This is a genomic window from Sphingobacterium tenebrionis, from assembly GCF_037126265.1.
Classification (GTDB): Bacteria; Bacteroidota; Bacteroidia; order Sphingobacteriales; family Sphingobacteriaceae; genus Sphingobacterium; species Sphingobacterium tenebrionis.
The window spans coordinates 115,344-173,014 of record NZ_JAYLLN010000002.1; the positions used below are offsets into that span (position 1 = coordinate 115,344).

The 57,671-nt window shown below is 42.7% G+C and carries 43 protein-coding genes (2 of these 43 cut by a window edge); 16 read left to right on the forward strand and 27 right to left on the reverse strand.

Annotation, left to right across the window (positions count from 1 at the left end; all coding sequences use genetic code 11):
* The 3 genes from VJ786_RS01765 to VJ786_RS01775 all read right to left on the reverse strand — a co-directional run.
* Nucleotides 1–945, reverse strand: partial view of a hypothetical protein gene (locus VJ786_RS01765; RefSeq protein WP_134776269.1) — the 5' portion only. Its footprint begins 552 nt before the window's first position; only the first 945 of its 1,497 coding nucleotides appear in the window; the start codon lies at nt 943–945; its stop codon lies beyond the left edge, outside the window.
* A gap of 117 nt (nt 946–1,062) precedes the next feature.
* Nucleotides 1,063–3,381 carry a glycoside hydrolase family 95 protein gene (locus VJ786_RS01770; protein ID WP_134776268.1) on the reverse strand — a complete coding sequence of 773 codons (2,319 nt, stop codon included), beginning with the start codon at nt 3,379–3,381 and terminating at the stop codon, nt 1,063–1,065.
* A 27-nt stretch (nt 3,382–3,408) separates the two neighbouring features.
* A complete protein-coding gene (locus tag VJ786_RS01775; RefSeq protein WP_134776267.1) occupies nt 3,409–5,313 on the reverse strand; it encodes an alpha-L-fucosidase in 1,905 nt (634 codons plus the stop codon).
* Between the two features lie 256 nt (nt 5,314–5,569).
* Here VJ786_RS01775 and VJ786_RS01780 point away from each other — a divergent pair, with 256 nt between their 5' ends.
* From VJ786_RS01780 to VJ786_RS01810, 7 genes are all read left to right on the forward strand, one after another.
* The gene (locus VJ786_RS01780) at nt 5,570–5,860 is read left to right on the forward strand and encodes a hypothetical protein (RefSeq protein ID WP_134776266.1); all 291 of its coding nucleotides are present in this window, start codon (nt 5,570–5,572) and stop codon (nt 5,858–5,860) included.
* 58 nt (nt 5,861–5,918) lie between these two features.
* The gene (locus VJ786_RS01785; RefSeq protein ID WP_134776265.1) at nt 5,919–6,569 is read left to right on the forward strand and encodes an HAD family hydrolase; all 651 of its coding nucleotides are present in this window, start codon (nt 5,919–5,921) and stop codon (nt 6,567–6,569) included.
* Nucleotides 6,570–6,628: 59 nt separating this feature from the next.
* Entirely contained in the window at nt 6,629–7,108 is a 480-nt protein-coding gene (locus VJ786_RS01790; protein ID WP_134776264.1) for a gluconate 2-dehydrogenase subunit 3 family protein, read from the forward strand.
* 2 nt (nt 7,109–7,110) lie between these two features.
* Nucleotides 7,111–8,826: a GMC oxidoreductase gene (locus VJ786_RS01795; protein ID WP_134776263.1), complete on the forward strand. Its 1,716-nt coding sequence runs from the start codon at nt 7,111–7,113 to the stop codon at nt 8,824–8,826.
* 1 nt (nt 8,827) lies between these two features.
* A complete protein-coding gene (locus VJ786_RS01800) occupies nt 8,828–10,015 on the forward strand; it encodes a glycoside hydrolase family 76 protein (protein ID WP_134776262.1) in 1,188 nt (395 codons plus the stop codon).
* 657 nt (nt 10,016–10,672) lie between these two features.
* Entirely contained in the window at nt 10,673–13,699 is a 3,027-nt protein-coding gene (locus tag VJ786_RS01805) for a SusC/RagA family TonB-linked outer membrane protein (protein WP_134776261.1), read from the forward strand.
* A gap of 11 nt (nt 13,700–13,710) precedes the next feature.
* Nucleotides 13,711–15,354, forward strand: coding sequence for a RagB/SusD family nutrient uptake outer membrane protein (locus VJ786_RS01810; protein WP_099368218.1), 1,644 nt, complete (start codon nt 13,711–13,713; stop codon nt 15,352–15,354).
* A 76-nt stretch (nt 15,355–15,430) separates the two neighbouring features.
* On the opposite strand, the gene VJ786_RS01815 is transcribed toward VJ786_RS01810, so the two are convergent.
* Entirely contained in the window at nt 15,431–17,872 is a 2,442-nt protein-coding gene (locus VJ786_RS01815; protein WP_134776260.1) for an alpha/beta hydrolase family protein, read from the reverse strand.
* A gap of 417 nt (nt 17,873–18,289) precedes the next feature.
* Between VJ786_RS01815 and VJ786_RS01820 the strand changes: the two genes are divergently transcribed.
* From VJ786_RS01820 to nrdF, 4 genes are read left to right on the forward strand one after another with little or no spacing between them, the layout of a single operon-like run.
* Nucleotides 18,290–18,523, forward strand: a complete 234-nt coding sequence (locus tag VJ786_RS01820) for a glutaredoxin family protein (protein WP_099368169.1) — start codon at nt 18,290–18,292, stop codon at nt 18,521–18,523.
* Nucleotides 18,524–18,546: 23 nt separating this feature from the next.
* Nucleotides 18,547–18,954: a class Ib ribonucleoside-diphosphate reductase assembly flavoprotein NrdI gene (gene nrdI, locus VJ786_RS01825; RefSeq protein WP_099368170.1), complete on the forward strand. Its 408-nt coding sequence runs from the start codon at nt 18,547–18,549 to the stop codon at nt 18,952–18,954.
* A gap of 10 nt (nt 18,955–18,964) precedes the next feature.
* The gene (gene nrdE / locus VJ786_RS01830) at nt 18,965–21,019 is read left to right on the forward strand and encodes a class 1b ribonucleoside-diphosphate reductase subunit alpha (protein ID WP_336557108.1); all 2,055 of its coding nucleotides are present in this window, start codon (nt 18,965–18,967) and stop codon (nt 21,017–21,019) included.
* Nucleotides 21,020–21,070: 51 nt separating this feature from the next.
* The gene (gene nrdF, locus VJ786_RS01835) at nt 21,071–22,057 is read left to right on the forward strand and encodes a class 1b ribonucleoside-diphosphate reductase subunit beta (RefSeq protein WP_099368172.1); all 987 of its coding nucleotides are present in this window, start codon (nt 21,071–21,073) and stop codon (nt 22,055–22,057) included.
* A gap of 99 nt (nt 22,058–22,156) precedes the next feature.
* Here nrdF and VJ786_RS01840 read toward each other — a convergent pair whose 3' ends face one another.
* The 15 genes from VJ786_RS01840 to atpD all read right to left on the reverse strand — a co-directional run bounded on the left by VJ786_RS01840 (nt 22,157) and on the right by atpD (nt 39,277).
* The gene (locus VJ786_RS01840; RefSeq protein WP_245153267.1) at nt 22,157–22,720 is read right to left on the reverse strand and encodes a DUF2911 domain-containing protein; all 564 of its coding nucleotides are present in this window, start codon (nt 22,718–22,720) and stop codon (nt 22,157–22,159) included.
* 215 nt (nt 22,721–22,935) lie between these two features.
* Nucleotides 22,936–24,189 (reverse strand): threonine ammonia-lyase IlvA, encoded by a 1,254-nt coding sequence (gene ilvA / locus VJ786_RS01845; RefSeq protein ID WP_134776258.1) that lies wholly within the window; start codon nt 24,187–24,189, stop codon nt 22,936–22,938.
* 7 nt (nt 24,190–24,196) lie between these two features.
* The gene (locus VJ786_RS01850) at nt 24,197–25,351 is read right to left on the reverse strand and encodes a 2-isopropylmalate synthase (RefSeq protein ID WP_134776257.1); all 1,155 of its coding nucleotides are present in this window, start codon (nt 25,349–25,351) and stop codon (nt 24,197–24,199) included.
* 47 nt (nt 25,352–25,398) lie between these two features.
* Nucleotides 25,399–26,472, reverse strand: a complete 1,074-nt coding sequence (leuB, locus tag VJ786_RS01855; protein WP_134776256.1) for a 3-isopropylmalate dehydrogenase — start codon at nt 26,470–26,472, stop codon at nt 25,399–25,401.
* A gap of 1 nt (nt 26,473) precedes the next feature.
* Complete coding sequence (locus tag VJ786_RS01860) at nt 26,474–27,886, reverse strand: ATP-binding cassette domain-containing protein (protein WP_134776255.1); 1,413 nt, start codon at nt 27,884–27,886, stop codon at nt 26,474–26,476.
* Nucleotides 27,886–28,470 (reverse strand): 3-isopropylmalate dehydratase small subunit, encoded by a 585-nt coding sequence (leuD, locus tag VJ786_RS01865; RefSeq protein ID WP_099368177.1) that lies wholly within the window; start codon nt 28,468–28,470, stop codon nt 27,886–27,888. The genes VJ786_RS01860 and leuD overlap by 1 nt, the downstream gene beginning before the upstream one ends.
* Before the next feature lie 19 nt (nt 28,471–28,489).
* Nucleotides 28,490–29,887 (reverse strand): 3-isopropylmalate dehydratase large subunit, encoded by a 1,398-nt coding sequence (leuC, locus tag VJ786_RS01870; protein WP_134776254.1) that lies wholly within the window; start codon nt 29,885–29,887, stop codon nt 28,490–28,492.
* A 95-nt stretch (nt 29,888–29,982) separates the two neighbouring features.
* Entirely contained in the window at nt 29,983–31,464 is a 1,482-nt protein-coding gene (ilvC, locus tag VJ786_RS01875; RefSeq protein ID WP_099368179.1) for a ketol-acid reductoisomerase, read from the reverse strand.
* A gap of 41 nt (nt 31,465–31,505) precedes the next feature.
* A complete protein-coding gene (locus tag VJ786_RS01880; protein WP_134776253.1) occupies nt 31,506–31,979 on the reverse strand; it encodes a DinB family protein in 474 nt (157 codons plus the stop codon).
* A 67-nt stretch (nt 31,980–32,046) separates the two neighbouring features.
* Nucleotides 32,047–32,637, reverse strand: coding sequence for an acetolactate synthase small subunit (ilvN, locus tag VJ786_RS01885; protein ID WP_099368181.1), 591 nt, complete (start codon nt 32,635–32,637; stop codon nt 32,047–32,049).
* 1 nt (nt 32,638) lies between these two features.
* Complete coding sequence (ilvB, locus tag VJ786_RS01890; protein ID WP_099368182.1) at nt 32,639–34,333, reverse strand: biosynthetic-type acetolactate synthase large subunit; 1,695 nt, start codon at nt 34,331–34,333, stop codon at nt 32,639–32,641.
* A gap of 183 nt (nt 34,334–34,516) precedes the next feature.
* Nucleotides 34,517–36,217: a dihydroxy-acid dehydratase gene (gene ilvD / locus VJ786_RS01895; RefSeq protein WP_099368183.1), complete on the reverse strand. Its 1,701-nt coding sequence runs from the start codon at nt 36,215–36,217 to the stop codon at nt 34,517–34,519.
* Nucleotides 36,201–37,091 carry a branched-chain amino acid transaminase gene (locus VJ786_RS01900; protein WP_134776252.1) on the reverse strand — a complete coding sequence of 297 codons (891 nt, stop codon included), beginning with the start codon at nt 37,089–37,091 and terminating at the stop codon, nt 36,201–36,203. The genes ilvD and VJ786_RS01900 overlap by 17 nt, the downstream gene beginning before the upstream one ends.
* A 321-nt stretch (nt 37,092–37,412) precedes the next feature.
* The gene (atpC, locus tag VJ786_RS01905) at nt 37,413–37,661 is read right to left on the reverse strand and encodes an ATP synthase F1 subunit epsilon (RefSeq protein ID WP_134776251.1); all 249 of its coding nucleotides are present in this window, start codon (nt 37,659–37,661) and stop codon (nt 37,413–37,415) included.
* Between the two features lie 113 nt (nt 37,662–37,774).
* On the reverse strand, nt 37,775–39,277 hold the full coding sequence (atpD, locus tag VJ786_RS01910) for a F0F1 ATP synthase subunit beta (protein WP_099368186.1): 1,503 nt from the start codon (nt 39,275–39,277) through the stop codon (nt 37,775–37,777).
* A gap of 395 nt (nt 39,278–39,672) precedes the next feature.
* Here atpD and VJ786_RS01915 point away from each other — a divergent pair, with 395 nt between their 5' ends.
* Together VJ786_RS01915 and VJ786_RS01920 are read left to right on the forward strand one after the other, a co-directional pair.
* Entirely contained in the window at nt 39,673–41,187 is a 1,515-nt protein-coding gene (locus VJ786_RS01915) for a DUF8731 domain-containing protein (RefSeq protein WP_336557111.1), read from the forward strand.
* A gap of 12 nt (nt 41,188–41,199) precedes the next feature.
* Nucleotides 41,200–42,978, forward strand: a complete 1,779-nt coding sequence (locus VJ786_RS01920; protein WP_134776249.1) for a M14 family metallopeptidase — start codon at nt 41,200–41,202, stop codon at nt 42,976–42,978.
* Nucleotides 42,979–43,170: 192 nt separating this feature from the next.
* Here the strand turns inward: VJ786_RS01920 and VJ786_RS01925 are convergent, their stop codons facing one another.
* The 6 genes from VJ786_RS01925 to VJ786_RS01950 form a co-directional block, all read right to left on the reverse strand.
* The gene (locus VJ786_RS01925; RefSeq protein ID WP_134776248.1) at nt 43,171–44,568 is read right to left on the reverse strand and encodes an arylsulfatase; all 1,398 of its coding nucleotides are present in this window, start codon (nt 44,566–44,568) and stop codon (nt 43,171–43,173) included.
* 49 nt (nt 44,569–44,617) lie between these two features.
* A complete protein-coding gene (locus tag VJ786_RS01930; protein WP_134776247.1) occupies nt 44,618–46,408 on the reverse strand; it encodes a RagB/SusD family nutrient uptake outer membrane protein in 1,791 nt (596 codons plus the stop codon).
* Between the two features lie 16 nt (nt 46,409–46,424).
* The gene (locus VJ786_RS01935) at nt 46,425–49,565 is read right to left on the reverse strand and encodes a SusC/RagA family TonB-linked outer membrane protein (RefSeq protein ID WP_167554212.1); all 3,141 of its coding nucleotides are present in this window, start codon (nt 49,563–49,565) and stop codon (nt 46,425–46,427) included.
* Nucleotides 49,566–50,030: 465 nt separating this feature from the next.
* Complete coding sequence (locus tag VJ786_RS01940) at nt 50,031–51,095, reverse strand: FecR family protein (protein WP_134776245.1); 1,065 nt, start codon at nt 51,093–51,095, stop codon at nt 50,031–50,033.
* A gap of 107 nt (nt 51,096–51,202) precedes the next feature.
* A complete protein-coding gene (locus VJ786_RS01945; RefSeq protein ID WP_134776244.1) occupies nt 51,203–51,754 on the reverse strand; it encodes an RNA polymerase sigma-70 factor in 552 nt (183 codons plus the stop codon).
* 158 nt (nt 51,755–51,912) lie between these two features.
* A complete protein-coding gene (locus VJ786_RS01950) occupies nt 51,913–52,500 on the reverse strand; it encodes a hypothetical protein (RefSeq protein ID WP_099368194.1) in 588 nt (195 codons plus the stop codon).
* Between the two features lie 363 nt (nt 52,501–52,863).
* On the opposite strand from VJ786_RS01950, the gene VJ786_RS01955 reads away from it, so the two are divergent.
* The 3 genes from VJ786_RS01955 to VJ786_RS01965 are packed head-to-tail and all read left to right on the forward strand — an operon-like array spanning nt 52,864 to nt 55,387.
* Nucleotides 52,864–53,583: a CoA transferase subunit A gene (locus VJ786_RS01955; RefSeq protein WP_099368195.1), complete on the forward strand. Its 720-nt coding sequence runs from the start codon at nt 52,864–52,866 to the stop codon at nt 53,581–53,583.
* Nucleotides 53,576–54,754: an acetyl-CoA C-acyltransferase gene (locus VJ786_RS01960; RefSeq protein WP_134776243.1), complete on the forward strand. Its 1,179-nt coding sequence runs from the start codon at nt 53,576–53,578 to the stop codon at nt 54,752–54,754. The genes VJ786_RS01955 and VJ786_RS01960 overlap by 8 nt, the downstream gene beginning before the upstream one ends.
* A gap of 3 nt (nt 54,755–54,757) precedes the next feature.
* Nucleotides 54,758–55,387, forward strand: a complete 630-nt coding sequence (locus tag VJ786_RS01965; protein ID WP_134776242.1) for a 3-oxoacid CoA-transferase subunit B — start codon at nt 54,758–54,760, stop codon at nt 55,385–55,387.
* A 131-nt stretch (nt 55,388–55,518) separates the two neighbouring features.
* On the opposite strand, the gene lolA1 is transcribed toward VJ786_RS01965, so the two are convergent.
* Both lolA1 and VJ786_RS01975 read right to left on the reverse strand, forming a co-directional pair.
* A complete protein-coding gene (gene lolA1 / locus VJ786_RS01970) occupies nt 55,519–56,160 on the reverse strand; it encodes an outer membrane lipoprotein periplasmic chaperone LolA1 (protein WP_167554211.1) in 642 nt (213 codons plus the stop codon).
* A gap of 10 nt (nt 56,161–56,170) precedes the next feature.
* On the reverse strand, nt 56,171–57,671 hold the 3' portion of the coding sequence (locus VJ786_RS01975) for an FtsK/SpoIIIE family DNA translocase (protein ID WP_134776240.1). The gene runs 1,109 nt beyond the window's last position; 1,501 of the gene's 2,610 nt are visible here — the last part of the coding sequence; its start codon lies beyond the right edge, outside the window — the gene reads right to left on this strand; the stop codon is at nt 56,171–56,173.

The following is a 57,671-nucleotide window of genomic DNA, read 5'->3' on the forward strand; positions in this document are numbered from 1 at the left end:
AAGGTTTAATTCCTCGCTGGTTTCTGCAAATAGGAAGGCTCCTCGATAATCCCCTTCCGGAAGTTTGAGATTTATGCTTGCGTTTTCTCCGAATCCGATGCTGTCGATCGATTGCCAATGGGCCATGTCCTCATTGTAGATCATATACATTAATTTTCTTTTTAGTTGAGGATGCGGCACAGACCTACGTTCGCCAAAAATACGGATATTATCCACCTTCACCGTCCCTGATCCTTTATGATTATCGGGGTAATCAAATTGCAATTGAAAATAATCGATGTCCTGCTTTTTCGTAATTTCTTGGACATCATAGCTTCTTTTGTGCGGAAAAAATTCCTTTCTCCCCGTTGGAAAAACAAACTTCTGTTCAAAATCGGGTAGGGGTCTATCATTTTTGTATGCCCTCAAGGTGAACCCTTTGGCGGAATGCTCACTGATGCCGATTTCAAATTCAATAGTCTTTAGCTGACCTTGGAACTTCTGGGGCAAACGCATCCGGAAGACCTCCGGATTAGTACCGGTCAAGGCATAATCACCGGGGAACTGTCGGGTATAAAATCCATCTGAAATAGTATTAATACCGTTGTTTTTTGATCTAAACTCTACCGATGGGGTATGGTCGCTAGCAAATACATAATCAGGTTGGAATTCTCGCCTGTTGAAACGCCATAGATACAATAAACTGGGGTCGATATAAGGATTGGAATGATTGGTATTATCCTTCCGAATAGCTGATTGGCTAACTGAATGGCTAGGACTCGAAAAATCTGCAGAGGAGGAAAAGGGTTCTACAATGGAGGTGAAATTGTTGATTTCAAATTTGAAATCATATAACAGCTCCGGTTTTAGATCTTCGGGATTGATTAATTTCTTGCACTGATATAAGGGAAGGAAGCATAGAATAACAACAGTGCATCTGACAAAGTTCTGAATAGTTGATTTCATAAATCATTAATTTTCTGATAATTACATATCATTAAATATAATTTATGACCCAAAAGCAGAGGGTTATTCTCTATATTATAATATAAGAATAACCCTCTGTTAATATTTTATTAAGAATTAGATCTTGATGGTTTTTTCTACATCATTGATCCTCACTTTTACCTCTTCGCCTTTTTTACCTCGGATGTTATAATCCATTACCTGCCCATCTTTCCAGGTAAAATCAACCGTATAATTCCCTCTTGCTTTCAGGCCTTTTACTTGACCATCCTTCCAGGCAGAAGGTAAAGCCGGTAACAAATGGATCACTCCATCGTGGCTCTGGATAAGCATTTCTGCAATTCCTGCAGAGCCTCCAAAATTCCCATCGATCTGGAAGGGTGGATGTGCACAGAAGAGGTTAGGATAGGTCCCTGCACCAGCGCCTTGATAGGTGGTGTTTTGTGCATAGGCCGGTTTCAACAATTGGCGAAGGATCTCTAAGGAATGATCTCCATCATGCAACCTTGCCCAGAATAGGATCTTCCAAGCTCTTGACCAACCCGTACCTTCATCCCCACGAACCTTCAATGTCTCTTTAGCGGCTTCTGCCCATTTCGGACTCGTAATCGGTGAAATGAAATTCGCCGGGTAAAGACCGTATAAGTGGGATACATGGCGGTGCTGCGGTTCCGTTTCTTCGTAATCTTCCAACCATTCCATTACCCGTCCGGATTTGCTGACAACCACTGCTGGTGGTATTTTACCCAGATCTTGCCGCAATGATTGGGCAAAGTTATCCGAAGTCCCTAAGATGCTGTCTGCAGCAATGACCGATAGGTATAATTCCCGAACGATCTGATTGTCGATGGTTGGTCCCATCACGACGGCAGCTCGTTTGCCGTTAGCCATTTTAAAACCATTTTCTGGAGATACTGATGGCGAGGTTACTAGCCAACCAGTCTTAGGGTCCTTGACCAAGGTAGCTTGATAGAACAGTGCTGCATCCTTCAGTACAGGATAGATATCGCGGAGATAAGCCTTATCTTGGGTAAACTGATAATGTTCCCATAGATGGTTACATAGCCAGCCCGAAGCCGTACTGGCTCCCCAGGAAGCATGCTCCCCCGGTGAAGAATAACCCCAAACATTGGTCATCATATAGACCACCCAACCCGGCGCACCGTAATAGGCCTTGGCTGTTTTGGTCCCTTCCTTGGCCACATTTTTGATCATTTCGATAAATGGTTTGTGGTATTCGGATAGATTACTGACCTCAACGCCCCAATGGTTCATCTGGGCATTGATGTTCAGGTGATAATCCCCATTCCATGGTGTCTGGATCTGATGTGCCCATAAGCCTTGTAGATTGGGAGGTAAAGCCTTTGCTTGATCAGGCGCCGCACTGGACAAGGTTAAGTATCGACCGAATTGGTAATACAATACCGCCATCCCATTATCCTGTGCTGGGTTCTTATAAAAATTACTGATCCTTTCCGGCGTTGGGATATTGTCCTTGGATTGCTCGTCTGCAATAGTCAGTTCCACCCGATCGAATTTAGCGGCATATTTCTTTACATGGACCTTAAAGTGTTTGCTGAAATTGCTTTTGGAGGCTTTCACGATCTGTTGATTAACATACGCAACAGGTTCATGATCGTAATAACTGGTCGTGGCCGAAAATAGGATCTGCGCTTCATCGGCTTCTTTCAAGATGATCTGGTTATCATGCAAGGTGATTTTTCCACCTTTGTTGATGACTTTTATCTTTGCTGCAAAGGTTAACCCTTTACCACCTTTTCCATCCGGCAGGCTGCCGGTAACCGTGATTTCATTTCCCTTGATCTGGTAATCGTCGATATGTTCGTCGCGGTAGAAATGCAGGGCAAACCCGATGGATTTCTTCTTGTTGGCAGATAAGCGGATCAATCCCACATTCTGATCAAAGGAGGTAAAATATTCCCGTAGAAAATTAGTCCCCTTACTGGTAAAGGAGGTAGATGCTTTTGCTTCGTCCAGGTCCAGCCAACGTTTATAATTGCTCACTTCTTGCTGGTCGAAATGCAGGATGTTTAACCAGCCGAAATTCTGGAAACAGCCGTATGGAACATTTGCGCCATTCCCCTGACCAGATCCGGCACCCACACAAACAAAGTTTTTATTCACTAGCGCTTCAGCTAGGTTGTTCTTTCCTTGAAACAAGAGCCCTTGTATTTCCTTCAGGCTGTTTTTTGCCTCATAGTTGTTCGCATCCTGCGGACTTCCAGACCATAGGGAAATTTCATTCAGCACGATGCTCTCATCATGTACTTTGCCATCCGGCATCATCCCGATAAGGCCATTTCCCAGGGGTAGGGTTTCCTCCCATCTTTGGGCAGGCTGGTTATACCACATGCGTAGGTCTTGGGCATTCGCCATACCGAGCATAAAGCATAATCCGATTAACATTTTTTTCATAGGTTGGTTGATTTATTTATTGTTGGTTTATTCTTTTGTGAATATTTCAAATTCTGCTACTGCAAACTGCTTGTCGCCACTTAAATTTTCCGAAGGGATAAACCGGATATAATGCGCCTGTTTTGGACTTCCAAAAGAGATATGCTGTGGAACAGCATTGGCTTTGATATTCGAGAATTCCCCTTGTGCAACCGCTTGCCAGGTCTTTCCATCCACACTCAATTCTACCCGATATTTGGTTGGTGTTCCGGTGTGTTTTTGGTCCTGTCGAGGGGTAAACTGCATCCCGGTAAGGGTATAGGTCTTTGACAATCGGAATTCCACATAACCAGGAGCACTCAAGGTTGTTTCCCAATAGCTGGAAAGTTCATTATCTAAGGCAGCACGGATATTTTTATCGGCATGGATAATGGTGATTTCCTTCTTGTCCAATTTATTGGGTAGCTCGGAATTGAATTTGAAATCTGATTTTTCTTCTAGAAATAGTGCAAAATCACTCAGGGTAGGGGCGACTGGAGCGAATAATTTCAGCCTAATTTTAGATGTACTAACCGGCTTATTTAATTTGATCAGTCTGTTCGCTCCGATGCTGGTTGCACGGGTCAATGGGTTCCACTGGTTGTTTTCCCAGATGTCGATTTGGACGCTATCCAGGCGTTGCCCCAATTTGATGTTTTCCCGAAGACGGATAAGATCGAACGTCTGTTCTTTGGCTAGGGTAATTTCCAAGCTTGGATCTAATACCTTATCATCCGAGGCGTAATAGGAGTATCGGTCCCCATCAAATAGATTTTTGGTTGAAAATTGGGCGTGGTTTTCTCGTGTATTACTTGTGGTTGCGGTAGCTCCCTCCGCCAAATTGTAGGCAAAGGTCAACCGCAGTTTTTCTCCGAAAGCTGCTAAGGATTTGACGTCATTTTCATGCAGATAACCATCCGGCATAGGGGCTAGGCCCAAATTCATGCCACCACCTCGACCAACGGATTTCAAATAGATCTCAAACAGCTGGTTCGGTGTTTTTACCTTGCTGTCCTGAACGGCATGGTAGAACCAACCTGGTCGCTGCGGAACATCGCATTCTGCCGGAATCCAATATTGACCATTGCGGTCACCGGTAGGCAGGTTAGAACCATCTACTTCGCCGGGAACAGGTGTTTTACCGTTCTGGCTTTTGGGCGTAATGGTCGACCAGCTGGTTTCGGCCGCAAATCCATGTTCATTTCCCACCCAGCGCATATCCGGACCCACATCGGAAAAAATCATCGCGTTTGGTTGCAGTTTCCGGACGATCGGCCAGGTTTTTTCAGTCCATTCATAGTAGGTTGTTCGATCGATGGTCCGCTTCTCGTTCTTACCACCATAGTAACCATCTCCTCCATTTGCACCATCGTGCCAAGAAGTAAACAGCTCCCCATAATTGCTCATCAATTCCGTCAATTGTTCCCTGTAGGCATCAGCATAGGCCTTGCTGCCATACCGGGTATCGTTACGATCCCAGGCAGAAAGGTAAACGCCAAATTTTAAACCATTATCATGGGCGGCTTCCATGAATTCCTTGACCATATCGCCCTTTCCATTCTCCCAAGGGGAGCTTGCTACGGAATAGGATGTTGTTTTGGTTGGCCATAAACAGAAACCATCATGGTGCTTTGCCACGGAGATCAACCCTTTGAAACCTCCGGAGGCTGCAGCTCTTGCAATCTGATCGGCATCAAATTTTGCTGGGTTGAAGATCTTTGGATCTGCATCCCCAAATCCCCATTCCTTGTTCTGGAAGGTCGTAGGGGTATAGTGGATCAAGGTGTACATCTCCATTTCATGCCAGCGTAACTGCCGTTCACTCGGTAATGCGCCATAAGGAGCCGGAGCAGTTTGCCCTAATGAAAACAATGGACTCAATAATAATAAACTGAAGAGGTAAGATCTTTTCATATATAAATGGATATTGCCGTTAAGATACAGAATTCACGAAATATAAGAAACAGATAGGGGTAATATGTATTACATATGATACATGATAACTGGTAAATTGAAGAAGGATTTTAATGAACTAAAGGTGATTTAAAATTTTAATTACCTGAAACAGAACTACCTAAGTCCTATAGCTGATATTTTTCTTGCAAAACATCTTATACTTTTATTTACTTTGTAATTCAAAGTACTTTTATAAACTTTTAAAACAAGAAACATGACAGTTCAAAATCAAGTAAATTTTGTTCCTTACGCGGTAGCGGGAATATTGCTGATGGTTCCGGCCATTGCTATGCAATTCACTAATGAAGTTAATTGGAGCCTATTCGATTTTTTAGTGGCTGCGGTATTATTATTTGCGGCGGCATTTGGGATCGACCTGATCTACAGAAATGTAAAGAATAAAAGTAAGAGCTGGATCTATATCCTATTGGTATTGTTCGTTCTGGCGGTTATCTGGGCAGAAATGGCCGTAGGTATTTTCGGTAGCCCGATTGCTGGAAGCTAGTATGTTAAGTTTTTTTAAAATAACAGTCTGTTAATATTGTGTTGGTTAACTTTGCAGCATGAGAAACATCAACGCTGTTCTATTCGACATGGACGGTACTTTAATTGATTCAGAGTACTTTTATTTTAGCAACTGGGCACCGATCTTAAAATCGGATTACGATTTTGAGATCGATTTTGACGATTGGATCCGTGACTTTGCAGGTCATACCTTAAAGGATAATGTAGAGATGCTGAACCGGGAGCATCAGCTTCAGGTAGATGAAGAAGATATGTGGTTCGCAACACGGGCCAATTATGCCAAGGCAAACATGAAGAACATCCGCTTAATGCCGCATGCAAAAGAAATCCTAGAGAAAGCAAAGGCAGAAGGGCTTACTTTAGGCTTGGTGACCTCTAGCTACCAAACTACCGTACAAACTGTTCTGGGAGAACATCAACTATTGGATTATTTCTCCTTTTTCGTGACCCGTGAATTGGTGGAAAGCCCAAAGCCAAATCCAGAACCCTATTTATTGGCGGTCGAAAAGCTAAATATACCCAAGGAAGAGATTGTGGTCATTGAAGATACCAGTACCGGATGTACAGCAGCCAAGGACGCAGGACTGTACTGTATAGCCGTGAGCAAACAAGCGGTAGAACGCCAAAGACTTAACCATGCTGATTTACTTTTAAACGATTTAGCAGAGGTAAAAAATTCGTTATTTTAAGATGTAAGCCTTTTATCTTTCCGTAATATTCGTAAATTTAGTTTCTTGATTATAAACTTATGAATAGACGGACGGCGCTAAAGCAGTTTTTCGTGCTGGCAGGGGGAATCTGGATTGCTTCCTCTTGCGACTTCAGCGCGGAAGCCCCCAGCATAGCATTAAAACAGATCAAACTGACCAAGGCCGATGAGGAACTCTTGGCAGAACTGTTGGAAACCATCATCCCCAAAACCGATAGCCCTGGAGCAAAAGATTTAAAACTGCACCTCTTCGTCATGAAGATGGTCGATGATTGCGAAAGTCCCGAAAACCAGGAGGCTTTCCTAAAGGGGCTAAAAGCGGTGCCTAAACCTCAAAATAATCCTCAAACCGAATTGATGAGCTATTTGGAAGGTCTTCCAAAGGACGATGTCTTTCTCCGCATCCTGAAAAGACGCGGTATCCAAGGCTATAAGAATTCCGAATACGTGATGAAGAATAAATTGATCTATGAACTGGTTCCTGCTAGGTATGATGGGGCGTTAAAAATCAAGGCATAAAAATGGCAAATCTGAATATAGATACACGAGATAACCGCACTTACGATGCCATCGTGATCGGTTCTGGAATCAGTGGGGGATGGACAGCTAAGGAATTGTGTGAAAAGGGGCTGAAAACTTTGGTCCTGGAACGTGGAAGGGATGTGAAACATGTAAAGGATTATCCCACCACGAACCTCTATCCTTGGGAATTTGAACATCGGAATGAACTGCCCTATGCGGTAAAACAGGAAAACCCGATCGTTAACCGTTGCTATGCTTTTCATGAGGATGCCGCTCATTTTTTTGTGAAGGATAAGGAGCATCCCTATGTGCAGGAAAAGCCCTTCGATTGGATCAGGGGGTATCAGGTAGGGGGTAAATCCTTGCTTTGGGCAAGACAGACCCAGCGATGGTCGGACTTTGATTTTGAAGGTCCTGCCAGAGATGGATTTGCCGTGGATTGGCCAATCCGCTATGCGGATATCAAACCTTGGTACGATCATGTGGAACGTTTTGCCGGTATTGCAGGGGATAGGGATGGTCTTCCGGAATTACCGGATGGGGAATTCCTACCGGCCTATCCGCTAAACATCGTCGAAAAATATTTCAAACAGCAAGTGGAGCAGAAATATCCCGAAAGAAAGGTGATCTCTGCCCGCTGTGCGCACCTATCCCATGCCAATCAGATTCACATCGATCAAGGCAGGGTGAAATGTCAAAATAGAACCTTATGCCAGCGAGGCTGTCCCTTTGGAGGTTATTTCAGTTCGAATGCCTCTACCTTACCCTGGGCAGCAAAGACTGGAAATATGACCTTACGACCAAATTCCGTCGTGCATTCTATTTTATATGATGAAAGCAAGGGGAAGGCAATAGGGGTAAAAGTCATCGACAAGGACAGCAAAGAAGAAATCGATTTCTTCGCGAAAGTAATCTTCCTGAATGCTGCGGCACTCAATTCCAATTTATTGCTGCTGAATTCCACCTCCCAACGTTTTCCAAATGGTTTGGGAAATGATAGTGGTACGCTGGGTAAATATGTGGCCTTCCACAATTACAGCGCAAGGATTTCTGCGGAGTATGAAGGCTATCTGGATTATAAAACCGATGGTAGGAACCCTGCCGGTGGTGGTTATATCCCGAGATTCCGTAACCTGCATAAACAGGAAACGGATTATCTACGGGGCTATGCTGCTGGTTTTGGAGCCTACCGTTCCTCTTATTCGGATGAATCTGGATTAGGGATTTCGCTTAAGGAATCCATCCTCAACCCGAAGCTTGGAAACTGGGGCGTGGGTTCGCATATGATGGGGGAGACCATACCGAAGGCTTCTAATTATGTAGCCTTGGATGGAAAGGAGAAAGATGAATGGGGAATGCCATTGTTGCGGGTGTCGGTTGATTACGATGATAATGATAATAAGATGAAGAAGGATTATCTCGATACGATGGAAGAGATGTTCCTGGCAGCAGGTTTTAAGAATATCCAACGTAATGATGCCTGGCAGGCACCGGGATTGGATATCCACGAAATGGGCGGCGTAAGGATGGGCCTGGATCCGAAGACCTCCATGTTGAACAAATGGCACCAGCTACACGCCTGTAAAAATGTATATGTGACGGATGGTTCGAGCATGACCTCGACATCCACCCAGAACCCTTCCCTGACTTATATGGCTTTTGCAGCAAGGGCCGTAGATCATGCTGTTTCAGAACTTAAAAAAGGAAATTTATAAGATGAGAATAATCAACCTAACCAACCTGTTTTTTTTCTTATTTATCCTGGATACGGGCTTTGCGTCAGCACAGCCCAAACCGGCTAAACTTAGCCCACAACAAAGGGCTCAAATTATTTTGGATTCCATCTATACCCATTATGCGGTGAATGGAAGTTTCTTGTTGCGCGAAAATTATCCTTTTGATGCAGGCTATCAGGCCAGTTATCTGGGGGATAATAAACCCGCTCCGAAAGGGAATGCGTATTCCTACCTCTGGCCATTTTCCGGTACTTTATCTGCGCAGGTGGCTCTTTTGGAAAGCCAACCTAAGAACAAGGCCAAGAGGAAGGAGATCGATATGAAGGTATTGACCGGATTGGAGGAGTATATAGACCAAAGAGCACCGGTGGGCTATGCTTCCTATGTACGAACGGCACGGCAATCGGATCGGTTTTACGATGATAATGTCTGGCTGGGGATAGATTTTGCGGATCTGTACTTAGCTACCAAAGACAAAAAGTACTTGGCGAAATCGGAAGAAATCTGGCGCTTTGTGGCGAGCGGGATGGATGATAAATTAGGCGGAGGGATTTATTGGTGTGAACAAAAAAAGGAATCAAAGAATACCTGTTCCAATGCACCAGGTGTTGTTTTTTTGATGAAACTATATCAGGCAACCAAGAAGAAAACGTATTTGGATCAAGCTGTTTCCTTGTATGCTTGGACGAAGAAAAACCTACAGGATCCGACGGACCATTTGTATTTTGATCATGTGACCTTGTCGGGGAAGATCGGAAGGGCGAAATTTCCTTATAACTCCGGACAGATGTTGCAGGCTGCGGTGTTGTTGTATGAAGTAGGGAAGGAGAAGAGGTATTTGGAAGATGCGCAAGCCATTGCGAAATCTGCTCATGGATATTTTTTCCATGACGAGGAGGAAAGGGCAGGGAAAAGGTTCAGGTTATTGAAGAATTCGGATATTTGGTTTATTGCGGTGATGATGAGGGGATTTGTGGAGTTGTACCAGGTGGATAGGGATCCGGTTTATTTGCAGAGTTTTAAGGATAATTTGGATTATGCCTGGGAAAATCTGAAGGATGAGAATGGATTGTTCTATAAGGATTGGAAAGGAGAACGGAAAAACAATAAGAAATGGTTGCTTGATCAAGCCGCCATGGCGGAAATGAACGCAAGGTTAAAATTTTAGGTTTTTTTGTGGGTAGGACCTCATTGAAGGGGTTAGCGTCATTGCGAGGAGGTACTTTCCGCGTCATTGCGAGGAGGTACGACGAAGCAATCTTTCTCCATGTCATGCTGAGCGCAGTCGAAGCATCTGTTCGTATGCAACCGTTCAGATCCTTCGACGATGCGCAGGATGACACAGTCCAAAGATTGCTTCGTTCCTCGCAATGACGGAGTGATTCGCAATGACGGGGAAAAGTACAAGAAACAGTAACCAAACCTATGATTTTCGCTATAAAATCATGCTTAAAGCATATTTAAACCGTGTTTTTATATGCCAAACATACATTTTACATACTTTCACATTACTTTCATCCTACTTTCGCTCGGAAGGAAACCACCACTCAACCAATCCTTAACCACCACTCAACCACTGCTCAACCACCCCTCAACCAATTTCCAACAACCTACCACCACCCAACCCCCTCCACCTCAACATTTAACATAATTTTTCCAATTTTTTCCAAAAATTAACAACTCATGGATAATAAATCTATTTAGCCAGCGTTTTAATCTTACTGTAACTAATCTGATACAAATCTTACTAAAAAACTAAACCGTTTTAGTAATTACATTGAAACATATAAACCTTTAAATAATTATATACTAAACGTTAATTAACATGCCGAACTATTACAGTAAACAAAATCATCGCACAGGCTTTGTACGGGGGAGTATTTTATGCTTTGCCCTCTTGGCCTGCAGCTATGGGTATGCCAATGCCATGCCTAAAGCTGCCACCGTTGAGGTAAATTCCGTAATCGCTCAACAGACAGTTACCGGAACGGTGAAGAACAGTGCCAATGGATCACCCTTATCAGGGGTTACCATTAAGGTCAAAGGAAAGGATGCCAGCACCCAAACAGATGCCTCCGGAAAATTCAGCATTGCCGCCGAAAATGGCGATGTCCTACAGGTAAGCTATATTGGCTTCGCCAACCAGGAGGTCACCGTTAGTGGCACCATGGCCAATGTCAATCTGATTTCCGAAGAAGAAAGTCTGGAGGAAGTAGTGGTGGTCGGATACGGTACACAAAGAAGGAAGGAAATCACCTCTGCTGTAGCCTCCGTAAAAGAAAAAGATTTCAATAAAGGCGGGATGCGTAGTCCCATGGACCTTGTTCAGGGAAAAGTGGCCGGTCTGAACATCACCCGTACCCAAGGTAGCAATCCCAATTCCAGTACCAGCATCCAATTACGGGGTATGGCTTCCCTAAAAGGAACCAATTCACCCTTGATTGTAGTCGATGGTATTCCGGGCGGGAACTTGGATCTGATCAAACAGGGCGATATCGAATCCATCGATGTCCTGAAGGACGGTTCCGCCGCTGCGATCTATGGTACCCGCGGTAATGGCGGGGTCATCTTGGTCACTACCAAGAAAGGGAAAGCAGGAGCCGCCCAATTCGAATACATGACCTATGGACAGACCGAAAGAGTCAACCGAAAACCTAGCATGTTAAGTGCCGATCAATTCCGACAGCTGATCGTTCAGGGTGAAAACAAACCCGATCTTGATCTTGGTGCTTCCACCGATCTATACGATGAGCTGATCAATAAGGACAATTTTTCCCATTTCCATAATTTCATCGCCAGTGGTGGGGGAGAAAATTCCACTTACCGGGCATCCTTCAACTATGAAAATGCTAAGGGTATTGCCAAACAGAATGGAAGAGAACAATTTGGAGGGCGTATCAACTTCAATCAGACAGGTTTGGATAACCGTTTGACATTGACCGCTAACCTGGCTGCCAATTTCAATAAGGCCAATCTTTTAGGCGGAAAGACAGGCGATTTTGAGCAGACTATCCAAAGAAATCCGACGGCACCCATCATGAATCCGGATGGGACCTACTATCAAACACAAGAATATAACAACTATAACCCGATGAGCCGTTTGGCCCATAGGATCGAAGAGCGAAACCAGCAGACCTTCTCCGGAGATGCTCGCTTGAAATTCCAGATATTGGATGAATTAAGCGTGTCCGCCTTCGGTTCCTACGTTCGCGACAACTGGAATGACCGACAATATCGGTCGATCCTGGATTGGGACCAACGGCCGGATGATACCGAATATGATGGAACAGGATATGCCTATAAGCGTAACGACCTGAACTGGACCAAAACGTTCGAAAGTACCATCGACTATAACAAAACCTTCAACGATGTACATACCTTCACCGGTCTATTGGGCTACAGTTACCAATACATGACCGCGGAGTATTTCAACATGTCGAACTCGGGATTTTCCACCGATGGATTCCTGGATTGGGATTTCAATTCCGGAACAGCTATCATCAATACCAAATACCCTAGACCAGCTTTAGGATCTTTCAAGGATGAAAATACGCTGATCGCCTTCTTTGGAAGGGTTAACTACAATTATGCGGATAAATATTTCGTGACGGCGATCCTTCGTAGAGAGGGTTCCTCTAAGTTTGGAGCGAACAATAAATGGGGTAACTTCCCAGCGATCTCCGCTGGTTGGAACATCAGCAACGAAGATTTCTTCGGCAACAAGGACGTGGTCAATGAATTGAAACTTCGCGCTGGATATGGGGTTACAGGTAACCAAGGGATCCCGAATTACCTTTCCTTTATCCGTTTAGGTACGGGCGGGTATTACCCACAGGATGGGGTATATTACCAGACCTATGGTGTAGAGAACAATGCCAACCCGGATCTGAAATGGGAACAGAAGGCAGAGACCAACATCGGTTTGGATTTTGCGCTCCTAAACAGCAAGATCACTGGTGCATTGGATGTCTACCATCGGAAGACCACCGACCTTCTGTATGAATATAATGCGCAATTGCCTGCCTATGTGCAGCCAAGCATTTGGTATAACGTAGGAGAGGTGGTGAACAAAGGGGTGGAACTGCAATTGACCGCTTTCCCAATCTCTAGGGAAAACTTCACCTGGCAGGTCGATTTCACCGGTAATTACCAGAAAAATAAATTGGCGAAACTTTCCAGCGATATCTTCAAAAGCAACTGGTTGGAATTCGGAGGACTTCCTAGTCCGGGGAATTTAGGTAATGCCATGCGTTTGGAAGAAGGCGGCGAGATCGGGAATTTCTATGGTAAACGTTTTGCCGGATTCGATGACGAAGGGAAATGGCTTTTCTATAAAGCCGATGGCAGCACCGCCCATGCCGGAGATATGAACAACGATGACCGTGCGTATATCGGAAACGGGATACCAAAATTCCAGGCTTCCCTGGGTAACCGTTTTACCTATAAAGGTTTTGACCTGACGGTATTCCTTCGAGGAAAATTCAAGTATGATATCCTAAATACGGCCGACATGTTCTTTGGTAACAAGAAATGGATTCCGAACAATGTTTTTGAGTCTGCTTTTGGAAAGCATGATCAATTGAACGATGATCCACAGTATTCCGATTACTACCTAGAGAATGGTTCCTTTGTTAAGATTGACAACATCACCTTAGGTTATAACATCAGAACCAAGACCCCGTTGATCCGCAATATGTATGTATACCTGACAGCAAGAAATATTGCGACTATTACGTCCTATTCAGGGATCGATCCGGAGCTGCAGGATACTGGTTTTGATGGCGGGATAGATTCGCGTGGTTTTTATCCGAGGACGCAATCATGGACGATGGGATTAAATATTGGCTTTTAAAGGAGGGAATTATGAAATTACTAGATAAAAAAACGATACGATTTGCGGCTGCACTTTTTATTGGGACAAGTCTGATGACAGGTTGTACCAACCTGGATGAGACCATGTACAGTAAATTGGAGAAGGAATCTTTCTATAAGAACAAACTGGAGGTGATGCAGGCGGCCTTACGTCCATTTACGCATATGCAGGCCTGGTTGGCACCAACTGGAGCAAGTGCATTCTATTACCATTCTGAACTTTCGGCTGATCAACTTGCTTGGCCACAGAAAGGTCGTCATGGTTATGATGGTGGAGACCATTTCCGTATGCACTACCACACCTGGACAGAAACGGAAAACCGGATGCGCGATGCATGGAACCTCATGTGGACCGGGGTAGGATTTGTCAACAATGCGATTGCTGACATTAGTACCTTGGATGCTGAAAAAATCGGCATGACAGCGGAAGAGGTACAATCCGTGGTTTCACAGCTGAAGGTCCTTCGGGCATACCATTACATCCGCATGATGGACATGTGGGGGAATATTCCCATTGTGACAGAAGTTGCCAACAGTCCTGTAAATCCGGAGACCAAGACTCGTAAGGAAGTGTTCGATTTCATTAAAACGGAGTTGGAAGCAGAAGTGACCAAACTTCCGGATCTGAATGCAGAAACGGTGGGTAAAGTAAACCGTGCGGCGGGTTATGCCATGCTGTCAGAGCTTTACCTGAACGCCCAAAAATGGACGGGAACCCCGATGTGGGATGAATGTATCGCGGCGGCGGATAAGGTGATCAGCGGTGCTGGTGGCGGGATTGGTGGAACACCAAAATTATCCCCGAACATCAACGCGATCTTCAGCAATACCAATTCGGCAAATCCAGAATCGATCTTTCAATTTCAGTACAGCCGTAAGGGCGGATTCACCTTTGATTGGGGAGGCTTCTTTATGGGCTATGATTATATGAAAGAAGCATTGGGCGTAAGTTATGGCGGATGGAATGCCTTTGTGGTGATCCCTACAGCCTTCGATGCCTACAATGCACAGGATCTTCGTAAAAAAGACTGGTTCCTGTTCGGACCACAGTACAAACGCGGGACGACCACACCGGTGCTGGGAACGGAAGAATATGCCAAACAACCGTTATCCTTCGTGAATTCCATCCGTCGGGAAAGTGAGGGTGATAAAACATCGGAAGGATCCATGGCTGAAGGGGAAGAAAACTCCGGCGCTCGATTCAACAAATATAAATCAGGAATTACCTCCGACGAGAATTATCAGGAGAATGATTATGTGATCTATCGCTTGACCGAGGTGATCTTCAATAAAGCGGAGGCTTTAATGCGTAAGAATGGTGGAGCTGCCAATCAAGCGGCAGTAGACCTGATCAATTCCAGCCGTCAACGTGCTTTTGCGGCAGCTGACTGGACGGCCAACAGGTATACAACCGCAACCCTTACACTGGATGAATTGTTGGCTGAACGCGGCCGGGAGTTTATCTTTGAAGGGAAGCGCCGGACCGATCTGATCCGTTTTGGTAAGTTCACCACTGGAACTTGGTGGGACCATAAAGCAACGGGTGATGTGAACAAGGAAATCTTTCCGATTCCACAGACCCAAATGGCCATTAATCCAAATCTGAAACAGAATCCAGGATATAATGGTGGTTAAGTAAAATACCTTTCTCAAATAAAAAGCGGGAATTCAATGAAAATTGATTCCCGCTTATTTTTTTATGTGATTAGGCTTATTTCGTTGCCGCTCTGTTTTTCACATATTTCTCTAGGAATTGATCTTGTTCCCAAAGGACATGGAAGATATTCTCTTTCGCTGCATAACCGTGCGATTCACCTGGAAGGATCACCATTCTGGCAGTTGCACCCAAGTTTTTCAAGGCTTGGAAGTAACGCTCGGTCTGTAGGGTAAATGTTCCAGGATTGTTGTCGGCTGCACCATGGATCAATAAAATAGGTGTTTTCATTTTATGTGCGCTCATGAAAGGCGACATGGTCATGTACAGTTGCGGGTCATCCCAGAAGTTACGCTGCTCGCTTTGGAAACCAAAAGGCGTCAAGGTACGGTTGTAAGCTCCAGAACGGGCAATTCCAGCTGCAAATAGGTTGGAGTTGCTCAATAAATGGGCGGTCATGAAAGCACCATAGGAGTGTCCACCAACTGCCACCTTGTTGCGGTCGATATAACCCAATTGATCAACGGCGTCGATGGCTGCTTCAGCATTCGCCACCAATTGCGGAATGAAGGAATCGTTCGGTTCTTGTTTACCTTCGCCCACAATAGGGAAGGCTGCATTATCCAGTACCGCATAACCACGGGATACCCAATAGATGAAGGAACCATAACTTGGGAAAGTGAATTCTTTCGGATTGGCTGTACTTTGTCCGGCAGTGGATTTGTCTTTATACTCCCTTGGGTAAGCCCAGATCAATAAAGGAAGTTTTTCCTTCTTGTTCTTATCATAACCTGCTGGAAGGTAAAGTGTACCGGATAATTCCACCCCATCCTTACGCTTGTAGTTCAACACCTCTTTGTGCACTCCATCCAACGATTTGAAAGGGTTCTCGATGCTGGTTACGGCTGACTGCTTGCCGGATTTGATGTTTTTCGCGTAATAGTTCGGGAATTGGGAAGCCGATTGAAGGGATACCAAGATATCGCCTTTTTCGATGTCGACCACCGAGCTGATACGTTCCTGCATATCGGATTCCTTCGCTGTATAAATGCGTTTTTTCTTGCCGGTCTTGAAGTCGTATTCTTCGATGAAAGGGAATTCACCTTCTTTGGTAAATCCAGAACCTATCCAGTAGGATTTTCCGTTTTTGATGTACATACTGTACGTTCCGAATTCATTTTTATCGCGGTAAGGCGATCCCGGATCGGAATATACATCCTGGCTATTTCTATCATAGATCACCTTATTGCTTCCGGTTTTTGGATTCAACAGGTAGGTTTTCGAGTTTCTGGTATCATACCATTGGCTGTATACCAAGGCATAGTCATCATTCCCCCAAACCACTCCCGCATAGCGGTCTGCGATTTTCATCATTGATTTTGGCTCCGCCTGAAATGGAGCTTCCCAGTTGAAGAGCTCATCACGGAATTCCGCTGGTTTGTTCGCATCTCCACCATCCAATGCTTGAACAAAGGATAGGGTTGCTGCTTTGTCCGAACGCCATGACATGGATCTTTTTCCAGGACGGGTTGAAGAGAAGCCCTTCGGCATGATCTCCATCAATGCAGTTTCATTCACTTTTTTGATCAGGTTGCCCTTCAGGTCATATACATTGGTCTCGGTAGGGAAACTTCCTAAAGAAACCACATAGGAAAATGGTTTTTTAAGGGTTGTGACCATCACGTATTGTCCGTCTGGAGAGATGGAAGAGCCCATATACATATCCGCAGCTTTGAAGGGTTCCGTTTTTCCGGAAAGGTCTACCCAAACCAGGTTGGAAGTGACCAAACGTTGGAATTCAGCCTCATCAGCCGGTGTTTTCAACAGATCCTGGTAAGTTCTTAATTGGGAAACTGTACCATCCGCATTGGAAATAATCGGACCGGTAGCCAAGCTGTTTTTCTTGTCGGTTTGAGCGGTAGATGGATTGACCAAGCTTATTAAAAGTTTGTCGGAAGATGGCGTCGTTCCTCGCGATGACGGCTGCGTGTACCAAGTGAACGGTGAATGTACAATGGCATTCAGGTTGTAATCCGTTATTTTTTTCAATTCTCTACTGGCAATATCGTAAATGAAAAGGGCAACGCCATTTTCATTGGTATTGGTGAAAGCCAGTTTTTTGGAATCTGGGGAAAAATCGATATTGGAAATCAAGGCATTCTCCGGAAGGTTGATCTTGATCAGGTCCTTGCCATCAATAGACTGCAGGCTCAAGGCATCAAAGTAGGTTTCGGTACTAGAAATACTCGCTTTGGCATTGATGCGTAGACCGGCCAATCTGGTTTCTTCCACGCCCAGTTCTGCCAAGTTTTTGTAGGTTGGGCGGTAGGAGAAGAGTACCCATTTTTTATCGGTACTGATCCTTACGGTCGGAGGTCGCTGATAATCGGCGAGTGCCATTATTTCTGTTGGTGGTTTTTGAAAGGTCAAGCTTTCTTGAGCTTGTAGGCTTCCAAAAGAACTCAGAAATAAAAAGGGTAATAAAAATTTGAATTTCATAATCATTTGGGTGTTTGTTTCGAAATTGATAACGCTAATTTAACAATATATTATTGGGATGCTAAGGGAAGATTTATATATAACTAATTTGTTATAATTAACCAAAAATTCTCTTATATTTTGACAATAAAAAGAGGAAGAAAAAGGGAGTCAACAAATAGCTACAAAGTGCTAATTTAAAGTTATCAACATCCTCAGTGAATTGAAAACGAACACCTTACTAATTATTCGAGGTAACCAAGTGGGTTTTACCAACGGAATCCACATGAATGTGGAAAAGTATCATTACCTCCTACGTTAAAAAATATGGGATATTTGTTCTACATGAGTATGAAACCATCTCATTTCAATCGTTTTTTTATTTAAACAAAGAAGCAGAGCCCAAAAAGCCCAAATTCTTTTTCAACTTAATATAACATGGCAAGAATCATTAAATTCGAAAAAAATGACTGTGCACCATGCGCACAGGTATCGGCTTACCTAGACAACAAAGGTATTGCCTACGAAACTATCAATCCATTTGATGAGCCGGAATTAGCTGTTAAGTTCAAAGTACGTACCGTTCCTACCGTGATTGTATTGGAGAACGACGAAATCAAAAATAGAATCATCGGATTTAAGCCAGAAGAGTTGGATCAGATTGCCCTGTAATTAATCCATAAACCTAAAGGACCATGATTAATTTATATTACGATTCAAGAACCGGTAATGTGGAGCGCTTTATCAACAAGGTGATCCAAGTTACGGGATGGAAAGCCATCCGTATTGAGGAGCATATGGAGATCTCGGAGCCGGGACATTTGGTCACTTATACCACCAATTTTGGTAAAGTACCGGATAAGACCGCTCAGTTATTGACCATGCAAAGCCATATGATCTACTCGGTAACATCCAGCGGAAACCGCAACTGGGGAAGGAACTATGCGATAGCAGCTGATAAGATCAGCACAGAATTCGAAATCCCAACGGCCATGAAATTCGAACTTTCTGGTACATTGGAAGATATTAATCAATTTATTGACATCATTAAAAATCAATACTATGATAGCAAACGAGGTAGCGAAAAATTGGATATTGCTTAATAACGAAATCATGATCAAACATGATGACGAGTACAGCCTTGATAAGGACAAGGAGGCTGTGCGCGCCTATTTCCTGGAGTATGTGAACAAGAACACCGTGTTCTTCTACAACTTGAAGGAAAAAATCGATTATTTGGTAGAAAACAACTATTACATCAATTTCTACGAATGGTTTACGTTTGAGCAAATGGAAGAGGTATTCAACTTTGTGTATGCAAAGAAATTCCGTTTCCAATCTTTTATGGCGGCCTTCAAGTTTTTCCAAAGTTATGCGCTTCGCGATGATTCGGGGGAGAAATTCCTAGAGCGTTACGAAGACCGTGTGGTGGCGGTTTCTTTGTTCTTAGCAAGAGAAGAAGGCGTTCAAAAAGCTATCGAGTATGCAGAGATCATGATCAATCAAGAATATCAACCCGCTACCCCGACGTTCTTGAACGCTGGAAAGAAACGTTCCGGCGAATTGGTTTCCTGTTTCTTGGATGAGATCGGCGATAACCTGAACGGTATTGGTTACGCGGTGGATTCGGCCATGAAATTATCATCTATTGGTGGTGGAGTGTCTTTCAATATTTCGAAGATCCGCGCACGCGGTGAAGCGATCAAAGGGGTTGATGGCCGCGCAGGTGGTGTTCTTCCGATCATGAAGATCATGGAAGATACCTTCTCGTATGCCAATCAATTGGGACAACGTCCTGGTGCAGGAGCTGTCTATTTGAATATCTTCCACTCGGACATTGAAGAATTCTTGGATTGTAAGAAAATCAATGTGGATGAGAAAGTACGTATCAAGTCCTTATCTATCGGTATCATCGTTCCGGATAAATTCATGGAATTGGCAGAGAAAGATGAGCCTTGTTATTTGATCTATCCGCATACGGTTATGCAGGAGTATGGTCAGTACCTGGATGAGTTGGATATGGACGTGATGTATGATGAACTGATCACGAACCCTAACGTTAAAAAGAAAAAAATCAATGCCCGTCACTTGTTAGTGAAAATTGCACAAACGCAAAAAGAGTCGGGATACCCATACATCTTCTTCAAGGAGAACACCAACCGTGCACACGCGTTGAACGGATTGGGAAGAGTTAAATTCTCGAACCTATGTACAGAGATCATGCAGATCTCGGAAGTTTCTGATATCAACATCTACGGTAAAGAAGATACCATCCGTTACGGGATTTCCTGTAACCTAGGGTCTTTGAACATCGCAACGGTGATGGATAATAAACGCATCAAGGAAACGGTGAAGACCGCTATGCGTGCCTTGACTGTAGTAACCGATGTAACGGATATCGAAATGGTTCCTTCCATCGCTAAAGCTAACCGCGAATTGCATTCGGTAGGACTAGGTGCCATGAACCTTCATGGGTATTTAGCGAAGAGTTTCATCATGTACGAATCTACAGAAGCATTGGATTTCGCCAATACCTTCTTCATGATGATGAACTACTATTCGCTGGAGGCATCGATGGAGATTGCTAAGGAACGCCAAAGAACTTTCGTAGGATTTGAAAAATCGGGCTATGCGGATGGAACGTATTTCGATCAATATTTGATCCGTGAATTCCAACCTAAAACCGACAAGGTGAAGGAATTGTTCGCAGGCATCCATATTCCAACCGTAGAAGATTGGACAAACCTAAAAGCACAGGTGGCGGAATACGGTATCTACCATGCTTACCGTTTGGCCATTGCTCCGAACCAATCTACTTCTTACATCATGAACGCGACGGCTTCTGTTATGCCAATCGTGGACATCATCGAGGTGAGAGAGTATGGAGATAGTACCACTTACTACCCAATGCCTTATTTGACGAATGATAACTACTTCTACTTCAAATCGGCATACGATATGGATCAGATGAAGGTGTTGAAACTGATCTCGGTGATCCAACGTCACATTGACCAAGGGGTATCGACGATCTTGCACACGAATTCAAAGGATTCTACCCGTGACTTGGCGAAATATTACATCTACGCCCATAAACTGGGATTAAAATCGCTGTACTATACCCGTACGCGTAAATCAACTATTGAAGAATGTATTTCTTGTTCAGCATAAGCTGTCAGAAAAGAATTATTAAAATATTAAAAAGAGGGGACACCTATAAAAATGAGTAAACAATTTACAGCCGTAAACTGGAATACACCGGACAACGACTATGCATTGATGTTCTGGGAACAAAATATCCGCCAGTTCTGGATCGATACGGAATACATTCCTTCCAAGGATATTGATAGCTGGAAAGGATTGAGTTGGGATATGAAAGAGTGTTATAAGAAAGCCTTAGGTGGTTTGACACTGTTGGATACCCTTCAGAGCCACACCGGTATGCCTAAGATCATCGATCATATCGATTCCTTACAGAACAAGGCTGTATTATCGTACATGTGTATGATGGAAGCGATCCACGCCAAATCATATTCGACCATTTTTACCACGGTTTCTACCACCAACGAGATCAACGATGTATTCGGTTGGGTTGCCCAGAACAAATTCTTACAGTATAAAGCATCTACCATCGATAGCCATTACCGTGCAATCGATAAGGAAAAGGTGACGGATGAAGAATTGTTCATGGCCTTGGCTGCTTCGGTACTGTTGGAATCTTTCCTTTTCTACTCTGGATTCTTCCTGCCATTATGGTTATGTGGACAAGGACAGATGGTGGCCTCTGCCGATATCATCAAGAAGATTGTTGCCGATGAGTCCATCCACGGAGTATTCGTAGGATTGATCGCGCAGGAAGTATTTGCGAAGCTTCCAAACAAGGAAGAAGTGAAACAACGTTTCTTAGCCTTATTGAACGATCTTTATGAAAATGAGATCAAATACACCGAAGAATTGTATACGGTGGTAGGTTTAACAGCTGAGGTAAAGGAATACGTTCGCTACAATGGTAATAAAGCCTTGATGAACTTAGGGTTTGATCCTATTTTTGAAGTAAAGCAGGTCAATCCGATTGTTTTGAACGGTTTGAACACCGAGACGACACAACACGATTTCTTCTCGAAGAAATCGACGAACTACGAAAAAGCAACCGAAATCGTGCATTTGAAGAATGAGGATTTCATGATGGATGCGGTAGTGGATATTTAAGAATAAACTCTTTGTTATCAAAAAAGCCCCCTGGATATTATTTCTGGGGGGCTTTTTAGTTTCTTTTAGTTTCTTTTTGCGGCTTCTTGGCTGCGGTTACTAGTTGGCTGCTTTTACTTGGAAGGAAGCGCCATAAGTTCCCCAAGCAATGCTCACCTTGCCGGATTTATCGGCCATGATTTTCATCCTTTCCTGGCTGCTCGATAATTTGTCGTTCTTGACATCAACGCGTAACGCATCATCCTTCTGGTCGTATTTAGTACCCCATTGGTCCCAAGTCTTATTGAAGATAATGGTGGTATTGGCTTCGCCAGGGATGGTATGGATGCCGTATTTTCCAGCTTCTAAGGCTTTTCCATTGATGGTGACATTGTTGTCGAAGGAGATGGTGGTGGTAGCATTTGCGCCTGTGCGCCATACTTTACCAAATTCTGCCACCTCCGTTCCGATCTTGCGGCCTTTTAAGGAAGGGCTGCTGTAATGGATATTAATGGTAACCCCATCGTTGGTTTTGACCATCGTACTGTCTGCTGGACTTAGTTTCTGGGCAGGTGCTTTTTGAGCGGGTGCTTTTTGACCTGGTGCTTGTGGCGGTGTTTTTATTTGTGCAAAGCCAAGGCTGCACATGACCATCAAGCATAAAATGATTGAATAAGCTTTCATGTTTTCCTCCTGATTTTATAGGTTTCTATATATCTAAAATAAAATTAAAGCGTAATAGTTTGATTATTAACAAAAAAATAATTTTCAGGAGCTTGATTGAAGCGAAGTAATTTATTGAATTGTAACAAAAATTGTTGGGATTACGTGTAAAAGAGCAACGGCCAACAATTTCTGTCGGCCGTTACATCCTATTATAGTGGAGGGTTAGTTGCTGTTTAAACGAGGTATTCGAACAATGTTTGGTCTTTATTGACCTCGATAAAGTCGAATTTGTATTCCTTTAACCGTTCTATAAATGAAATATAATCATTTGGATTGTTTAATTCAATACCAATTAACGCTGGACCGCGTTCGCGTTCTGTTTTTTTGATGTATTCGAAACGGGTAATATCATCTTTCGGACCCAGCACTTCGGTAACCAAGAGGCGTAATGCTCCTGGCCGCTGCGGGAAGCGAACGATGAAGTAATGCTTGAAGCCCTCATATAGTAAAGACATCTCCTTGATCTCGCTCATGCGATCGATATCGTTGTTGCCACCAGAAATGATACAAACAACTTTTTTACCTTTGATCTCCTCTTTATGGAATTCCAGCGCAGCAATGGAAAGTGCGCCTGCTGGTTCGGCAACTATAGCGTCTTTATTGTACAGTTGTAAAATTGTGGTACAGATCTTTCCTTCTGGAATGGACTTCACGCTATCCAACAATTGGGAACTGATATCGAAAGTCAGTTTGCCGATTTTCTTCACGGCAGCACCATCCACAAATTTATTGATCTGGTCGAGTTCTACGGGTTCTCCTTGCTGCAAAGCAGCCTGCATGGATGCCGCACCTTCCGGTTCTACACCATAACATTTGACCTGCGGAGCATGCTTCTTGAAGTAATAGCTTACCCCTGAGGATAGACCACCACCACCGATAGGGATGAATACCACATCCAGATCCGGAAGATCTTCTAAGATTTCCACAGCGACCGTTCCTTGGCCTTCAATGATCTTAAGGTCATCAAAAGGTGGGATAAAGGTCATGCAGTGTTCCTTGGCATAATCCAAAGCTGCTTTTTGGCAATCGTCGAAGGTATCACCGATCAGGACGATCTCAATATTGCCATTTCCCCACATTTCGGTCTGGGTAATTTTTTGGCGAGGTGTAGGCCCAGGCATGAAGATTACGCCTTTGATATCCAAACGTTTGCAGGATAAGGCTACGCCTTGGGCATGGTTTCCTGCACTGGCACAAACCACCCCATTGGCTCTTTCTTCAGGAGAAAGGCTGGATATTTTGTTGAAAGCGCCCCTAAGTTTATAGGAACGAACGACCTGAAGGTCTTCTCTTTTAAGGTAAACTTCGGCACCGTACTTTTCAGAAAGATGATGGTTGTACTGCAGCGGCGTGCGCACAACCACATCTTTGATTCTTTCTTTTGCGGCTTGAGAGTCTAGGGTTAAGGTTGATAAATCCAAGCTCATCTAAATATTATTTCACCAAGGTAAGCAGGTCTTCGTCGCAGATGTCTTTTTTAGCGTCTGCAAGGACCAGAAACCGTTGGTAGGTATCTGCTAAAGTATCTTTGTCCAAATGATAACCTAAGCGCTCTAAATGGTGTTTAAGCGCATGGCGACCAGAACGAGCAGTTAATATGATATCTGCTTCTTCCAAGCCCACATCTTCTGGACGGATGATCTCATAATTTTCACGGTGTTTCAAGAAACCATCCTGATGGATTCCGGAGCTATGTGCAAAAGCATTTCGGCCAACGATGGCTTTGTTCGGTTGCACCGGCATATTCATCATATCGCTCACCTTACGGGAAATGTAAGTGAACATTTTGCTGTCGATATTGGAACTTAAATTTCCAAACGAATGCTGATGTACCTTCAATATCATCGCTACTTCCTCCAAGGAGGTATTTCCTGCGCGTTCGCCAATACCGTTGATGGTACATTCTACCTGGCGGGCTCCGTTTTGGATAGCGGCGATGGAATTTGCCGTTGCCAAGCCAAGGTCATTGTGGCAATGTGCCGATATGATGGCTTGGTCGATATTACTCACATGGTCTTTTAAGTACTTGATTTTAGCACCGTATTGGTCAGGCAAGCAATAGCCATTGGTATCTGGGATGTTGACTACTGTTGCGCCTGCGCCAATTACCGCTTCGATCATCTTTGCCAAGAATTCCAAATCCGCACGGCCAGCATCCTCTGCATAAAACTCCACATCTTCCACATAGGATTTCGCATGTTTTACAGCAGCTACCGCACGTTCTAAAATTTCTTCCCTTGTGCTGTTGAATTTGTATTTGATGTGCATATCCGAAGAGCCAATACCTGTGTGGATACGTGGTCTTTTCGCATACTTAAGTGCATCAGCAGCCACATCGATATCATTCTTATTCGCACGGGTCAACGCACAGATGATCACATCGTTCACCGCTTTGGAAAGTTCCACTACCGATTGGAAATCGCCGGGACTGGAAACAGGGAATCCTGCTTCGATAACATCTACGCCCAAGCGTTCTAAATCTTTCGCGATCTCGACTTTCTCGGGGGTTGTCAACTGACATCCTGGTACTTGTTCGCCATCACGTAAGGTCGTGTCGAAAATATATAAGTGATTAGGATCGTGTAACATATCAATATCTATTTATGTTTATACCTTGGTTTATTCTTTTTCAAAATTTACTTTAAAAATTCCAACACCTTGGCTCCCATTTCTTCGGTTCCCAAGATCTTGTCTGCAGCGGTTTCTGAATTGGCAATATCGCCTGTTCTCCAGCCTGCTTTCAATGTTTCCGAGACAGCATTGGTTACCGCTTTGGCCTCATCCTGCAATCCGAAAGCAATATCTAACATCAAAGCAGCGGATAGGATAGAAGCTAATGGATTAGCTTTGTTCTGGCCGGCGATATCGTGGGCAGAGCCATGGATAGGTTCAAAAAAGCCAGTTCCATCACCAATGGATGCAGATGCCAACATGCCCATCGAGCCTGCAATCTGCGAAGCCTCATCGGTTAGGATATCCCCAAAAAGATTAGCGGTCAGTACCACATCGAATTTCTTCGGGTTTTTCACCAATTGCATGGCTGCATTATCAATGAACATATGTTCTGTTTCCACGTCAGGATATTCCTTGGCAATTTCCTGAACCACTTCACGCCATAGACGTGACGTTTCCAATACATTCGCCTTATCTACGGAGCAGAGTTTTTTATTTCTTGTTCTTGCTGCATCGTACGCTTTGCGTGTGATCCGCTCTACTTCATAACGGTGGTAGTTCATCAGATCGGATGCGAAGGTATTATCCTCATTGCGTTTTTTCTCTCCGAAATAAACATCACCAGTTAATTCACGGAAGAATAGGATATCCGTACCGCGCAAAACTTCCGGTTTTAGGCTGGAAGCATCCAAAAGTTCATCGAACAAAAGGATAGGACGAAGGTTGGCATACAATCCGAGTTCTTTACGGATTTTCAAGAGACCTTGCTCTGGGCGTACCTTTGCGGAAGGATCATTATCGTATTTAGCATGTCCGATGGCACCAAAAAGGATGGCATCCGATGCTTTTGCTTTTTCTAATGTTTCATCGGGTAGGGGATTTCCGGTAGCTTCGATTGCCGTGTGGCCCATAATAGCCTCATCAAAAATAAATTCATGGTTATATTTTTCTGCAATACGGTTCAATACCTGTTTACCCCAAGTTGTAACTTCTTGTCCAATTCCATCACCTGGAATAATAAGAATGTTCTTCTTCATGTTATTTTAAAACGTTTTCTATGTTATGTTCAATGGCTTTTACCTGGCCATGCGCTAATTCAATTTTATGGTCAATCCCTTTCGGTAGCTGACTCTCGTAGTGCCCCACGTAGATCAATGTTTTCCCATACTGGCATAATTCATCGACTACATCATTGAAGTATCTTGCCTGATTGTAATCTAATCCCTGGCAAGGTTCGTCCAGCACTAAAAGTGGCGGATTTTTAATGATGCTTCGCGCCAATAGGGCTAGGCGTTGTTTCCCCAAGGGAAGGCTGTGTAATAATTGATCTTTATATTCCGTAAGATCAAAAAAGTTCATCAGTTCTTCGATCTGTTTCTTCTCCTGGAATTTGACATCGATAAACCAACCGATACTATCGTAGAAGCCTGATGCCAAGGTATGCCACACGGTGGCTTGTTGATCGAAATACCAATGCATTTCGGGAGATATCATCCCTATTTTTTCCTTGATATCCCAAATGCTCTCACCCGAGCCTCTTTTCTTTCCGAACAAGGTGATATCCAATCCGTAGGATTGTGGATGATCCCCATTTATTAAGCTGAGCAAGGTGGACTTTCCAGAACCATTCGCCCCTTGAAGCAACCAGCGTTCGCCCACTTTCACTTCCCAATCAATGCCCTTCAGCACCTCTTTTTCACCATACTTGATGTGTACATCCTTTAATTGGAACATGTACTCATGATCTGTATGTGGGATGACCTTGAGAAATTCCGGGATGTTTTTTTGCTGCCGTACAGCATCCTGGATCAATGCATCCTGTGTTTCTTCCCGAACAAGTTTCCCTTCTACAATATGCGCATAGCTATTGATGGAATTCGGAACTTGCTCATCGTTTGTGATCAGTATGAGCTGGACACCTTCTGTTGCCAGTTCATCCAACCATTCGTTCAATACCTTTCTGGACTGTTTATCCAAGCCGGTATAAGGCTCATCAATGATCAATAAGGTTGGTTTTAACCATAATCCCTTGATCAATTGCAGTTTTTTATGTTCACCACTCGAAAGTTCGATCAATTGGGAATCCAACATCTCCTCATAGCCAAAGGCCTGCAGTTTATGTTGGATATCCCGAATGTCTAATCCTTCTTTCTGGGCATAATGTGTTAGTTCTGCTCGAACTGTCAGGGTATCTTTTCCTTGGTGGCGGTTATACCGCTGCTGATAGTAAAAGTTTCTATCGCCTTCTAAATTGGTAAATTGATACCAGTTGGCGATGTAAACTGCATCATGATGTGCAGCAAGGTATTTGCCCAAAGAAGTTTTACCAGACCCACTTTTTCCGCCTAAAACATAGTGTTCGTTTGGATATATGGTCCATGAAAGGTCTTTCCATATACTTTTCCCGGCATAGGCCAGGTTTAAACGATCAATATGGATGCTTTTCGGCATTATCTGTTTTGTTCAAAAGCTTCGATTTCCGCTTTATGGCTCAAGATGAAATCAATATCATCATATCCATTGATCAAACAGGATTTCTTGTATGGGTTGATTTCAAACGCATAGGATTCTCCTGTCTCTGCAATTTTGATAGTCTGATTTTCAAGATCTACCTCAATCGCCGTTTCCGGATTTTCGAATACCTTCTCGAAGATCTTCTCCAAGAAATCTTCAGGCACCGTAATAGGCAACACCCCATTATTCAAGGCATTCCCTTTGAAGATATCGGCGAAGAAGGAACTCACCACCACATCAAAACCATAGTCCTGAATTGCCCAAGCCGCATGTTCGCGGGAGGATCCACAACCAAAGTTTTTACCGGCTACCAGGATTTTTCCTTGGTAGGTCGGGTCATTCATTACGAAATCGGCTTTAGGTTGGTCATTGCTGTCGAATCTCCAATCACGGAACAGGTTATTACCGAATCCTTCACGGGTGGTAGCCTTCAAGAAACGAGCTGGAATGATCTGATCGGTATCTATATTCTCTATCGGTAGAGGAACCACCGTAGAATTTAATTTTTCAAATTTTTTCATGCTTGATTACAATTTCTGCTTACACCAATTCCCTTACATCCACTATTTTTCCGGTTACTGCAGCAGCGGCAGCAGTCAACGGGCTTACTAACATGGTTCTTGCATTCGGCCCCTGTCTACCTTCGAAATTCCTGTTAGAAGTAGAAACACAGTATTTACCTGCAGGGATCTTATCCTCGTTCATACCTAGGCATGCCGAACATCCAGGTTCGCGAAGCATGAATCCCGCCTCTTCGAACACCTTATCGATACCCTCTTGTTTGGCTTGGGCTTCAACCTGTTTTGATCCAGGAACGATCCATACTTCCACATTATCTGCTTTCTGCTTCCCTTTTACAAAGGCAGCAACCTGACGTAGATCCTCAATGCGGGAGTTTGTACAGCTACCGATGAACACATAATCCACCGGTTTGCCCAAAACGCCTTCACCATCATGGAAACCCATGTAGTCCAATGCTTTTTGGTAAGATGGTCTTTCGTTCTCTGGTTGGGATTCCGTTGTTGGGATTTCCTCCGTAATACCGATTCCCATACCTGGGTTGGTACCATAAGTAATCATGGGCTGGATATCCGCAGCATCAAAGGTCAATACCTCATCGAAAACAGCATCCTCATCCGAGTATAGCGTTTTCCAATAGGCCAATGCCTGATCCCATTGCTCACCTTTTGGTGCGAACTCACGACCTTCGATATAATCAAAAGTGGTTTGATCCGGTGCGATCAATCCACCACGAGCACCCATTTCGATACTCATATTACAGATGGTCATACGACCTTCCATACTCAAGGAGCGGATCGCAGATCCTGCGTATTCCACAAAATAACCGGTACCTCCGGCTGCTGATATCTTGGAGATGATGTACAGGATGATGTCTTTTGCACCGACACCATTGCCTAATTCACCGTTCACTTCAATTTTCATCGTCTTTGGTTTTTGCTGCAATAAACATTGCGTCGCAAATACCTGCTCTACCTGAGAGGTTCCGATTCCGAAGGCGATAGCGCCAAAGGCACCATGGGTAGAGGTATGGCTATCGCCACATACCATCGTTTTTCCGGGAAGGGTGATACCCAATTCTGGACCGATCACATGGACAATACCTTGGTAAGGATGCCCCAAACCGTATAGTTCAATTCCGAATTCCTTGCAGTTTTTGGTCAACATATCTACTTGGTAGCGGGATAGTTCCTCTTGAATCGGAAGGTGTTGGTTTAATGTGGGCACGTTATGGTCGGCAGTAGCTACCGTTTGTTGCGGGCGGAACACGGGAAGTCCGCGCTTACGTAATCCATCAAATGCTTGTGGGGAAGTCACTTCGTGGATCAAGTGGGTGTCGATATATAACATATCTGGAAACCCTTCTTGACGCTTGACGACGTGTGCATCCCAAATTTTTTCTACTAATGTTTTTCCCATTTCTCTCTATTACTTGGTTGGTTTGATAATTCAAAGGGGTAAAATTATGATTATCATAATTTTACCCTTTAAACCATCTACTAATTTACGAAAAATTAAACAGTTTTGATAGCTTTCATCGCTGTCATTGCTTTACGCAATTTTCTACCTACCACTTCTACCTCGTGATTGCGTAGTTTTTCGTTAATCTGTACCAACTTAATATTGTCTACCGACCCATCTTTTCCTTCATTGTAGTTCTTTCCAACCACATCAGTATCAATCTTTTTCATGAAATCTGCCAACAAGGGTTTACATGCCTGATCGAACAAGTAACAACCATATTCTGCCGTATCTGAAATCACGCGATTCATCTCAAATAATTTTTTACGAGCGATGGTATTGGCGATCAAAGGTGTTTCGTGTAGCGACTCATAGTAAGCAGATTCTGGTTTGATTCCTGCTTGAACCATGGTTTCGAACGCTAATTCTACCCCTGCACGGATAAATGCCGACATCAATACGTAATTATCAAAATATTCCTGTTCGTCGATCTTAACATCGCCTGCCGGTGTTTTTTCGAATGCGGTTTCACCGGTCTCTGCACGCCATTTCAATAGGTTGGCATCGCCATTTGCCCAGTCTTCCATCATGGTCTTGCTGAAATGCCCAGACATGATATCATCTTGGTGTTTCTGGAACAAAGGACGCATGATATCCTTCAATTCTTCAGAAAGTTCAAATGCCTTAACCTTTGCAGGGTTGCTCAAACGATCCATCATACCACTTACACCACCGTGTTTCAAGGCTTCGGTAATTACTTCCACACCGTATTGTACCAATTTCGATGCATAGCCTGGGTCGATTCCTTTTTCCACCATTTTGTCGAAAGAAAGGATCGAGCCTGTTTGCAACAATCCACATAGGATAGTTTGCTCGCCCATCAAATCCGATTTAACTTCGGCTACGAAAGATGATTTTAGGACACCTGCGCGGTGACCGCCAGTTCCTACACAGTAAGCTTTCGCTTCTGGCCAACCTTTTTCCTGCGGGTCGTTTTCTGGGTGTACAGCGATCAAGGTCGGGACACCAAATCCTCTTAGGTATTCTGCACGAACCTCTGAACCTGGACATTTAGGAGCCACCATGATCACCGTAATATCCGGACGGATCTGCATGCCTTCCTCCACAATGTTGAATCCATGAGAGTAGGATAGGGTAGCGCCTTGTTTCATCAAAGGCATTACGGCATTGATAACCGATGTATGTTGTTTATCTGGTGTCAGGTTGATCACCAAATCCGCTGTAGGGATCAATTCTTCGTAGGTACCTACGTTGAAATTGTTGTCCGTAGCGTTTTTCCAAGAATCTCTTTTTTGTTCAATAGCTTCTTTACGTAAAGCATAGGATACATCCAAGCCACTATCTCTCAAGTTCAAACCTTGGTTCAAACCCTGTGCACCACAGCCTACGATTACGATTTTTTTACCTTTTAAAGCTTCTACGCCATCAGCAAATTCCGCTGAGTCCATGAATTCTGCAATTCCCAACTGGTTCAATTGCTCTCTAATCGGTAAGGTGTTGAAATAATTTGCCATTATCTTCCTGTTTTTAAAATATTTTTCTTTTCAGAATTATGTTAGTTATTGATGTTGATTATGCGTTTCTGTGCGACGGCATAGCCGAAGTGAAGGTTATCATGTCCGGCCGTCGTTGTTAAAACGTCTTCGATGCTATTCAGCGTAGCGAAGTAGGTACCTGTTTCATAGGGCGTGATGATATCAAATAGCCCCGCTTTGTAGTCGATTTCAATAGCCTCGATGCTTTCTATCGCTATTCTTTTCAGCTCCTCTACCTCTTCAGGCTTTACGGTATAGGCCGGTTTTGTGCCTTTGGTATAAGAATCTACATACTTTACCCAATTGACCCCTTCGCGGATACCTGTACGCGTATAGACCAAGGTCTGTGTGCTTACGACGATATGTCCAAAGTTCCAGATGATATTATTGTTGAAGCCTTCTGGGATTTCGTTTAACTGCTCGTTGGATAATCCATCGATCAATTTGATGAAAGCCAAACGACTGTCTTTTATGAATTTGAAAACATGTTCCATTTTTGTTTTTTTTAACCTAATGAATTAATAACCTGATGAATTAATCTGTTGTCTCCTTAAAAGAGTTTTACATGGTAAAAACCTTATCCTGTTGATCAAGGAATTCGTTTTCTACCACCTCTTGCGAAGGTTCTTCCCGTTCGAACTGTTTCAGTTTCGAGTGGAAACCAGCACTATCTTTAATGATAGCGATACGGGCACCACGCACAAATTCAATCAGGTTGTATTTTCCAAGTTCTTCTGTTAACCTATCGATTTCCTCCCGATGACCTGCTGTTTCAAACACGATGTAATCATTCCGGATAACCACGACATTCGCTCCATATTGGCGCAACAGCCTTTCCACATAGGCTTTCTCGGCGATCACATCGGCCGGAACCTTGTAAAGCGCCTGTTCTTGCCAGATCAATTCATCGTTGGTATTGTAATACGCTTTTAAAACTTCCACCTGCTTTTCGATCTGGCGGCAAAGTTTCCTTACCACTTCTTCAGATTCAGTGATCAAAATAGTGAAACGATGGATACCATCCACCTCCGAAGGCGAGGTGTTCAAGCTTTCAATGTTGATTTTGCGTCTGGAGAAGATTCCCGAGATGCGTCCGATCATACCGATCGAATTTTCTGTATATAGGGTTACGGTATATTCTTGCTTTTCCATTTTACTTCAATCTAATTTCTGATACACTAGTTCCTTGCGCGACCATCGGGAAAACGTTGTTTTCCTTGCCCACCATCACTTCTAATAGGTACGATCCATCGTGGTCCAACATGGCCTTCAAGGCATCTTTTAAATCCTTACGTTCGGAGATTTTGTTTCCATCGATGTAATATCCTTTTGCCACGGCCACAAAATCAGGGCTGGTGATATTCACAAAAGAATAACGCTTGTCGTGGAACAGTTGTTGCCACTGACGCACCATACCCAAGAATTCATTGTTCAGGATAAGGATCTTCACTTTGGCACCGAATTGCATGATGGTTCCCAATTCCTGGATGGTCATCTGTATACCACCATCCCCGATAATTGCTACCACATCCCTTTCCGGAGCACCATACCAAGCGCCAATGGCTGCTGGTAGGCCGAATCCCATGGTTCCCAATCCTCCAGAAGTTACATTGGATTTGGACTGGTTGAACTTGGCGTAACGGCAGGTTACCATCTGGTGCTGACCAACATCGGTAACAATGACAGCATCACCACCTGTTAGCTCGTTCAAGGTTTTGATCACTTCTCCCATGGTCAGGATATCTGAAGTCGGGTTCAGTTCATCGTGGATAACCTCTTTGATCTCCTCTTTTTCCAGGTCACGGAATTGCTGTAACCATGCACTGTGATCCTTTTTATCAATAAGCGATGTCAATAGGGGAAGGGTTTCCTTACAGTCGCCCCACACCGGATAATGTGCTTTCACATTCTTATCGATCTCCGCAGGGTCGATGTCCAGGTGCACTACTTTCGCTTGTTTTGCATATTTATCCAAACGCCCAGTTACACGGTCATCGAAACGCATACCGATCGCGATCAACACATCACATGCATTGGTCATGACATTCGGAGCGTAGTTACCATGCATTCCCAACATGCCCACATGTAATGGGTGGTTGGTTTCCAAGGCACTTAAGCCCATAACGGTACTCGCTGAAGGGATACCCGCCTTTTCGATGAACGCTTTGAATTCCTCTTCTGCTTTACCCAGGATAATCCCCTGTCCGAAAAGGACAAAAGGTTTTTCAGCAGCATTGATCGCTTTTGCGGCTTCTTCTATATATTCCTTACGCACGATCGGCGCAGGGCGGTAACTGCGAATATGATCGCAGGAAGTATATCCCTCATAATCGAACAGCTGCATCTGGGCATTCTTGGTGATATCGATCAATACCGGGCCAGGACGGCCGGTACGAGCAATATAAAATGCTTTGGCCAACACACTCGGAATCTCGGTAGCATCGGTTACCTGGTAGTTCCATTTGGTAACAGGGGTGGTAATATTGACGACGTCGGTTTCCTGAAAGGCATCTGTTCCCAGTAGGGATGCAAATACCTGTCCGGTAATACAAACAATAGGATTGCTATCAATCATGGCATCCGCCAATCCAGTGACCAGGTTGGTTGCCCCTGGGCCACTTGTTGCAAAAGCCACTCCCACACGTCCTGACGTACGTGCATAACCTTGAGCAGCATGAATTCCTCCTTGTTCGTGACGCACCAATATATGCCTCAATTGATCATTGTAATCATACAATGCATCGTAGATCGGCATAATCGCCCCACCCGGATACCCGAATACGGTATCCACTCCCTCGTGGATTAAGGCCTCCAAGACCGCTTTCGAACCACTGATCTGTGTTGTCATTTTTTAGTATTTAGTAGTTAGTATTTAGTAGTTAGACCTAGGGTCGCTACTGCTTTACTAATGTTTTTTTTAGTATTTAGTAGATAGATTTTAGTATTTAGTAGGTAGTATTTAGTAGGTAGATCTTGGGTGCATAAATTCCGCTATAGGTCTTTATACTAAATACTAACTACTAAATACTCCCTAAAGATCCGTCACACACCCTTTCGATGCGTTGGCGACAGATTTGGCGTATTTGTAAAGAACGCCTTTGCTTACTTTGAGGGCAGGTTGTTGCCAAGCTGCTCTGCGGGAAGCGATCTCGTCGTCGGAGACTTTCAGGTTGATCGTGTTATTGACGGCGTCGATCTCGATGATGTCGTCGTCTTGTACCAACCCGATCAGGCCACCCTCGTAGGCTTCAGGGGTGATATGGCCCACAACGAATCCGTGGGTACCACCGGAGAAGCGACCGTCGGTAATCAAGGCCACGGAAGTTCCGAGGCCAGCACCGATGATCAAGGACGTTGGTTTCAACATTTCCGGCATCCCAGGGGCGCCTTTAGGGCCTTCGTTTTTGATCACGACTACATCGCCCGATTTGATACGTCCGGTTTCCAATCCTTTTACCAGATCATGTTCCCCATCGAATACACGGGCAGGACCTGTGAATTTCTCGCCTTCTTTTCCAGAGATCTTAGCAACAGAGCCTTCTTCTGCCAAGTTTCCATAAAGGATCTGTAGATGGCCGGTAGCTTTGATCGGATCGTTCAACGCATGGATGATCGGCTGGTTGTAATCGATGATCGACTTTACCTCCGCCAAGTTCTCTGCTACCGTTTTTCCGGTAACCGTTAGGCAGTCGCCATGTAATAAACCTTCGTCCAACAAGTATTTCATAACCGCCGGAATTCCACCATATTGGTGTAGATCCTGCATCAGGAATTTACCCGATGGTTTGAAATCTGCCAATACCGGAGTTTCGTCCGACATGCGTTGGAAATCATCCGGAGTAATTTCTACGCCTACCGCATGTCCCATGGCAATAAAGTGCAACACGGCATTGGTAGAACCGCCTAAGATCACGATGATACGCATCGCATTCTCAAATGCTTTACGGGTCATGATATCGGTCGGTTTGATATCTTTTTCTAATAGGATGCGGATATATTTACCCACTTCCAGACATTCCTTCTGTTTTTCGGTTGAAGTGGCAGGGTTAGAAGAGGAGTAGGGCAAACTCATACCCATGGCTTCGATCGCTGATGCCATAGTATTGGCGGTATACATACCACCACATGCTCCTGCACCCGGACAGGTATGACGGATCACCCCATCATAATCCTCATCCGAGATCGTTCCGGCGATTTTCTTGCCCAATGCTTCAAATGCCGATACGATATTCAGTTCTTCCCCTTTATAATGACCAGGAGCGATGGTTCCACCGTATACCATAATGGCCGGGCGATTCAATCTTCCCATCGCCATAATTGCACCTGGCATGTTCTTATCACATCCCGGAATGGCTACAACACCATCGTAGTATTGACCGCCACAGATCGTCTCGATACTATCTGCTATCACATCGCGTGATACCAGGGAATAGCGCATCCCATCAGTACCATTACTCATCCCATCACTGACACCGATAGTGCCAAAAGTCAACCCGACCAGGTCATGGTTCCAAATACCTTTTTTTACCACGGCTGCCAGATCGTTCAGGTGCATGTTACAGGTATTCCCATCATAACCCATACTCGCAATACCGACCTGCGCTTTTTCCATATCCGCATCGGTCAGACCGATCCCATATAACATGGCTTTTGCTGCTGGTTGCGTCTCATCTTGTGTGAAGATGCGGCTGTACTTGTTGATTCCCTGCTGGTTATCAGATGATGACTTCATAATTCTCTTGCTCTAATACTAAGTTTTTATATTTTCGTTGGATAGATGATCCGATGCTGTCTTCCCACTCTTCCGGGAATACCACATTGTCTACTTGTTTGATTCCTATAATCCCTGCTGCGGTACCACTCAAAAAGGCGCTGTCGGCCTCGTAAATGTCCTTTACCGATAATCTTTTTTCGATGATCTCAAAGCCCAGGCTCTTACAGATAGCAATCACCGTTTCTCGGGTAATTCCTGGGAAGATATTGCCCAAAGGAGGGGTGTATATTTTAAAATCCTTTTCTATGAATAGGTTCTCGCTGGATGCTTGTGCCACAAACCCATCCTGGTCAGTTAACAAAGCTTCATCAAAACCTTTTTGGATCGCATCACTGGTTGCCAAAATGGAGTTGATATATTGTCCAGAAACCTTCGCGCTGGTCGGGAAGGACTTTGGATTTGGTCGTTCGATCTTGGAGATGTTCACCTTGATGAGATTCTGTCCAAGATAAGGGCCCCATTCCCAGGCCGCAATCATGATGTTGGCATGATCGGAAGCGGTCAGGTGCATGTTCGATCCGGAATAGATCAATGGCCGAATATAGGCCGCCCTTAGGTTGTTTACCTCCAAAAGCTCATAGGTCTTTTCGATCAGCTCCCTGTTGTCCCAAGAATAAGGTAGTCCGATGGCTTTACAGGATTGCTGTAAGCGTTCGAAATGCTCCTCCGCTTTGAAGATGCGGGTGCCGTTATGGGTACTATAGGCACGCAGTCCTTCAAAGGCGCCATAACCATAATGTAAAGACTGACCGAATAGATCAACTCCGGCATTATTTGCCTTTACGAATTGTCCATTTAAATAGATGAGTGTTTCCTGATTATAATACTGCATAATGCCTGCTTTCTTTTCCGATTGTTAATTTAGGTCGAATTAAAATTCTTTACAATAGCCAAACAAAGTATTTTGATAAAGTTTTTTATTTCGAATATTTAAATTCATTAAAATTTTATTCTGTAAAAATTGGAATTCTATCATTTTTAGTTTTGTGGTTAGTAGACTAATATTAAAATTGGTATACTTTTGATTTTTTTTAATTTTTCCAAAAACTCGGAAAATTCTTCCTAAAACCAGGAAAAGTGAAGTAAAACACAAAAAAAATAGCCCTTAAAACTTGAAGTCTTAAGGGCTACATTATCTTGTGAATTTATCTATCTATTGCTCGGCTATTCCCTCCGCTAGAATGATGATATTGTTTTCCTTTACTTCGACCACACCACCTTTAATAATAATGACCTGCTCAATATTGTTGTTCTTAATAATGACCTTGCCATCTTCTAGCGTAGACACAATAGCCGCGTGGTCCTTCAAAATTTGAAAGGATCCCGCCGAACCAGGGACTGTAACGGCTGTTACGTCGCCTTCGAAAGCTAATCTGTCTGGAGTAATTACTGTTAATTTCATTGTGCTTAGATAATAGATTTGAGATATAAGATAGTAGACCCTGAAAAACAATTTAAGACTCTACTCTTTTGAACAGAGTCTTAAATCTAATGTCTATTATCTAATATCTAGAACTAAACTGCTTCTGCTAATAGTTTTTTACCTTTTTCGATAGCATCTTCGATGGTACCTACTAAGTTGAAGGATGCTTCTGGGTATTCATCAACCTCACCAGCCATGATCATATTGAATCCTTTGATGGTGTCTTTGATGTCTACTAAACAACCTTTCAAACCTGTAAACTGCTCCGCAACGTGGAACGGCTGAGATAAGAAACGTTGAACACGACGAGCACGGTGTACCGTTAATTTATCCTCTTCAGAAAGCTCATCCATTCCTAAGATAGCGATGATATCCTGAAGTTCTTTGTAACGTTGTAGGATTTCTTTAACGCGTTGTGCTGTATTGTAGTGCTCATCACCTAATACTGCTGGAGAAAGGATACGAGAAGTTGAATCCAATGGGTCAACCGCTGGGTAGATACCTAACTCAGAGATCTTACGTGATAATACGGTAGTTGCATCTAAGTGGGCGAAAGTTGTCGCCGGTGCAGGGTCAGTCAAGTCATCCGCAGGAACGTAAACCGCCTGTACAGATGTGATGGAACCGTTTTTAGTGGAAGTAATACGCTCTTGCATTAAACCCATCTCGGTAGCAAGCGTTGGTTGGTAACCTACTGCTGATGGCATACGACCTAATAGTGCGGATACCTCAGAACCTGCTTGTGTAAAACGGAAGATGTTATCGATGAAGAAAAGGATATCACGACCTTGACCTTCGCCATCTCCATCACGGAAGTATTCCGCAACAGTTAGTCCAGATAAAGCAACACGCGCACGTGCACCTGGAGGCTCGTTCATCTGTCCGAATACGAACGTACATTTCGAATCCTTCATCAATTCCAAGTCAACAGTTTCCAAAGGCCATTCGCCTTTTTCCATGCCTTCCATGAAATGGTCACCATATTTAATAATGCCTGACTCCAACATCTCACGCAATAAGTCATTACCCTCACGAGTACGCTCGCCTACTCCGGCAAATACCGAAAGACCACCGTGACCTTTTGCGATGTTGTTGATCAATTCTTGGATCAATACCGTTTTACCAACACCGGCACCACCGAACAATCCGATTTTACCACCTTTAGCATAAGGCTCTAACAAGTCGATAACTTTAATACCTGTGAAAAGTACTTCAGATTCTGTTGATAGATCTTCAAATTTAGGAGGTACATTGTGGATAGGACGACCATTCTCTTTGTTCAATGCTTGGATACCATCAATTGGATCACCAACAACATTAAATACACGACCTTTGATTTCTTCACCAACAGGCATTTTGATCGGAGCGCCAGTATCAACTACTTTCATGCCACGAACTAAACCTTCAGTAGCATCCATTGCAATTGTACGAACACGTTCCTCACCTAAGTGCTGTTGAACCTCTAATACAATACGTTGTCCATTGTCTTTTTCAATGTACAATGCATCGTAAATCTTAGGAAGATTTTCATTGTCGGCAAAGTTGACGTCAACTACTGGGCCGATAATCTGCGCTATTTTACCAATATTGGGCATATTATAGGGACTAAAATTTATTAATCAATTTAATTACAGCGTTTTTACGCACTGTATTTTGGAATGCAAAAATAAGTTTTATCTCCTTAAAACAAAAGGGATATGCATAATAAATTATTATTTTTTTTCTCGGCGGAATTTTCATCCTTTAAAACCCTTTTTAAATAGGCTAATTTCTTGATTTACTGAAAGCATTTATTAAAAAAATCACATAACAAATAAGTTACCCCCGCTAATTTGTTGAATTACGGAAAATCATTAGTTTTATGAAGAACTAACACCTAAATATTATGAAATATTGGTTTCTAAGACTTTGTCTTGCCTGTATTCCTTTGGGAGCTAGCGCACAATGAAATTACCCAAGCTACGATGCGCTCAAAGGACAAATCCAATCCATCAGTTCCAATAAGCTTGTTGAACAGGTCAGTATTGGAAAATCCTTTTCCGGTGAGCAGATCCCTGTGTTAAAGATTCAATCCAGCAAGGAGGCAAAGCCTACTTTGTTGATCGTTGCAGGGGTAGACGGTAAACATCTAGCCGGATCTATTAATGCCTTATCGGTTGCCAAGCATATTCTTGCGCTACCTGCTGCTGAATTGCAGACGCTTTTATCGGATAAATCCATTTGGATTGTACCGGTCTTGAATGTGGATGCGTATAAAAGGAATGCCCAGACGTTGGATTGGGCTTCCGGCAATGGCAGACAGATCGATAACGACCGTGATGGGCGAATAGATGAAAACCCGAATGTAGACCTGAATAAGGATGGGGTCATCTCGCAGATGCGTGTTAAATTACCTGCTGGTCCTTTTCGGTCACATGCCGAACATCCGGACCTGATGGTAGTTGCTGACCGTACGAAATCTGAATCGGGGTCTTACGAGTTATTTAAAGAAGGCTTAGATACAGATCAAGATGGTCTATTTGGAGAAGATGGCCTTGGAGGGGTGAACATCGATAGTAATTTTACCTTTGAGTACCCTTTCTTCGAGCAGGAAACCGGCGATTATGCCGCCTCAGAGCCTGAAACCCGCGCCATCATCGACCTGATATTTGAACATCCGCAGATCGCGACGGTTCTTCATTTTGGTCTGCAGAATAACCTTTCTGTTCCGGAACAGTTCGATCCCCGTAAAGCAAGCGAAAGGATCACCAAATCCTGGACGAGCAATGATACTCAGATTTCGGCCATTATCAGCCAACTCTATAATAAGGATATGAAGAGTTTGGGCGATGCGCCAAAAATGCCAGCAGGAAGAGGTAACTTTTCCAGTACGGTATATTACCATACCGGTAAATTCAGTTTTGTTACACCATCTTGGTGGATTCCAAGCCAAGCCGATACCAGTAAAAAAGCGCCGCCTAACCAAGGGTTAAAGGATGAGGATAGGTTTGCCAATTGGGTTCGTGCGAAGCAGATCCAAGGGGCAATTCTTCCTTGGACAAAAATCGATCATCCTGATTTTCCAGGACAGGAGGTAGAAGTTGGGGGAGTGGTGGATAAATTCAGGCAGAATCCTCCGGTCGAGCATTTGGAAGAATCTGGGCGCTTGCATGCGGACTTTATCGTCAAATTGACCAAAGCGATGGCCAAATTGGAGTTCAGTGCACCAAAAGTGACCAACCTGGGTGATGATGTGTACCGTATAGAAATACGCCTATTCAATACCGGTGCTATGCCTGTCTATCCGGAGATTGCGGACAGGATCAAGCATGTATCCAAGATGAAATCCATTCTGGAGATCCAGAAATCGCAGAAATTCCTAAGTGGCAAACGCTTGCAGCTGTATCCTACGTTGGCTGCAGGAGGTTCGACCAATTTTTCCTGGTTGGTTAAGGGCAAAGGAAAGGTACAATTGACCGTTGGCTGTCCATCTGCCGGAGAGAAAACCATTGATATAACCCTATAAGCTAGAAATTCCATGAAATTAAGATATAACATACTGACCCTGGCGATGACATTGAGCTTGAGCCTGGGTATGGCACAACAGAAAACCGAGGAAGGGCAGAAAGAAATTGCAGGTCTTCGCGCGGTGGGCTCGCCTTCGAACCCAAAGGTTCCGATGAATTGGAACAGGTACCACGATCTGAAACAGATGGAACAGTTCTATAAGGATCTTCAAAAAGCTTATCCAAACTTGGTGAAATACGAATCCATTGGCAAGAGCTATGAAGGCCGGGATATCTTCGTGTTGACCGTTACAGATTTTAAGGAGGGGGATGCGAAGCGCAAACCGGCCATGTGGATCGATGGGAATATACACGCCAATGAACTGCAAGGTTCCGAAATTTCGATGTATACAGCCTGGTATCTGGCTGAGAATTACCATGCAGTACCTTTCATCAAAGAATTATTGAAGGATAAGGTCTTTTATATAGCACCGACCATCAATCCAGATTCCAGAGAATATTTTATCTATGAACCCAATACCATGCATTCCTCCAGGACAGGGCGGAGACCGTTTGATAACGATGGTGATGGCTTAGTGGCGGAGGATCTGTATGATGATCTGGATGGTGATGGCCACATTGTGATGATGCGCCGAAAGTCCAAGACGGGTCGCTATAAGGTGGATCCAGACAATCCGAACCGCATGATCATCGTGAAGCCCGGAGAAGTAGGCGATTATGAGCTGCTTGGATTTGAGGGGATAGATAACGATGGAGACGGATTGGTGAACGAGGACATTACCGGCACCTATGACCCGAACAGGGATTGGGGATGGAACTGGCAGCCAAACTATGTGCAGGGAGGTGCTTTGTACTATCCGGGCACTTTGCCTGAAACGCAGGCGGTAAAGAATTTTATCTACGCCCATCCGAATATTGCCGGCGCCCAATCTTACCATAATTATGGCGGGATGATCCTTCGTGGTCCGGGTGCTGCAGAAGACGAACGTTTCTATTCGAGAAAAGATGTTCAGGTGTATGATGCCTTGGGAACCACGGGTGGTAAGATGCTGCCCGGATACAATTATATCGTCATCCATAAAGATCTATACACCGTTTTTGGTGGTGAGATTGATTTTCTGGCCTTGACACGTGGAATTTTTACCTTCTCCAATGAATTGATGACCAATTATAAATTGTTCAATGAGAAAGCAGAGGGGATGCGGCAGAGTGATGAATACTATGAGTTTGATAAACTGTTGATGTTTGGTGATGCCTATGTGCCCTGGAAGGAATATGATCATCCGCAATACGGAAAGATTGAGATCGGTGGGGCGAAGAAGAACTATACCAGAAACCATCCCGGGTTTTTATTGATGGAGGATGCGCATCGGAATGCTGCTTTTACCATCTATCATGCCTATCATATGCCAAAATTGGAAGTCTTGGAAACCGATGTGAAATCTTTGGGAGGCAATCTTTATGAAGTGAATGCAACAGTTTGGAACAGTCGGATCATTCCGACGCATTCAGACCATGATGTGCGGTATCGGATTGAAAGGCCAAACCATATCCGATTGGAAGGAGCGAAGGTGGTGACGGGGATGCGCGTGATGAATGCGGATTTCAATGAGACCATCGAGCAGAAATTTAAACCGGAACAGATTGAGGTGCCGACCATTGAAGGGACTTCAGCAGTGAAGGTAAGATGGATTGTAAGAGGAAATCCGAATGCGGCAAAGATTGTTGTGGATAGCCCGAAAGGGGGGTATCTGGAGCATGACCTGAAACAGCAAGGAAATAAAGGGTAATTGTAGCTTTTGCTAATTAGAAGGACTTTGACAAGCAACACTTGACATATTTTGTCTTCTTACTCCAAGTGAGGTGTAAGTGACATGTAAGTGAGTTGTAAGTGACTTTAGGCACTTACAACTCACTTTTACGCTACTTGCAATATGCTTTCACATCGAACAAAATAAGTAAAAATACAGATGCCTTACTGGTTATCTTAGCAATGGGAAAATAGCACTTTCCACATGTTCGGTTTCGATGAGCTTAAGTAATTTCTTGCTTAGCTTTTCATTCTTGATCGGATTTTTCTCTTGAGGGTCTTTTTCCAGGTCATAAAGTTCAAAATAACTGTTATTAGGATCCTTCACCTTAAACTTGATCAGTTTATAGTTCTTATACCGAACGGCCTGTCTACCGCCATCTTCGTGGAATTCCCAATACAATTGGTCATGTTGTTGCTGTTTACCTTTGCCCAATAGGGTCGGTAACATCGAAATTCCATCCGTGTTTTCTGTTTTTTTATCGCCTACGATCGCCTGAACGGTTGGTAAAATATCCCAAAAAGCTGATACATGATCGGAGGTACTGTTCGCTGCCACCTTACCACTCCATTTCACGATCATGGGCGTACGGATCCCACCTTCGTAAAGATCTCGCTTAAACCCTTTCAACCCCGCCGTACTGTTGAAAAATACCGGATCGGCACCCCCTTCGCGGTGGGCACCGTTGTCGCTGGTAAAAATTATAATGGTGTTTTCAGTCAATCCCAATTGGGCTAATTTGTCCATGATCTCGCCCACATAATGATCCATTCTGCTTACCATGGCCGCAAATGTCGCTCTTGGTTTAGCGACCGATGCATATCCCGGGACGGTTGCATTTGGTCCATAATCATTTCCTTTATGCGGTTTTTCCGTAAAAGCATGTTCATATTTCTTGAAAAACTCATCTTCAGGACCTGTTAGCTCGGCGTGGGGAAGAACCGTTGGTACGAAAAGAAAGAAAGGTTGGTCCTTGTTTTTGTCTAGGAATGCCAATGTTTGTTCCTGAATCAATTCAGGCGCATAGGTAGCCATTTTTGTGAGGTCATTTCCTTCCAATTCGACACGCTTATCATTATGCCATAAATGCGTAGGGAAATAACGATGGGACTGCCGTTGGCAATTATAGCCGAAAAACTCATCAAAACCTTTTCTGTTTGGATCTCCGGAGGTGCCTACCATGCCTAATCCCCATTTTCCAAATGCTCCGGTTTTATAGCCATGTTCTTGGAGGATCATGGCAAATGTGCGGATGGAATCTGCCAAAGGTTCTTGCCCTTCGGGCTCGATTTCTTTGTTTCCACGCACATAGGTATGGCCGGTATGCTGCCCTGTCATGAGGGATGATCTTGAAGGCGCACATACGGAGGTTCCGGCATAGAAATTACTGAATTTCATTCCTGCATCGGCTAGTTTATCCAGGTTTGGGGTGCTGATCTTTTGTTGGCCATAAGGACCGATATCCCCAATTCCAAGATCATCGGCTAGGATAAGAACGATATTCGGTTTCTGTTGTGCCTGGACTTGGATAATAGTGGTCAATAGCAAAAATAATAAGAGCTTTTTCATGATAATTTATTAGCAACCTTCGGAGGATTACCTCCGAAGGTTAATTTATTTATTTAACCCAGCCTGGGTTTTGTTTGATATTAGGATTCAAAACTATTTCAGCAGATGGAATTGGATATAAATAGTAATACTCCGGGAAGGAAGGGGGAGTGCCTTCATAAGCAATATTACCACTAGATCCTCCGTTCAAAATAGGAATTGGAGCGTTAGCCGGGACATCAACTCCCTTTTGGATATAACGTCCAATTTTACGAGCGGAAGCGTAATCCATTTTTTTCCATCTCCTTAAATCATCAAAACGAAATCCTTCTCCCATTAATTCTATTGCACGCTCTCTTCGAATTTCCCATAATATAGGAGTAACGGAAGCATCCCTTGTAGGGTCTGAAGGTATTGCAGTTAATTGCAAAGAAGCTACTTGACCTCTTTTACGAAGTTTGTTAATGGTTTGGTCAGCTACTCCTTGATTGAAAGTGCCAAGTTCATATTTTGCTTCCGCCAAATTCAAAAACACTTCACCCATTCTGAAAATTGGTGCATCATTAATGTCTTCATTTTGAAGTATTTTAATCTTATTACTAAATTTATAGAATCTATAACCCGTAAAAGTTACATTGAATGGTTGGCCATTTGTATAATCTGCATAATGTGGTTCTTGACGTAATACCAACCCTTGCCAGTTAATAGTAGGTAATGTTTTTCTGCTGGGAATAGACAAGATATTCATAAGGTCAATATATTCCCTATCTGCTAGATTTTCTGTATGCTCAAATGTATAGCTAGGGTGGTTAGTTATCACCTTAAATGGAGGAGGAACAGTGTAATAAAGTCTAATATCCCTGTTTCTGAATTCTTTATACGGAGTGTCATCTCCAGCAAATTGAGGACTAGTCCAACGTGTTTGTCCATCTTTCATTAAATATAAATCAGCAGCTTTTTTAGTAAGGTCCCAACGTCCAGAAGAATTTCTAGCTAAAGATGCTAAAGTATGAGTAATTTGATTTACTTCATATTGTTTGTATAGAAGCACTTCTGAATTGTTCGCTAATGATTCACTATTAAATAATTCGTCATAATCATTGTGCAATTCTGGGAAACTAGCTATCAATTTGGACGAAGCATCAACAGAAACATTCAAATATTTTTCTGAATCGGATAATCCATGATATTTTCTCCAAGTACCTTCTCTTAATCCGAACCTTGAGATTAATGCTCGAACAGTATGCACATTTATAGTGTTCTTACCATCTCCCGCAACTTTAATATTTGCTTCTGCAAAAGTAAGCATGTCCATAATTTTTTGAGCGATTTCATCCCTAGAACTTGGAGTTCCGTATAGAATTTCTTTATCTCCATCATTTATGGCATTTTCCACCCAGATCACTCCACCGAATTTATTTAATAAATCCATGTAATTGTAAGCCTTAAAGAAATACCCAATGCTGCGAATATGTTTTTTCTCCACATCGCTTAATTGAGATGCTGCATCAATATTGTTCAATAAAATATTTATTGCCCTAATCTGAACGTATGGTGCATTGTAGTCAGAAGAAGTTCCAGGAATGACTATGCGATTCCAAATCCAATCTGAGGTTGCATTGTTGTTGGCTAAGGCGAATAGATCTCCATTGACTTCCGAATTGGGTACTGAGTTGCTGTATCCTGGGAAAATTCCATAAAACTGCCAAGAGTAGGTAATAAAATTATCGTAAGATGTGAAAGTCGTATTTTCAGTTAAAGTACCTTCAGGAGATAAGTCAAGTAGTTTTGTACAACTCGTATTTCCAGTCGCAAGGCTCGTTGCGAGTGCGATATATATAATTGATTTAAATATTTTCATGATAGTAGGTAATAGGTTAGAAATTGATGTTTACACCAAAGCTATATTTTTTCAAATACGGGTAAATTCCGCCTGATCCTAAATCAGCTGCATCAGCTTCAAATCCTTTAGGTAATTTGTCAAACAAGAAAAGGTTCTCACCCGTTAAATATAGTCTAATACTTTCCAAGAATTTGGACTTCAAAACATCATTACCAAGGTTATAACTCAATGTAATGTTCCTCACCCTTAAATATGAACCGTCTTGTAAGAACTTGGTCTGTGTCCTTCGATTAGCACTCGTATTCAATCCTGCATTGGAATAAACTCTTCCATAGTAAGCGTCTTGATTTTCTGGAGTCCAATAGTCCAGATTATGTTTGAAGAAAGTAGAAAACTCATTATTATAAGGCCAGAAAACAAAATTACTCATCCAAAGGTCTCTTTTTCCAACTCCTTGTAGAAATACGGAAAGGTCAAAGTTTTTGTAACCAAAATTTCCTGTAATTCCATATTGATACCTTCTTTTACTGTTCCCGATTACTTTCATGTCACCTGGATCACTTAAAGTACCATTTCCTGAGAAAATGATGCCATCACCATTTAGGTCTTTATAAAGAATATCTCCTGGATTTTGAGCGACGCCATTAAAAAAAGGTATTCCATCTTTTAATATTCCGCCTTGAAGTTTTTCATTCAAACTTCCTGCTTCGAAATCATTCTCCGTATAGAATCTATCGGTCACATATCCCCAAATTTCATTGAGTTCTTTACCTTCATAAAAGCTGTTTATTAGTCCGGAACTATTTTCAAGGCGTGTAATAAATCCTCTATTGTCGGAAAGGTTGAATCCGACTGCATAAGTAAAATCACTGATTTTATCTTTCCAGTTCAATTCCCATTCCCAACCTTTTGATTCCAGATCAGTGGTATTCTGAAATGGTGGAGCAGCACCTAATACCGCAGGTAAATCTGCTCCTTGATATAACATTCCGATAGTTTGCCTTCGGAACCAGTCGAAACTTGTATTCAGCTTACTATTAAATAAGGCAATGTCAACACCTAAATTTAAGGTACGAACCTTTTCCCAAGTAAATGTCGAGGAAACTAACCCTGGAGGAGCTATTGTTAAATACCTGATTCCAGTAGTCGGATTGATCCAAGAGGAATTCGTTGCAGACATAGATGGGATTACTGGAAAATAATTTTGTCCACCGCCAGAATTATATACGACCTGGTTTCCAATTTCTCCAAATGAACCTCTAACTTTCAACAAAGGAACTTGATTTCTTAGGGCGCTCATGAAATTTTCTTCACTGATATTCCATCCAGCAGAAACAGAAGGGAAGAAACCAAATTTGGATCCTTTTTGGAATCTTGAAGATCCATCCAAACGACCATTTAATTCTAATAGATAACGGTTTTTGTAATCATAATTGATTCTTCCAAAATATCCTAATACAGCATATTGCCCGAATGCGTCATCGACAAATTGGTTTCCGCTACTTGTACCTAGTGAAGGGGAATCAGGACTAAGGATATCATATCTGGTTGCCGAATAAGTTTCGTAATGGCTTTTTTCATAGTTAGTTCCCAATAAATATTTAAAATTGTTATTGGAAATACTGTGTGAATAACTTGCGTATAAATTTAAGGCATTATAATTTGTTATACTACTACCCCTTTGGTAATATTGGTTATTAAATAAATATTCCTCATTGTAATTATTAGGGTTCATATATTTATGCCTAACCTGATAATATTTGCTATTACTGTTGTTTTTATCAAATGTATACTCAGCAGTTAAATTTAATCCTTGAATTGGATTATATTCTAATTTTCCAAATAATCGCAGGTTATCACCATAATTTAAACTTGGATCTTCGTATTTCAAGTAGTTATTTGGTGTTCCGTATGGGATTTGAGTGCCATCCATTGCGACATCATAACCTGGGTTAATATAGGAACCATGCGTAATAGAACGGTAGAACATTTCCCCCATGTTCATAGGAGTTTTTCGTTTGTCGTTTTTATAGAGAAAGTTCGCACTCGCATTCAGATTTTTTGCTATTTCGGTTGTTATAAAAGCATTTACATTATAACGATTGTAACTGTCTTTATCAGTGGCCATGATTCCATCTTCATCTGCAAGCATGCCAGATAATCTATATGCCATTTTTTCCCCACCACCAGAAACTGAAATATTATGTAATTGTTCAAATCCTGTGGTAAAAACTTCCCCATACATATCATATTCCTGTAATGCGTATTTAGTATTGTTTACCTCAGCTATACCATTTGGGTATTTGTTTGGGTCGGCTTGAAACTCCTTTAAAAGTTCCAACCAGGTTTCGACATTTTCACCTGTCCAATTTGTTGCTTGTCCGAAATCCTTTAGCCCTTGGACAAATTCTAATGGACTAGCCTTTTCTGGTAAACTTGTAGCATTCGACCAAGTTAGATTTGAAGAATAATTGAATTTGATTGGCTGGTTTTTTCCTGCTTTTTTAGTGGTCACTAATATCACCCCATAAGCTGCTCTTGCTCCATAAATGGAGGAAGCTGCAGCATCTTTTAATACCGTTATATTTTGAATATCCTTAGGGTTGATATCATCAAGGTTCATTGGGACGTTATCTACCAAAACTAAAGGGCTGCCTCCATTTATAGAAGTAATACCCCTAATATTGAGGTCAGATCCTTGCCCTGGACGCCCACCTCCAAAAGTTACTTGCATGCCAGGTACAGCTCCTTGAAGGGCTTGAGAAGAACTGCTCACGGGCCGATCCCCCAATACTTTATTCATATCTACAGAGGAGACAGCTCCTGTAAGATTAGCTTTTTTCTGTGTGCCGAAACCAACTACTACAACTTCATCTAAGGATGTTAAATCCTCCTGAAGGATAATTTTCATTTCGCTTGAGGATACGGCTATTTCTTGACTAGAGTATCCCATATAGCTAATGATTAAAATAGCTTGATCATTACTTGCATTTATCTCAAATCGACCGCCCTCATTGGTACTTGTTGCTTTGGTAGAATTTTTTTCTGTAATACTAACTCCAACTAATGGCTTACCACTTTTATCAACAACAATTCCTCGAACAGGAAACCCTTCCTGTCTATTGTTTTCTGGACGAATTACCATGCGGTATGCATCTAATTTTTTAATGGTCAATCCCGCATTGTTCAATAATGGCAAAAGTACTTCAGTCCATGGAAGATTACTTACCTGAATTCTTGAAAAAGATTCATTGTTTATCAGATTATCTGCATAGATGAATTTAATATTGGTTTGTTTTTCAATGGATTTTAATACTGATTTAAGGTCACTATTATAAAGTCGCATGGAAACCTTCTCCTGTGCAGCAGTAGGATTTGCAATTACACGTAAAGAAAAAATACAGATAAAGCAGATGATAAGTTTAAGCATCAATAATACTTTAAATAGATAAGGCCATTTCACATGGAGCCTAATGGCATGTAAATTAATTTTCATAAATTAGACGAATTGATTTAAGCGTCTTACTTTCTCAGGGCTAGATGCTTAATTATTAATAATTTGATGAAGGATACATCTTTGGATGTGTCCTTTTTTTCTGAAGGTTTATAGTTTTCTTATTTCATAATATCACAATTTAGTTTAGTAAATGGTTATTAGGTTATTTTCTTTTTTGAATTTAAATTCTATTCCCGTTGATTTCAATAATTCTAATACATCTTCAATATGATCGGATTCCATATTTCCGGAAAGATTATGTTGTTTGAGTGAGTCATTCTTAATTTCAATTTGAACATCATACCATTTTTCCAATTTAGAGATGATGTTGTCAAAAGGTTCTTTGTCAAAAACAAGCTTATTTTCCTTCCAAGCTATTTCTGCAGGAACATCTGACGAATTATTTTTTAGGAAGATACTTTTTTGAATAATCATATCTTTTGTGGGTATTTTCGAGGTCTCAGAATTTTTGGGTTGATTATTCAATTTCTTATCATAATTAACGCTGATTTTTTCTCCAGGGATAACTTGTAAAAACTTACTATCTTTTTGATCTTTATTGATAAATAATTCGATTTTTCCTTCGACCAAACTAGCTTCTGCACGATTTTCATCTGGGTAAGAACGAACATTAAAACTTGTCCCAACTACTTTTACGGTTAATTCCTTTGCGTTGATATACATGGGAAGATTTTGATTTTTTGAAACTTCAAAATACGCTTCTCCAGTTAAACTTATATCCCTATTTTCCTTACCAAAGGATTTCTTAAAAGCAATAGTGCTTGCGCTATTCAGCCAAACATGTGTTCCATCAGGTAGCGTCACATTTTTCCGTTCTCCGTTTTTAGTTTCTATCTTTTGACTAAAATTATCAACATTGTATGAGTTAGAAATTCCATAATATAAAACAGAACATGTGAAAATACCAATCAGAATAGCAGCTGCATATTTTAAAAAAGCATTTCGAGAAATTTTTAAAACAGTTCTATTAACTTCATCACGTCCTCTCGTAGCATTCATAGTTTTTCCAAACTTTTCCTCCAATTCGAGAGGACCAACTATCATATTTTTTGGTTTCGTTAGTTCCTTAAATAAAACGGAGAGTTTTTCATCGTTAGTGATAGCACTATCCAATTCCACTTGTTCTTTAACTGAAATTTTTTTAGATAGATAAAGATGGATTAATTCAAAAAATCGTTCTCCTTGCATGGCGTAAAATTGGTGCTAACTATATATAGGACAGGTAATACAAGGATACTCCTCAATCAAAAAGAAAAAAAATAAGATATTTATATCTTTGGTGCTGATTTTCAGTATTATAAATTGAGGTTTTCTTTAATTTTTCCCATTGCAATTTGAAGGTGTCTATCAATAGTTTTAATACTGACCTCCATAATATCCGCGGCTTCTTTATAACTACAATCATTATCACGGATAAGTATAAGAGCCATTTTTGATTTCGGTGGGAGTTGAGCAATTGCCTGTTCGATTTGATTTTTTAATTCTTTAATTAGAAATTCCCTTTCCGGATTGATAAGATCTCTAGGCTCTGGATTTAGGCTGTTCAAGTGATTGTGACGAACCTTGATTTTTTCTAATGCATTTAGGGAGAGGTTTTTAACACTGGTGTAGAGATAAGTTTTTAAATGGTTGATTTTCAAAAGTTTTTCGGGTTGGGTCCATAATTTTACCATAAAATCTGCCATTATATCTTCCGAAATTTCCTTATTTCCAGTAATTGAAAGAGAAAAACCTAATAAAGGGGCATAAAAATGATTGAAAAGTAATTTAAATGCAGTTGCATCTTTAGCAATTGCAATTTTACTTTTTTCAACTACCCAATCTATCTCTCCTCCTTTAGGTTCCATGAATTTTCTTTGAGAATTCTAAAAATATATATAAAAATCTGATTGCTCAAATAATACCATTCCCTATATTGAACCAAACTGTTTTTTAACTAAAAAAGCCCCCAAAAAGGGGGGCTTCATATCTAAATACTAAATACTCACTACTAAATACTCCAAACCTAACTGTTCCTCTTCAACTGCTCATCCAACAACTGTCTTTTCAACTGTTGTTCTCTTTCCATTGCTTTCTTCCTCAGGGTCTGTAATTCTTCTTGCAGTTCATCCACGGTATTCTTACTATCCACGGTATCCACTTTCGATTTTCTAAACGCCACTAAGGTTCCAAAAAACGCAGCACCTAAGGCAATGATAATAGCCCAGACCATCGTATGGTAAGTTCCTTTTGCGAAATCCATTCCTAAAAAGGAGATACTATCTGTTTTTTGTTGTTCTGCTGCCAAAGCGGTAGAAAGGTTTTGAACAGAATCCTTCAAAGATTGCATACTACCAGCAGCGCTCGATGCCGAACCATTCAGTTCATTGATCGTTTTTTTGTATTTGCTCAGGGAGTCCCTCACGTTCTGACGGATGATATCCAAGTTACTTTTTCTAATGATTTTGAAATCTGCATCCTGTGACCTCGATTGCACGTTGAGTACAACAAATTGGCTATCTAAGGTAGTGGTCCGAAGTTTTTGTTGTAGCGTTTGACCATGAACGGCAGGGCTTAGCACCCAAAACAATAATAGAAAGGATAAAAATCGCATATTTTTAAGTTGTTTTTTACTGTCTTATTTAATCAAGTTTAGCAATTTAATTAGATATTGTAAAGAAAATATTGTAATTATATCCTCCCCCAATTGACAATCCTTCCAAAAAATAGAATATCTGTTTCATCATTGCTAATAGCAGATGCATTTTGATGCCAAGTGTGTAATAAATTAACTTCCTGATTCAATGAATACTAAAAGTTCCGACTTCAAACGCATTTGAATATAATTCACTAAATTTATAAAAATTATAAACTGCGAAATCGCAAGTAGGTTTACAGTCGAAATTGTAAGCCAATTGTAAAGGGATTGAAATAATATTTGGTTTCTGAGGCAATTGCGATTCTAATCTCATTATACATGATAAACAAAACTGTTTCAAATGCTAAGGAGGCGATTCAGGATATTGAGGATGGCATGACCCTGTCCCTAGGGGGCTTTGGCTTATGCGGTATTCCGGAAAACCTGATCAGTGCTTTATTGGAAAAAGGCGTGAGCAACCTGACCTGCATCAGCAATAATGCAGGGGTGGATGATTTTGGTCTCGGCCTATTATTACAGAAAAAACAAGTAAAGAAAATGATCGCTTCTTATGTGGGCGAGAATGCAGAATTTGAAAGACAGATGCTGAATGGCGAACTGGAGGTCGAGCTGATCCCGCAAGGAACCTTGGCAACGAGACTAATGGCTGGCGGCTACGGGCTACCGGTAATCTATACCCCTGCAGGAGTTGGAACAGAGGTGGCAGAAGGGAAGGAAGTTCGCCGGTTTACCTTCCATGGGGTAGAAAAAGATTACCTGATGGAATATGCCTTTGAACCCGATTTCGCCTTGGTAAAAGCTTGGAAGGGCGATACAGCAGGTAACCTGGTTTACCGAGGTACAGCGCAGAACTTTAACCATGCGGTAGCTATGTGCGGAAAGATCACGATTGCTGAGGTAGAGGAACTGGTGGAAGTAGGGGAATTGGATCCTAATCATATCCATACACCGGGTGTATTTGTACAACGTATTTTCCAAGGAGAGCAATACGAAAAAAGAATTGAACAACGAACTGTAAGACAAAAAGAAGATGAATAAACGCGTATTTATTGTAGCCGCAAAACGTACTGCCATGGGCAGTTTTGGAGGTGCTTTATCCAGTATCTCTGCCACAGAATTAGGTGCAAAAGCTATTTCTGCTGTTATTGAAGAAAGTGGAATCGATGCATTACAGATCGATGAAGTATATATGGGTTCGGTGCTACAGGCCAATCTAGGACAGGCACCAGCGCGCCAGGCATCGAAATTTGCCGGTTTGTCGGATCATATCCCAGCAACGACCATCAATAAGGTCTGCGCCAGTGGCATGAAGGCCATCTCCATCGCTGCCCAGCAGATCCTTTTGGGCGATGCCCATGTGGTGGTAGCCGGTGGGATGGAAAGCATGAGCCAGGTGCCATATTATGATGTTGCTGCTCGTTGGGGCGCAAAATATGGCGATCAGAAATTGATCGATGGGCTGGCGAAAGATGGGTTAACCGATGTGTATTCCAACCAGGCCATGGGGAATTGTGGCGAGGTTTGTGCCGAGAAATACAGTATTTCCCGCGAGGATCAGGATGAATATGCCATCCAATCCTATACCCGTAGCAAGATCGCTTGGGAATCCGGAAAGTTTACAAAGGAGGTTACTCCGGTAGAAATCAATAGTCGTAAAGGAACGGTGATCGTTTCGGAAGATGAAGAATATAAACAGGTCAATTTTGAAAAATTGAGCCAATTGCGTCCTTCCTTTAAATCGGATGGAACCATTACTGCGGCCAATGCCTCTACCTTGAGTGATGGTGCTGCTGGGGTATTATTGGTAAGCGAAGAGAAAATGAAGGAATTGGGTTTAAAGCCAATCGCAGAGATTATTGCTTATGCGGATGCGGAGCAGGCGCCAGAATGGTTTACTACCACACCAGCTATCGCTACGCAGAAAGTTTTGCAGAAAGCAGGCCTAACCATGGATGATATGGATTATTTCGAATTCAACGAAGCCTTTTCGGTAGTTGCCTTGGCAAATGCAAAGCTGTTGAGCCTTTCGACCAACCAGATCAACGTATATGGTGGAGCGGTGGCTCTAGGGCATCCCCTGGGATGCTCCGGCGCAAGGATCATCGTGACCTTGAGTTCGGTGCTGCATCAGGAGAATGGAAATTATGGGCTTGCTGCTATCTGTAATGGTGGCGGTGGTGCCAGTGCAATGATCATTAAAAAATGCTAAGCTATGTTGGATAAATTTGGAATTGCAAAGCGTATCGCGAAAGAGATAAAAGATGGTTACTATGTGAACCTAGGAATCGGGATTCCTACCTTGGTAGCGAATTATATTCCGGATGGGATGCAGGTGGTCCTGCAGAGTGAGAATGGCATGTTGGGGATGGGACCCTTTCCATTTGAAGGGGAAGAAGATGCCGATTACATTAATGCTGGAAAGCAGACCATTACCACCTTACCCGGATCAGCTTTTTTTGATTCATCCATGAGCTTCGGCATGATCCGCTCGAGAAAGATCGACCTAACGATCCTTGGCGCGATGGAGGTTTCCGAGAATGGCGATATTGCCAATTGGAAAATCCCAGGAAAGATGGTAAAGGGCATGGGTGGAGCGATGGATCTGGTGGCCAGTGCGGAGAACATCATTGTTGCCATGCAACACGTGAATAAGGCCGGCGAATCCAAACTCCTATCTTCCTGCAGCCTACCGCTTACAGGCGTCCGCTGTGTTAAGAAAATCGTAACAGAACTCGGCGTATTCGATGTCCTCCCGGAAGGAGGCTTCAAACTCGTAGAACTGCACGAAGGAGTAACCCTAGACCAGGTAAGAGCCAGTACTGCCGGCCGCCTGGTTGTCTAGTAATAGACGATAGATAATAGATAAGAGATTATAGACTTTAGACTTTAAAAAAAAAACGAGCAGCAATGCTCGTTTTTTTAAGGTCTATTATCTCTCATCTATTATCTATAATCTATAATAAAATATCTATTCTACCGGAGATCGACCACCTCGTAGCCTGGGTAGTTCTGTTTGTTGAACTGTAGACTGGCATTGCTGATCGCGTGGTTCACATACAGGGCATTAAATGCATAGGTGTATTTGGCGCCCGATTTATCCAGGATACTTACATCATGGATATGGGATTTGCTGTTTACCCTTAAGGTGATCTTCTGATAGTTGGTTGTCTTATCCGTAGGGACAAGATCAATTACATCTACCTTTCCTTCTTTGGCCACATTGTTCGTGCCTACATATTTGTAGTTAAATCCTTTTTTGTAGAAGGTGAAAATATTGGAAGGGCCGATCTTTTGATTACCCTCATCGGCCGAATTGACCTGCACTTCCTTTACCTCTTTTGATACGGTCCAAGTGGTATTCGCATCGCCATAAATATCCTGATCAGCCAATTCGATCTTGAATTTATCTTCCGGTTTATTCACCAAGATCTTGCCGTTCACGGTGGATGCTTCTCCGGTACGTGGAGTTACTTTCAACAAGAAATTCGATTGTAAGGTATTATAGGAATCATATTTCGCCGATACCTTATCCAAAATAGATTTTGCTTTATTGCTCTGCGCAAAGGCAGTGTTGGCGATAAAGACCGCCAGTACTACGTACAGTAATTTTTTCATGTTCTTCATCTTATCTTAACGTTTCCAAATACTGTTCCAAAGAATATTCGTCTGGATAGAGCACCTCGCGTGCTTTACTTCCTTCAAATGGACCTACAATTCCTGCAGATTCCAATTGATCGATTATCCTTCCAGCGCGGTTGTATCCTAATTTTAATTTGCGCTGTATCAATGATGTTGAACCTTGTTGATGCATAACAATCAGGCGGGCAGCTTCTTCGAACATCGGGTCACGGCTATCCATGTCAAAGTCGGATGAAGATCCGCCTTCGCTGTTCTCACCTACATATTCCGGTAGGTAATGCGCTGAAGGGTATCCCCGTTGGCCACCGATGAAATCGGAGATCTGATCGACTTCCGGTGTGTCCACAAAGGCACACTGTATCCGGATCAGATCACTACCGGTTGCCAAAAGCATATCCCCACGTCCAATCAATTGGTCGGCACCGCCACTATCCAAGATCGTTCTCGAATCGACCTTTGATAATACACGGAATGCCAAACGCGCCGGGAAGTTGGCCTTGATCGTACCGGTAATAATATTCACGGATGGTCTTTGCGTTGCAATGACCAAGTGAATACCTACCGCACGGGCCAGCTGTGCTAATCGTGCAATCGGTGTTTCCACTTCCTTGCCTGCCGTCATCATCAAATCGGCAAACTCATCAATAATAAGAACTATAAACGGTAAGAATCGATGACCCTCCTCAGGGTTTAATCGACGGTTGATAAATTTCACATTATATTCCTTCAGATTACGAACCTGCGCATTCTTCAACAGGTCATAACGCTGATCCATCTCAATACACAAGGAATTTAAGGTGTTGATCACCTTTTTCGTATCTGTAATAATAGCGTCATCTTCGTTAGGAAGTTTCGCTAAGAAATGCCTTTCGATCTTTTTGAACAGGGAAAGTTCCACTTTTTTCGGATCGACCAGCACGAATTTTAGTTCTGCCGGGTGTTTTTTGAATAGCAGGGAGGTCAAGATGGCGTTGATCCCGACGGATTTACCCTGTCCCGTAGCACCAGCTACCAATAAGTGCGGCATCTTTGCCAAATCGGCAATATAAACCTCGTTGGAGATGGTCTTTCCTAATGCAATAGGAAGGTCCATATCCGTTTTCTGGTATTTTTCAGTGGCTAAAATGGAACGCATGGAAACCATTTCTGGTGTACTGCTCGGTACCTCGATACCAATAGTACCTTTTCCTGGCATCGGTGCAATAATACGGATTCCCAATGCGGCCAGACTTAAGGCAATATCATCCTCCAGGTTCTTGATCTTGGAAATTCTGACACCGGGTTTCGGGATGATCTCGTACAAGGTCACCGTAGGGCCGATGGTCGCTTTGATATGCTCAATTTCTATGCTGTAGTTCCGTAAGGTCTCCACGATACGGTTTTTATTTCCTTCTAATTCCTGCTGGTTGATGGTGATCTTTCCGGTACCATAATCTTTCAATAGATCTAAGGTAGGGTACTGGTAGCCGGATAGATCCAGTTTCGGA

Coding starts and splice junctions, on each gene's coding strand:
- VJ786_RS01770 (WP_134776268.1), bottom strand. CDS start 3,381: ATGAAAAAAATGTTAATCGGATTATGCTTTATGCTCGGTATGGCGAAT.
- VJ786_RS01775 (WP_134776267.1), bottom strand. CDS start 5,313: ATGAAAAGATCTTACCTCTTCAGTTTATTATTATTGAGTCCATTGTTT.
- VJ786_RS01780 (WP_134776266.1), top strand. CDS start 5,570: ATGACAGTTCAAAATCAAGTAAATTTTGTTCCTTACGCGGTAGCGGGA.
- VJ786_RS01785 (WP_134776265.1), top strand. CDS start 5,919: ATGAGAAACATCAACGCTGTTCTATTCGACATGGACGGTACTTTAATT.
- VJ786_RS01790 (WP_134776264.1), top strand. CDS start 6,629: ATGAATAGACGGACGGCGCTAAAGCAGTTTTTCGTGCTGGCAGGGGGA.
- VJ786_RS01795 (WP_134776263.1), top strand. CDS start 7,111: ATGGCAAATCTGAATATAGATACACGAGATAACCGCACTTACGATGCC.
- VJ786_RS01800 (WP_134776262.1), top strand. CDS start 8,828: ATGAGAATAATCAACCTAACCAACCTGTTTTTTTTCTTATTTATCCTG.
- VJ786_RS01805 (WP_134776261.1), top strand. CDS start 10,673: ATGCCGAACTATTACAGTAAACAAAATCATCGCACAGGCTTTGTACGG.
- VJ786_RS01810 (WP_099368218.1), top strand. CDS start 13,711: ATGAAATTACTAGATAAAAAAACGATACGATTTGCGGCTGCACTTTTT.
- VJ786_RS01815 (WP_134776260.1), bottom strand. CDS start 17,872: ATGAAATTCAAATTTTTATTACCCTTTTTATTTCTGAGTTCTTTTGGA.
- VJ786_RS01820 (WP_099368169.1), top strand. CDS start 18,290: ATGGCAAGAATCATTAAATTCGAAAAAAATGACTGTGCACCATGCGCA.
- nrdI (WP_099368170.1), top strand. CDS start 18,547: ATGATTAATTTATATTACGATTCAAGAACCGGTAATGTGGAGCGCTTT.
- nrdE (WP_336557108.1), top strand. CDS start 18,965: ATGATCAAACATGATGACGAGTACAGCCTTGATAAGGACAAGGAGGCT.
- nrdF (WP_099368172.1), top strand. CDS start 21,071: ATGAGTAAACAATTTACAGCCGTAAACTGGAATACACCGGACAACGAC.
- VJ786_RS01840 (WP_245153267.1), bottom strand. CDS start 22,720: ATGAAAGCTTATTCAATCATTTTATGCTTGATGGTCATGTGCAGCCTT.
- ilvA (WP_134776258.1), bottom strand. CDS start 24,189: ATGAGCTTGGATTTATCAACCTTAACCCTAGACTCTCAAGCCGCAAAA.
- VJ786_RS01850 (WP_134776257.1), bottom strand. CDS start 25,351: ATGTTACACGATCCTAATCACTTATATATTTTCGACACGACCTTACGT.
- leuB (WP_134776256.1), bottom strand. CDS start 26,472: ATGAAGAAGAACATTCTTATTATTCCAGGTGATGGAATTGGACAAGAA.
- VJ786_RS01860 (WP_134776255.1), bottom strand. CDS start 27,886: ATGCCGAAAAGCATCCATATTGATCGTTTAAACCTGGCCTATGCCGGG.
- leuD (WP_099368177.1), bottom strand. CDS start 28,470: ATGAAAAAATTTGAAAAATTAAATTCTACGGTGGTTCCTCTACCGATA.
- leuC (WP_134776254.1), bottom strand. CDS start 29,887: ATGGGAAAAACATTAGTAGAAAAAATTTGGGATGCACACGTCGTCAAG.
- ilvC (WP_099368179.1), bottom strand. CDS start 31,464: ATGGCAAATTATTTCAACACCTTACCGATTAGAGAGCAATTGAACCAG.
- VJ786_RS01880 (WP_134776253.1), bottom strand. CDS start 31,979: ATGGAACATGTTTTCAAATTCATAAAAGACAGTCGTTTGGCTTTCATC.
- ilvN (WP_099368181.1), bottom strand. CDS start 32,637: ATGGAAAAGCAAGAATATACCGTAACCCTATATACAGAAAATTCGATC.
- ilvB (WP_099368182.1), bottom strand. CDS start 34,333: ATGACAACACAGATCAGTGGTTCGAAAGCGGTCTTGGAGGCCTTAATC.
- ilvD (WP_099368183.1), bottom strand. CDS start 36,217: ATGAAGTCATCATCTGATAACCAGCAGGGAATCAACAAGTACAGCCGC.
- VJ786_RS01900 (WP_134776252.1), bottom strand. CDS start 37,091: ATGCAGTATTATAATCAGGAAACACTCATCTATTTAAATGGACAATTC.
- atpC (WP_134776251.1), bottom strand. CDS start 37,661: ATGAAATTAACAGTAATTACTCCAGACAGATTAGCTTTCGAAGGCGAC.
- atpD (WP_099368186.1), bottom strand. CDS start 39,277: ATGCCCAATATTGGTAAAATAGCGCAGATTATCGGCCCAGTAGTTGAC.
- VJ786_RS01920 (WP_134776249.1), top strand. CDS start 41,200: ATGAAATTAAGATATAACATACTGACCCTGGCGATGACATTGAGCTTG.
- VJ786_RS01925 (WP_134776248.1), bottom strand. CDS start 44,568: ATGAAAAAGCTCTTATTATTTTTGCTATTGACCACTATTATCCAAGTC.
- VJ786_RS01930 (WP_134776247.1), bottom strand. CDS start 46,408: ATGAAAATATTTAAATCAATTATATATATCGCACTCGCAACGAGCCTT.
- VJ786_RS01940 (WP_134776245.1), bottom strand. CDS start 51,095: ATGCAAGGAGAACGATTTTTTGAATTAATCCATCTTTATCTATCTAAA.
- VJ786_RS01945 (WP_134776244.1), bottom strand. CDS start 51,754: ATGGAACCTAAAGGAGGAGAGATAGATTGGGTAGTTGAAAAAAGTAAA.
- VJ786_RS01950 (WP_099368194.1), bottom strand. CDS start 52,500: ATGCGATTTTTATCCTTTCTATTATTGTTTTGGGTGCTAAGCCCTGCC.
- VJ786_RS01955 (WP_099368195.1), top strand. CDS start 52,864: ATGATAAACAAAACTGTTTCAAATGCTAAGGAGGCGATTCAGGATATT.
- VJ786_RS01960 (WP_134776243.1), top strand. CDS start 53,576: ATGAATAAACGCGTATTTATTGTAGCCGCAAAACGTACTGCCATGGGC.
- VJ786_RS01965 (WP_134776242.1), top strand. CDS start 54,758: ATGTTGGATAAATTTGGAATTGCAAAGCGTATCGCGAAAGAGATAAAA.
- lolA1 (WP_167554211.1), bottom strand. CDS start 56,160: ATGAAAAAATTACTGTACGTAGTACTGGCGGTCTTTATCGCCAACACT.